General features: G+C 29.2%; 50 protein-coding genes, 7 tRNA genes, 2 pseudogenes and 1 riboswitch. Of the genes and pseudogenes, 5 read left to right on the top strand and 54 right to left on the bottom strand.

Annotation, left to right across the window (positions count from 1 at the left end; genetic code table 11):
• Nucleotides 1-1,037: 1,037 nt before the first annotated feature.
• The 5 genes from leuS to FMAG_RS09295 form a co-directional block, all read right to left on the bottom strand.
• Entirely contained in the window at nucleotides 1,038-3,647 is a 2,610-nt protein-coding gene (gene leuS / locus FMAG_RS09315; RefSeq protein WP_005886169.1) for a leucine--tRNA ligase, read from the bottom strand.
• A gap of 77 nt (nucleotides 3,648-3,724) precedes the next feature.
• Nucleotides 3,725-4,321 (bottom strand): sigma-70 family RNA polymerase sigma factor, encoded by a 597-nt coding sequence (locus tag FMAG_RS09310; protein ID WP_005886167.1) that lies wholly within the window; start codon nucleotides 4,319-4,321, stop codon nucleotides 3,725-3,727.
• 48 nt (nucleotides 4,322-4,369) lie between these two features.
• Nucleotides 4,370-5,077 carry a 23S rRNA (guanosine(2251)-2'-O)-methyltransferase RlmB gene (gene rlmB / locus FMAG_RS09305; RefSeq protein ID WP_005886165.1) on the bottom strand — a complete coding sequence of 236 codons (708 nt, stop codon included), beginning with the start codon at nucleotides 5,075-5,077 and terminating at the stop codon, nucleotides 4,370-4,372.
• Nucleotides 5,078-5,087: 10 nt separating this feature from the next.
• A complete protein-coding gene (gene murA / locus FMAG_RS09300) occupies nucleotides 5,088-6,356 on the bottom strand; it encodes a UDP-N-acetylglucosamine 1-carboxyvinyltransferase (protein WP_005886163.1) in 1,269 nt (422 codons plus the stop codon).
• Nucleotides 6,350-6,922 carry a DUF1694 domain-containing protein gene (locus FMAG_RS09295; protein WP_005886160.1) on the bottom strand — a complete coding sequence of 191 codons (573 nt, stop codon included), beginning with the start codon at nucleotides 6,920-6,922 and terminating at the stop codon, nucleotides 6,350-6,352. Before FMAG_RS09295 ends, murA begins: the two co-directional genes overlap by 7 nt.
• 166 nt (nucleotides 6,923-7,088) lie before the next feature.
• Between FMAG_RS09295 and FMAG_RS09290 the strand changes: the two genes are divergently transcribed.
• Complete coding sequence (locus tag FMAG_RS09290) at nucleotides 7,089-8,132, top strand: carboxypeptidase-like regulatory domain-containing protein (RefSeq protein ID WP_005886159.1); 1,044 nt, start codon at nucleotides 7,089-7,091, stop codon at nucleotides 8,130-8,132.
• Between the two features lie 75 nt (nucleotides 8,133-8,207).
• The gene (locus FMAG_RS09285) at nucleotides 8,208-8,936 is read left to right on the top strand and encodes an RIO1 family regulatory kinase/ATPase domain-containing protein (protein ID WP_005886157.1); all 729 of its coding nucleotides are present in this window, start codon (nucleotides 8,208-8,210) and stop codon (nucleotides 8,934-8,936) included.
• On the opposite strand, the gene tsaD is transcribed toward FMAG_RS09285, so the two are convergent.
• The 24 genes and pseudogenes from tsaD to FMAG_RS09165 form a co-directional block, all read right to left on the bottom strand.
• A complete protein-coding gene (gene tsaD / locus FMAG_RS09280) occupies nucleotides 8,898-9,980 on the bottom strand; it encodes a tRNA (adenosine(37)-N6)-threonylcarbamoyltransferase complex transferase subunit TsaD (protein WP_005886156.1) in 1,083 nt (360 codons plus the stop codon). The genes FMAG_RS09285 and tsaD overlap by 39 nt on opposite strands.
• A 69-nt stretch (nucleotides 9,981-10,049) precedes the next feature.
• Nucleotides 10,050-10,779, bottom strand: a pseudogene (gene pflA, locus FMAG_RS09275) (pyruvate formate-lyase-activating protein).
• Nucleotides 10,780-10,828: 49 nt separating this feature from the next.
• Entirely contained in the window at nucleotides 10,829-13,057 is a 2,229-nt protein-coding gene (gene pflB / locus FMAG_RS09270; protein ID WP_005886155.1) for a formate C-acetyltransferase, read from the bottom strand.
• Between the two features lie 201 nt (nucleotides 13,058-13,258).
• A riboswitch (ZMP/ZTP riboswitch) is annotated at nucleotides 13,259-13,341 on the bottom strand.
• 36 nt (nucleotides 13,342-13,377) lie between these two features.
• Nucleotides 13,378-14,112, bottom strand: coding sequence for a lysophospholipid acyltransferase family protein (locus tag FMAG_RS09265; RefSeq protein WP_005886154.1), 735 nt, complete (start codon nucleotides 14,110-14,112; stop codon nucleotides 13,378-13,380).
• A gap of 20 nt (nucleotides 14,113-14,132) precedes the next feature.
• Nucleotides 14,133-14,678: a regulatory protein RecX gene (locus FMAG_RS09260; protein ID WP_005886153.1), complete on the bottom strand. Its 546-nt coding sequence runs from the start codon at nucleotides 14,676-14,678 to the stop codon at nucleotides 14,133-14,135.
• Nucleotides 14,668-15,747 carry a recombinase RecA gene (gene recA, locus FMAG_RS09255; RefSeq protein WP_005886152.1) on the bottom strand — a complete coding sequence of 360 codons (1,080 nt, stop codon included), beginning with the start codon at nucleotides 15,745-15,747 and terminating at the stop codon, nucleotides 14,668-14,670. The genes FMAG_RS09260 and recA overlap by 11 nt, the downstream gene beginning before the upstream one ends.
• 1 nt (nucleotide 15,748) lies before the next feature.
• Nucleotides 15,749-16,717 (bottom strand): glycosyltransferase family 9 protein, encoded by a 969-nt coding sequence (locus tag FMAG_RS09250; protein ID WP_106991874.1) that lies wholly within the window; start codon nucleotides 16,715-16,717, stop codon nucleotides 15,749-15,751.
• A gap of 17 nt (nucleotides 16,718-16,734) precedes the next feature.
• On the bottom strand, nucleotides 16,735-17,421 hold the full coding sequence (locus FMAG_RS09245; protein WP_005886150.1) for a lipopolysaccharide core heptose(II) kinase RfaY: 687 nt from the start codon (nucleotides 17,419-17,421) through the stop codon (nucleotides 16,735-16,737).
• A complete protein-coding gene (locus tag FMAG_RS09240) occupies nucleotides 17,421-18,422 on the bottom strand; it encodes a glycosyltransferase family 9 protein (RefSeq protein WP_040494054.1) in 1,002 nt (333 codons plus the stop codon). The genes FMAG_RS09245 and FMAG_RS09240 overlap by 1 nt, the downstream gene beginning before the upstream one ends.
• Nucleotides 18,418-19,458, bottom strand: coding sequence for a glycosyltransferase family 9 protein (locus FMAG_RS09235; RefSeq protein WP_005886148.1), 1,041 nt, complete (start codon nucleotides 19,456-19,458; stop codon nucleotides 18,418-18,420). The genes FMAG_RS09240 and FMAG_RS09235 overlap by 5 nt, the downstream gene beginning before the upstream one ends.
• 10 nt (nucleotides 19,459-19,468) lie before the next feature.
• Nucleotides 19,469-20,233 carry a glycosyltransferase family 2 protein gene (locus tag FMAG_RS09230; RefSeq protein WP_005886146.1) on the bottom strand — a complete coding sequence of 255 codons (765 nt, stop codon included), beginning with the start codon at nucleotides 20,231-20,233 and terminating at the stop codon, nucleotides 19,469-19,471.
• An 8-nt stretch (nucleotides 20,234-20,241) separates the two neighbouring features.
• A pseudogene (locus FMAG_RS09225) lies at nucleotides 20,242-21,317 on the bottom strand (polysaccharide deacetylase family protein).
• 165 nt (nucleotides 21,318-21,482) lie between these two features.
• A tRNA-Met gene (locus tag FMAG_RS09220) sits at nucleotides 21,483-21,559 on the bottom strand.
• Between the two features lie 122 nt (nucleotides 21,560-21,681).
• Entirely contained in the window at nucleotides 21,682-21,843 is a 162-nt protein-coding gene (gene rd / locus FMAG_RS09215; RefSeq protein WP_005886145.1) for a rubredoxin, read from the bottom strand.
• A 45-nt stretch (nucleotides 21,844-21,888) separates the two neighbouring features.
• Nucleotides 21,889-22,269, bottom strand: a complete 381-nt coding sequence (locus FMAG_RS09210; protein WP_005886143.1) for a desulfoferrodoxin family protein — start codon at nucleotides 22,267-22,269, stop codon at nucleotides 21,889-21,891.
• Nucleotides 22,270-22,301: 32 nt separating this feature from the next.
• Nucleotides 22,302-22,721 (bottom strand): Fur family transcriptional regulator, encoded by a 420-nt coding sequence (locus tag FMAG_RS09205; protein ID WP_005886140.1) that lies wholly within the window; start codon nucleotides 22,719-22,721, stop codon nucleotides 22,302-22,304.
• A 93-nt stretch (nucleotides 22,722-22,814) separates the two neighbouring features.
• Nucleotides 22,815-23,264: a GNAT family N-acetyltransferase gene (locus FMAG_RS09200; RefSeq protein ID WP_005886138.1), complete on the bottom strand. Its 450-nt coding sequence runs from the start codon at nucleotides 23,262-23,264 to the stop codon at nucleotides 22,815-22,817.
• 8 nt (nucleotides 23,265-23,272) lie between these two features.
• On the bottom strand, nucleotides 23,273-24,004 hold the full coding sequence (gene truA, locus FMAG_RS09195; protein ID WP_005886136.1) for a tRNA pseudouridine(38-40) synthase TruA: 732 nt from the start codon (nucleotides 24,002-24,004) through the stop codon (nucleotides 23,273-23,275).
• Between the two features lie 61 nt (nucleotides 24,005-24,065).
• A tRNA-Leu gene (locus tag FMAG_RS09190) sits at nucleotides 24,066-24,149 on the bottom strand.
• 5 nt (nucleotides 24,150-24,154) lie between these two features.
• Nucleotides 24,155-24,230 (bottom strand) — tRNA-Lys (locus tag FMAG_RS09185).
• Nucleotides 24,231-24,247: 17 nt separating this feature from the next.
• A tRNA-His gene (locus FMAG_RS09180) sits at nucleotides 24,248-24,323 on the bottom strand.
• Between the two features lie 22 nt (nucleotides 24,324-24,345).
• Nucleotides 24,346-24,422, bottom strand: a tRNA-Arg gene (locus tag FMAG_RS09175).
• 6 nt (nucleotides 24,423-24,428) lie between these two features.
• Nucleotides 24,429-24,504: transfer RNA gene (locus FMAG_RS09170), tRNA-Gly, on the bottom strand.
• Nucleotides 24,505-24,512: 8 nt separating this feature from the next.
• Nucleotides 24,513-24,589 (bottom strand) — tRNA-Pro (locus FMAG_RS09165).
• A 270-nt stretch (nucleotides 24,590-24,859) separates the two neighbouring features.
• Between FMAG_RS09165 and FMAG_RS09160 the strand changes: the two genes are divergently transcribed.
• The 3 genes from FMAG_RS09160 to argH all read left to right on the top strand — a co-directional run bounded on the left by FMAG_RS09160 (nucleotide 24,860) and on the right by argH (nucleotide 28,704).
• Nucleotides 24,860-25,513, top strand: coding sequence for an OmpA family protein (locus FMAG_RS09160; protein ID WP_005886134.1), 654 nt, complete (start codon nucleotides 24,860-24,862; stop codon nucleotides 25,511-25,513).
• Between the two features lie 287 nt (nucleotides 25,514-25,800).
• A complete protein-coding gene (locus FMAG_RS09155) occupies nucleotides 25,801-27,276 on the top strand; it encodes a Na+/H+ antiporter NhaC family protein (protein WP_005886132.1) in 1,476 nt (491 codons plus the stop codon).
• A 9-nt stretch (nucleotides 27,277-27,285) separates the two neighbouring features.
• Nucleotides 27,286-28,704 (top strand): argininosuccinate lyase, encoded by a 1,419-nt coding sequence (gene argH / locus FMAG_RS09150; RefSeq protein ID WP_005886130.1) that lies wholly within the window; start codon nucleotides 27,286-27,288, stop codon nucleotides 28,702-28,704.
• On the opposite strand, the gene FMAG_RS09145 is transcribed toward argH, so the two are convergent.
• From FMAG_RS09145 to FMAG_RS09025, 25 genes are all read right to left on the bottom strand, one after another.
• Nucleotides 28,701-29,534, bottom strand: coding sequence for a patatin-like phospholipase family protein (locus FMAG_RS09145; protein ID WP_005886128.1), 834 nt, complete (start codon nucleotides 29,532-29,534; stop codon nucleotides 28,701-28,703). The two genes, argH and FMAG_RS09145, sit on opposite strands and share 4 nt — an antisense overlap.
• Before the next feature lie 204 nt (nucleotides 29,535-29,738).
• Nucleotides 29,739-30,071, bottom strand: coding sequence for a transposase (locus FMAG_RS09140; protein ID WP_005886126.1), 333 nt, complete (start codon nucleotides 30,069-30,071; stop codon nucleotides 29,739-29,741).
• Between the two features lie 129 nt (nucleotides 30,072-30,200).
• Nucleotides 30,201-30,563 (bottom strand): FMN-binding protein, encoded by a 363-nt coding sequence (locus tag FMAG_RS09135; protein ID WP_005886124.1) that lies wholly within the window; start codon nucleotides 30,561-30,563, stop codon nucleotides 30,201-30,203.
• A gap of 84 nt (nucleotides 30,564-30,647) precedes the next feature.
• Nucleotides 30,648-31,355 carry an acylneuraminate cytidylyltransferase family protein gene (locus tag FMAG_RS09130; protein WP_005886123.1) on the bottom strand — a complete coding sequence of 236 codons (708 nt, stop codon included), beginning with the start codon at nucleotides 31,353-31,355 and terminating at the stop codon, nucleotides 30,648-30,650.
• Entirely contained in the window at nucleotides 31,348-32,676 is a 1,329-nt protein-coding gene (locus tag FMAG_RS09125) for an oligosaccharide flippase family protein (RefSeq protein WP_005886121.1), read from the bottom strand. Before FMAG_RS09125 ends, FMAG_RS09130 begins: the two co-directional genes overlap by 8 nt.
• Before the next feature lie 15 nt (nucleotides 32,677-32,691).
• The gene (locus FMAG_RS13390; RefSeq protein ID WP_005886119.1) at nucleotides 32,692-33,702 is read right to left on the bottom strand and encodes a glycosyltransferase family 52; all 1,011 of its coding nucleotides are present in this window, start codon (nucleotides 33,700-33,702) and stop codon (nucleotides 32,692-32,694) included.
• Between the two features lie 54 nt (nucleotides 33,703-33,756).
• Entirely contained in the window at nucleotides 33,757-35,067 is a 1,311-nt protein-coding gene (locus FMAG_RS09115; RefSeq protein ID WP_005886117.1) for a GumC domain-containing protein, read from the bottom strand.
• A 69-nt stretch (nucleotides 35,068-35,136) separates the two neighbouring features.
• Nucleotides 35,137-36,468 (bottom strand): APC family permease, encoded by a 1,332-nt coding sequence (locus tag FMAG_RS09110; RefSeq protein WP_005886115.1) that lies wholly within the window; start codon nucleotides 36,466-36,468, stop codon nucleotides 35,137-35,139.
• Nucleotides 36,469-36,624: 156 nt separating this feature from the next.
• On the bottom strand, nucleotides 36,625-36,933 hold the full coding sequence (locus tag FMAG_RS09105) for a hypothetical protein (RefSeq protein ID WP_005886113.1): 309 nt from the start codon (nucleotides 36,931-36,933) through the stop codon (nucleotides 36,625-36,627).
• A gap of 30 nt (nucleotides 36,934-36,963) precedes the next feature.
• Nucleotides 36,964-37,800: a hypothetical protein gene (locus FMAG_RS09100; protein WP_106991798.1), complete on the bottom strand. Its 837-nt coding sequence runs from the start codon at nucleotides 37,798-37,800 to the stop codon at nucleotides 36,964-36,966.
• A 30-nt stretch (nucleotides 37,801-37,830) separates the two neighbouring features.
• Nucleotides 37,831-38,916, bottom strand: a complete 1,086-nt coding sequence (locus FMAG_RS09095) for an ABC transporter permease (protein ID WP_040494018.1) — start codon at nucleotides 38,914-38,916, stop codon at nucleotides 37,831-37,833.
• 1 nt (nucleotide 38,917) lies between these two features.
• The gene (locus FMAG_RS09090) at nucleotides 38,918-40,237 is read right to left on the bottom strand and encodes an HlyD family secretion protein (RefSeq protein ID WP_187073671.1); all 1,320 of its coding nucleotides are present in this window, start codon (nucleotides 40,235-40,237) and stop codon (nucleotides 38,918-38,920) included.
• A gap of 24 nt (nucleotides 40,238-40,261) precedes the next feature.
• Entirely contained in the window at nucleotides 40,262-41,518 is a 1,257-nt protein-coding gene (locus FMAG_RS09085) for a TolC family protein (protein ID WP_040494016.1), read from the bottom strand.
• Complete coding sequence (locus FMAG_RS09080; protein ID WP_005886104.1) at nucleotides 41,451-42,230, bottom strand: tyrosine-protein phosphatase; 780 nt, start codon at nucleotides 42,228-42,230, stop codon at nucleotides 41,451-41,453. The genes FMAG_RS09085 and FMAG_RS09080 overlap by 68 nt, the downstream gene beginning before the upstream one ends.
• The gene (locus tag FMAG_RS09075) at nucleotides 42,230-43,015 is read right to left on the bottom strand and encodes a CpsD/CapB family tyrosine-protein kinase (RefSeq protein ID WP_235242667.1); all 786 of its coding nucleotides are present in this window, start codon (nucleotides 43,013-43,015) and stop codon (nucleotides 42,230-42,232) included. The genes FMAG_RS09080 and FMAG_RS09075 overlap by 1 nt, the downstream gene beginning before the upstream one ends.
• A gap of 31 nt (nucleotides 43,016-43,046) precedes the next feature.
• Complete coding sequence (locus FMAG_RS09070; protein ID WP_005886102.1) at nucleotides 43,047-43,793, bottom strand: YveK family protein; 747 nt, start codon at nucleotides 43,791-43,793, stop codon at nucleotides 43,047-43,049.
• Nucleotides 43,794-44,085: 292 nt separating this feature from the next.
• On the bottom strand, nucleotides 44,086-44,538 hold the full coding sequence (locus FMAG_RS13385) for a helix-turn-helix domain-containing protein (RefSeq protein WP_005886100.1): 453 nt from the start codon (nucleotides 44,536-44,538) through the stop codon (nucleotides 44,086-44,088).
• A gap of 289 nt (nucleotides 44,539-44,827) precedes the next feature.
• Nucleotides 44,828-46,048, bottom strand: coding sequence for an O-antigen ligase family protein (locus tag FMAG_RS09060; protein WP_005886098.1), 1,221 nt, complete (start codon nucleotides 46,046-46,048; stop codon nucleotides 44,828-44,830).
• 9 nt (nucleotides 46,049-46,057) lie between these two features.
• Nucleotides 46,058-46,921, bottom strand: a complete 864-nt coding sequence (gene galU, locus FMAG_RS09055; RefSeq protein ID WP_005886096.1) for a UTP--glucose-1-phosphate uridylyltransferase GalU — start codon at nucleotides 46,919-46,921, stop codon at nucleotides 46,058-46,060.
• A 6-nt stretch (nucleotides 46,922-46,927) separates the two neighbouring features.
• Nucleotides 46,928-48,382, bottom strand: a complete 1,455-nt coding sequence (locus FMAG_RS09050) for a flippase (protein ID WP_005886095.1) — start codon at nucleotides 48,380-48,382, stop codon at nucleotides 46,928-46,930.
• The gene (locus FMAG_RS09045; RefSeq protein WP_005886094.1) at nucleotides 48,375-49,301 is read right to left on the bottom strand and encodes an ATP-grasp fold amidoligase family protein; all 927 of its coding nucleotides are present in this window, start codon (nucleotides 49,299-49,301) and stop codon (nucleotides 48,375-48,377) included. The genes FMAG_RS09050 and FMAG_RS09045 overlap by 8 nt, the downstream gene beginning before the upstream one ends.
• The gene (locus tag FMAG_RS09040; protein WP_005886093.1) at nucleotides 49,288-50,403 is read right to left on the bottom strand and encodes a GDP-mannose 4,6-dehydratase; all 1,116 of its coding nucleotides are present in this window, start codon (nucleotides 50,401-50,403) and stop codon (nucleotides 49,288-49,290) included. The genes FMAG_RS09045 and FMAG_RS09040 overlap by 14 nt, the downstream gene beginning before the upstream one ends.
• 21 nt (nucleotides 50,404-50,424) lie before the next feature.
• The gene (locus FMAG_RS09035; protein WP_390798703.1) at nucleotides 50,425-51,651 is read right to left on the bottom strand and encodes a nucleotide sugar dehydrogenase; all 1,227 of its coding nucleotides are present in this window, start codon (nucleotides 51,649-51,651) and stop codon (nucleotides 50,425-50,427) included.
• 142 nt (nucleotides 51,652-51,793) lie between these two features.
• The gene (locus tag FMAG_RS14280) at nucleotides 51,794-52,804 is read right to left on the bottom strand and encodes an EpsG family protein (RefSeq protein ID WP_370514159.1); all 1,011 of its coding nucleotides are present in this window, start codon (nucleotides 52,802-52,804) and stop codon (nucleotides 51,794-51,796) included.
• 41 nt (nucleotides 52,805-52,845) lie between these two features.
• Nucleotides 52,846-53,925: a glycosyltransferase gene (locus tag FMAG_RS09025; RefSeq protein WP_005886089.1), complete on the bottom strand. Its 1,080-nt coding sequence runs from the start codon at nucleotides 53,923-53,925 to the stop codon at nucleotides 52,846-52,848.
• Between the last annotated feature and the right edge of the window lie 700 nt (nucleotides 53,926-54,625).

Below are 54,625 nucleotides of genomic sequence, written 5' to 3'. Positions count from 1 at the left end.
AATTTCATGCGAAACTCACATAATATCCGGTATTAGCATTCGTTTCCAAATGTTGTCCCAGACTGCAGGGCAAGTTCTTTACGCGTTACTCACCCGTCCGCCACCATCACCCGAAGGATCAAGTAGACTTGCATGTGTTAAGCATTCTGTCAGCGTTCATCCTGAGCCAGGATCAAACTCTTCGTTCAATCTATATAACTCAGTAAAATTTACTGATTGTTTTACACCAATTTATTGTTGTGTTTGCATTAATTGTCTTTCTCTATTCTGTTGCTAATGTCCTTATTAATTTATCTGTACCGCTCTCTCGCGGACATAAATTATAATATCATATTTTTTATTTTTCGTCAACACTTTTTTTAAATTTTTAAAAAAAATGGGCTATCTGACTTTATCTACATTCAGATAGCCCTATATATCTACTTCTATATTATTTATCAGTAATCCCCTCCTTAATTTTTTAATAAGAAATAATCTATATTATCAAAAATTTTTCCATTATATTTTTTATACCATATTGATTATTTTATTAATTCTGAAATAATAATCCTACCATTTCTTTAATATTTAATAAAGATAACTCAATCTTGTATATTTTAAATATAATTTTTATTACCTAAGTAATTAATCATATTAATTAAAATACTTCTCTGAAGATAAGAAATGTTCTCTATAAAATACAAACTATAATTAGAATAAGTATTGTTAATATATCTCTTACTTTTTTGATAGGTATAAAAGCTTTTTATTAATTCTATCTCAATCTTATTTTTTATTAAATTACTATAATTTTAGTCCTCTCGAAAAATTATTAAGTGATTATTTATAATCTCATCTTATTAACTTCTCTTTTAAATTTATTTCATTGGAATCTACCTCCTTAAGAGATTATTTTGTCTAGACCTTTTATCTCTTCCTGTTAATACTTATATACCTCATAAAATTCATTATGTCAATAGAATTTCTTAAAAAAATTTATTTTTTATATAAAAACTAGGGAGTGAAATAAAATTTCACTCCCTAGTTACTAAAATTTATTACTTTACAACTATATTTACTATTTTATCAGGAATAACAATTAATTTTACTAAAGTTTTTCCTTCCATATGTTTTTTTACATTTTCTAAATTTAATGCTAATTTTTCAACTGTATCTTTATCTGTTCCTCTTTCTACTTCAACAGTTCCTCTAACTTTTCCATTTACTTGAACTGCCATTACAACTTCTGATGATACAGTTAATTTTTCATCATATGAAGGCCATTTTTCATTGAATAAATATCCTGTATTTCCCATCTCTTCCCATAGTTCATCACAGAAATGTGGAGTAAATGGTGATAACATTACTAATATATTCTTTATAACTTCAGCAAATATTTTCTTAGATTCAGAAGTTGTTTTTCCACCTTCTAAAATATTTACTTTATAATCTTGAGTTTCATTTATTAACTCCATAGTAGCAGCTATTGAAGTATTGAAGTGATAGTCATCTTCTATAGATTCAGTTACTTTCTTTATAGTTTGATTTAATTTGATTAATAAAGCTTTATCATCTCTACTTACCTTTGTTAAATCAATCTCTCCAAACTCTAGATTTTCTTTATGCTCCATTACTAGTCTCCAAATTTTTGTTAAAAATCTGTAAGCTCCAGCAAGTCCATTTTCATTCCACTCTAATTCTTTTTCAGGTGGAGCAGCAAACATTATAAATAATCTAGTTGTATCTGCACCATATTTAGTTATCATCTCTTCAGGGTCTACACCATTATTTTTAGATTTAGACATTTTTTCAACTTTTATTGCTAATTCTTCTCCAGTAGCTTTTGAAAATGCTTTTTCACCTTTAACATCAACTTCACTTGAGAATAAGAATTTGTTTTCAGCTGCTGAATAGTATGATGGCCCTAAAACCATTCCTTGAGTTAATAATCTCTTGAATGGTTCATTAGCTGAAACAAGGCCTAAATCTCTTAATATTTTTTGGAAAAATCTAGCATATAATAAGTGCATTACTGCATGCTCTATTCCACCTATATATTGATCTACTCCCATCCAAGAATCAACTATCTCTTTGTCAAATGGAAGTTTATCATTTTTAGGGTCACAATATCTTAAAAAATACCAAGATGAATCTACAAAAGTATCCATAGTATCTGTATCTCTTCTAGCTGGTCCACCACAAATTGGACATACAGCATGTTTAAAACTTTCTGATGTTTCTAATGGATTTCCTACTCCATTAAATGAAACATCTTCTGGAAGTTTCACTGGAAGATTTTCATCTTTTTCCATTACAGTTCCACATTTTTCACAATATAGTGCTGGAATAGGTGTTCCCCAGTATCTTTGTCTTGAAACTCCCCAATCTTTTAATCTGTATTTTACTGTTCTTTTACCATAATTATTAGCTTCTACATATTCAGCTATTTTTGTTAAAGCCTCTTTAGAACTCATCCCGTTAAACTCTCCTGAATTTGTCATTACTCCAACTTCAGTGAAAGCCTCTGTCATCTCTTCTGCTTTTAGCTCAATTACTTCTTTTGTTTCTTTATTAACTGGATTAATTACAACATTTAATGGTAAATTATATTTTTTTGCAAATGCAAAGTCTCTTTCATCGTGACAAGGAACAGCCATTACAGCTCCTGTTCCATAGTTCATTAGAACATAGTCAGCTACCCATAATTGTACTTTCTCTTTTGTTACTGGATTAATTACATGCCAACCTGTGAATACTCCATTTTTTTCTCTTCCTTCTGCTGATCTTTCAATTAAATCTGTATTTTTCATTGCTTCAATACTTGATTTTATCTCTGGATTAACTTTTATAATTTCCTCTACAATAGGATGCTCTGGAGCAACAACACAATAAGACACTCCATAAATTGTATCTATTCTTGTTGTAAACATAGGTAATTCCTTACCTGTTTCAGCAACAGTAAACACTATCTCTGTTCCATATGATTTCCCTATCCAGTTTTTTTGCATTGTTAAAACTTTTTCAGGCCAACCATCTTTCAACTCTTTATGCCCCTCTAATAACTCGTCAGCATAGTCAGTTATCTTAAAGAACCATTGCTCTAACTCTTTTTGAATAACTGAAGTTTTACTATGTCTCCAACATTTTCCATCTTCAACTTGCTCATTTGCTAATACTGTATTACAATCTGGGCACCAGTTTACAAGAGATTTTTTCTTGTAGATTAATCCTTTTTCATAAAGTCTTTTGAACATCCATTGGTTCCATTTATAGTATTCTGGTGTATAAGAAGCTATCTCTCTATCCCAATCATACGAAAATCCTAATAATTTTAATTGTCTTCTCATATTTTCAATATTAGATTTTGTCCACACAGCTGGGTGTGCTCCATTTTGAATAGCTGCATTCTCTGCTGGTAATCCAAAAGAATCCCATCCCATAGGATTTAATACATTATAACCTTTCATTCTCTTATATCTAGCTATAACATCTCCTATTGTATAGTTTCTAGCATGCCCAACATGTAGTTTCCCAGATGGATATGGAAGCATTACAAGTACATAATAATTCTCTTTCCCTTCAACTTTATTTTCTGTCTTGAAAATGTGTCCATTTTCCCATTTCCCTTGCCACTTGGCTTCTACTTCTTTAAAATTATACTCTCTCAAGAATATCACCTCATCAATAATTCTTTTCCATATTCAATATATCACTATTTTTTTTAATTAACAACTTTTTTCTTAAATTAATAAGTACTTAACCACAATTCACTTTTTCTTTTTATTCTTTGAAAACTATTATCTATCACTTTAGGAGTTTTCTCTAGCTCCTCTGCAATCTCTTTATAAGAAAAACCTTTAATCATATAGTTAAATACTTGCCTTTCAAATGGGCTAAAATTATGCTCTACGAAATCTTGAAACTCCATTATTTTCTCTTTAGATAAAAATATAGCTTCAGGATTATATCTCACATTTGAATAAAGTTCTTTTGGATAATCTTCATGACCATCTTCTGTTTCTAAATTATTTCCACTAGCTTCATTTAAAGCGCTATTTTTTTGTGCTGTAGAACTTCTAACTGCAGTTAATATCTGTCTTCTAATACAAAGAGTTGCAAATGTTTTAAAAGAAGCTTTCCCCTCACTATAATTTTTTATCGCTTTCAAAAGTCCTATTGTCCCCTCTTGTAATAAATCATCTTGATCAGCACCAACAAGAAAATAATTTCTAATATTAAGATATATCAATTTCTTATACTCTTTTAATATTAAATCTAAAGCTTCCTGATCTCCATTTTGAGCTAATTTTATTACTTCATCATTTATTAACTCTTCATTCATATAAATTCTTTCCCTTCCCACTATGGTAATATTATCCCCTATAATATTTTAAAAAGACTTTACTATTTCAGATAGAATTATTCCTCCTGCTACTGAAACATTTAGAGAGTTAATTTTTCCATACATAGGTATTTTTATTAAAACATCACAGCTCTCTTTTACTTTTTTTCTTATTCCATTTCCTTCACTTCCAAGAACTAATGCTGTTCTACTAGGATACTTTTCTTGAGAATAATCTTTACTTCCTTCTCCCTCTGCTCCATATACCCAATAATCTAATTTTTTTAATTTACTGATAGCATCAGAGATATTTGTAACTTTTACTATATCTACATACTCTATTGCTCCAGTTGAAGTTTTAACAACTGTTTCATTTATTCTTACAGCATTTCTTTCAGGAATGATTATTCCTTTTACTCCAAATACCTCAGCACTTCTTATTAAAGCACCAAAATTTCTTGGGTCTTGTATCTCATCCAAAATTAAAACAATAGATTTTTCCATAGGAGCAATTTTTTCCAAAAATTCTCCAAAATCCACATAATAGTCATAATCACTTACATGAACTACAACTCCTTGTGAATTTTCTCTCTTCTTATCTGTATAAAATATCTTAATATTTCTTTCTGAAGCTAATCTTTTTATCTTATTTATCTTATCATCTTTAGCCCCTTTAAAAATCTCTAATTTCTCTATTGTTTTCTCTTTATTTTGTAATACCTCCATTACAGGATTTATACCTATTATTTTCTCCATTATACCTCCATTATACCTCTGTTTTTATTCTCTCTATATCTGCACCAATATTTTTTAACTTTAATTCTAAATTCTCATATCCTCTATCTACATGATAAATTCTATTTACTATACTTTCTCCTTCAGCTTTTAATGCTGCAAGAATTAAAGATGCTCCTGCTCTTAAATCACTTGCCATAACTTCTGCTGATGAAAAATTTTCTATTCCTTTTATAGTTGCTATGTTTCCATTGATATCTATTTTAGCTCCCATTCTATTTAGCTCAGGTACATGCATAAATCTATTTTCAAAAATAGTTTCTTTTATTTCGCTACTACCTTTAGCTAAACACATAAGAGTCATTATAGGAGATTGTAAATCTGTTGGAAATCCTGGATGTGGCATAGTTGTAATTTTTATTCCTTGAAGATCAGAAAGTTTTGAAATTATTCTTAACTCCTTATTCTCTATCTCATATCTCACTCCCATCTCTTCTAACTTCATCAAAAATGCCTCTAAATGCTCTCTCTCTACTCCCTTAACTTTTATCTTTCCATCAAATATAATAGCTGCAATAATAAAAGTTCCAGCTACTATTCTATCTGAGATGATTGTGTGCTCACAAGGATATAATCTTTCTACACCTTCTATTGTAAGAGTTCCAGTTCCCACTCCAGTAATCTTAGCTCCCATCTCATTTAAAAAATTACATAAATCTACTATTTCTGGCTCTCTTGCTGCATTTTCTAAAACAGTTATACCCTTAGCTTTTACAGCTGCCATAACTATATTTTCTGTTGCTCCTACACTAGGAAAATCTAAAACTATCTTTCCACCAATAAGCTCATCTGTTTCTGCTTCTACATATCCATGGTCAATTGTTATTTTTGTTCCTAAAGCTTCAAAACCTTTTAAGTGTAAGTCTACTGGTCTAGCTCCAATAGCACATCCACCAGGAAGAGAAACTTTTGCTTTCTTACAATGGGCTAACATTGGTCCCATAACTAAAAAAGAGGCTCTCATTTTTTTTACTAACTCATATCCTGCCACAAGATTAGTTAATCCTTTATTTTCTATTTTATATGTATTATTATCTAATTTTTCAATTATCAGTCCTAAACTCTCTAAAAGTTTAACTAATGTTCTTATGTCCATTAAATTAGGAACATTTTTTAATATATAAGTTCCCTTTTCTATAAGAGTAGCTATCATAATTGGAAGAGCTGCATTTTTTGAACCTTCAACTTCTAGTACTCCCTTTATTTCTTTACCACCTGTTACCTTAAAAGCCTCTACCATCTCTTATTTTTCTCCTTTTCAATCTTACATATAGGACAACTTTCTCCAAATAATTGATTAAAAATTGTCAACTTTTTAAATTTTTTTTCATACCCCGGTAACTTTTCTTCTACCAAAGAATAATGTTTTTCACAAATTTTTTTACCAAAGTATTTTACATATTCAGGATATAATCCTACCTCTTGAAATTTTTCTCTTATATCTTTTATGAGAATCTCTCTTTCATTAGTATCAAAGGCATCCTTTACAACTATAACTAAAGCAATATTCCCCAATAGGTTTAAGCTATCTACTAGAGTATATCTTACATTAATCCTCTCAGCCTCAACAATATATGGCTTTAAAAACTTTAATTCGATTTCTCTTTTCATTTTTATATAAGCCACATCTGATTGTTTTATTCTCTCAATTATTTCAGGATAAACTATTCCTGATCTCAATTGTTCTTCAGTTAATGCCAATGCTACATTCTCTTTAAATTCATCTAAATAAAAAGCTCTTTCTGCCTGTGTTTTTAAAAAATTTATTTTAACTTGACTCTCTTTATCTATTAAATTTTCATTCATTCTTTCTCACCTTTAATACTTGACATTGTAATAGATTATATCATAATATTGTATCATTTTACAGTAATAATTAAAAGGATTTTCTAAAACTCTTTTAAAAAACCTCTCTATATTTTTTAAGAAAAAATGCTATAATATATTTACTTATTTTTAGGAGGTTAATTCTATGAGAAAGATTATTCTCGTTATACTATTTATAAATTTATTTTTTATAACTTTTTCAAAAAATATTACTTTTAACTTTAATACCTCTACTGGTAAAGTTGAATATTTTAAAGCTGGTGACTTAAATACACAATCTAATTATTTTTATGATGGAACACTTACTTTAGATTTAGAAAAAGATGAGTATTATTTTTTATTAAGCAATGAAGATTTTCCACCTATTCAAAAAATTATTGATGTAAAAACTACAGAGAATCCAATAGATATAGTTTTTACTAAAGAAAACTATATTTGCGTTAAAGGAATAGTTAAAAATAACTCTTCAAATCTTGGAAATGTCAATGTTTCATTTACAAATTCTGAAAATAAAAGTTTCCATTTTTCCACTGATATTTTTGGAGAATTTATAGCTTATTTACCGCCTAATAACTATTCTATCAATGCTGAAAGATTTGGTTATACTCTTGACAAAAAAAATAAAATCATTTATAATTTTTCTTCTGCTAGAAAAACTTATTCCTTAGAGTTAAATTTAATAGAACTACCTTGCTTTATCCAAGGTAAAGTTATAGATGAAAATAATCACTCTATTCCTTATCCAAAAATCTTTATAAAGAACGGTGAAAACATTATTCAAGGAGAGGGTGATGAATTTGGAATGTTTAAATTTCCTGTGAATAGTGGAATTATAACTATTCTTGCTCAAAAAAATAGTTTTTTTCAAAATGGTGTAGTAAGAAAAATAGAGAAAAATTCATCTATTACAAATATCGAAATACCTCTTTCTAAGATAAGATATAGTATAACTGGTATTGTAACTAATGGAATAAAAGCTCTTGATAAAGTAGAGCTTCAACTAGTAAATGAAGATAATAGTAAAATTACAACTACTTATAGTGATGAAAATGGTTACTTTGAATTTTATAAAATTCCTAGTAATAGAAAAGTATTTATCTTAGTTCTAAAAGATAATAAAATCTTGAAAAAAACTGAACTTATAGATTTAAATAAAGATATAAAAGATTTTAATATAATTTTAGATTAATTTATATTTATTCCATCATTATTTCATCACATATTAATAGTAAAATATAAATTATAATTTTGTGGTGAGATTAAAATGTTTAAAAAAAATATTAATTTAATTAGAAAAAATATTGTAAAATTTTTAATTTTAAATTATCCTAATTGTAACATAAAGAGAGAAAATCTATCTCTTTTAAATGAGGGAAAATTTGCAAATGCAACAGTATTCCGATATAAAGATAAAAATTTAGATTTAACAATTAAAGATTTTTCTGGTTCTCCCTGGCTTGTTAGGAAAACATTTGGAAAACTATTTATAAATTTAGAATATAATAACTTAGTCAAGCTATCAAATAATCCTTCAATCGCAAAAAATCCTAAAAAACTTTCAGAGTGTACATTAGCATTTGGTTTCATAAAAGGAAAAGCATTAAAATTTTTTCCAAAATCTTCTATTGAAAAAGATTTTTTCCTTAAGTTAGAAAAAAATGTTAAAGCTATGCATAGTAAAAATATTGTACATTTAGATTTAAGAAATTTAGGAAATATTTTAGTTGGGAAAGACGGACATCCATATATTATCGATTTTCAATCAGCTATATCTACCAAATATTTAGGTAGTTGGCTTTCAAAAATACTTAAAACTTCTGATTTAACTGGTGTTTATAAATGTTGGAATAATAGATGTACAGAGCCTTTAGATGAAAAAAGATCTAATATTTTAACAGAGTTTAATAAATTAAGAAAAGTTTGGATTTTTAGAGGTTATCCTTTAAGCAGAGCTTTAAAGAAAATAAAAGAATTTATATATCAAAAAAATTAGGGTAATTAGATTTACCCTAATTTTTTTTAATTCATCTATTACATTTAAAGTTGCTACTCCATTTAAATCTAAATCAGCAAAACAACTTTTTCCATCTTTACAATTGATAAGTTTATAGTAAGCTGCTTCCGCTATCATAGCTGCATTATCAGTACAAAGCTTCATAGATGGATAAAATACATCTATTCCCATTTTTTTAGCTCCCTCAGTAAGTTGACTTCTAAGTAGAGAGTTTGCTGCTACTCCTCCAGCTAAAATAATTGTTTTTACTCCCTTTTCCTTTGCAGCTTTTAAAGTTTTTTTACATAAGATATCTACTACTTTTCCTAAGAAAGAAGCTGCTAAATCTTCATTAGAAAATTCCTCACCCTTCATCTTCATCTTATTTACAAAGTTAATTACAGCAGTCTTTATTCCTGAAAAACTAAAGTCGTACTCTCCTACTTTAGGCTCTGGTATCTCTAAAAAATCTCTATTCCCTTGATAATACATCTTATCTATTACAGGTCCACCTGGATATCCTATACCTAAAACTCTTGCTACCTTATCACAACTTTCTCCTACAGCATCATCTAGTGTTCCACCTAGATTTGTAAAATTATGATTTTCATCCATATATAAAATATTAGTATGTCCACCTGATACAACTAACGAAATACAAGGTAGCTTTATATCATACTCTAAAAAGTTAGCATACATATGCCCTTTTATATGGTGTACTGGTATTATTGGTATATTATGAGCATAAGCCAATCCTTTAGCAAAAGATATTCCTACTAAAAGAGCTCCAATAAGACCTGGAGCATAGGTTACAGCTATATAATCTACATCTTCCATAGTTATATTAGCCTCTTCTAAAACTTCATCTAATATAGTAGCTATATTTTTTATGTGTTGCCTAGAAGCTATCTCTGGAACTACTCCTCCATACTCTTTATGTATCTCTATCTGTGAAGAAATTTTATTGGATAAAATCTCCCTTCCATCTTTTAATACAGCTATGGAAGTTTCATCACAAGAACTCTCTATTCCTAAAATTATCATTAAAAAACCTCCTTTTCTATCAATGACATATTTTTTATTATATCATTTTTTAAGAAAAAAAGCACTTTTTTAATGAACAGGTAGATTATATTTTTTAAATATCTCCATTACTTCTAATTTTCTTTCATAACTTAAATCTTCTATATCTTTTAATGGATATTCCATTCCTAATTCTTTATATTTAAAAACTCCTAAAGTGTGATATGGAAGTATCTCTACCATCTCTATATTACTAAATTTTGATATATATTGAGCTGTTTTTTCTAGAAGTTCATTATCATCTGTAATAGTAGGAACTACTACATGTCTTACCCAAGTAGGTTTTTCTATCTCATTTAAATATTCCAAAAATTTTAATGTATTATCTATCTCTACTGAAGTTAATTCTTTATAAATCTCTTTATCAATTGCCTTAATATCTAATAATACTAAGTCCGTATATTTTAATATCTCTCTTATTTTTTCATTAAAAATATAACCTGAAGTATCTAGAGCTGTATGTATTCCCTCTTTTTTACACAATTTAAAAAGTTCCAACACATAATCACTTTGAACTAAAGGTTCTCCTCCTGTTACAGTTACTCCACCTTTTTTTCCAAAATAATTTTTATATCTTTTTATTTTTTTTAATTGTATCTTCTGCACTCTCCTGTATCTTCTTCTCTCCTATCTTCCAAGTATCAGGATTATGACAAAATTTACATCTCAATGGGCATCCCTGTAAAAAAATTACAAACCTAAGTCCAGGTCCATCTACGGTTCCCATACTCTCATAAGAATGAATATTTCCTAAAACCATTTTATCTCCTTTCAATTATTAAAAGAGAGGGAATTTTTCCCTCTCTATATTACATTTTTCCACTGATAGTTCTTGATAATACATCTAATTGTTGCTCTCTTGTAAGTCTTACAAAGTTTACTGCATATCCTGAAACTCTAATTGTAAGTTGTGGATATTTATCAGGATTTGCCATAGCATCTTCTAATAACTCCCTATCAAATACATTGACATTTAAGTGTTGCCCACCTTGAGGAGTAAAATATCCATCCATAAGAGAGATTAAATTTTCTATTCTATCCTCTTTAGTTTTTCCTAAAGCTGCTGGAGAGATAGCAAATGTATAAGAGATTCCATCCTCTGCATGATGGAATGGTAATTTTGCAACTGATGCAAGTGAAGCTATAGCTCCTCTTGTATCTCTACCATTCATTGGGTTAGCTCCTGGGGCAAAAGGTGTTCCTCCTCTTCTACCATCTGGAGTGTTTCCTGTTTTCTTTCCATATACAACATTTGAAGTTATAGTTAATATTGATTGAGTTGCCTTAGAATCTCTATATGTTCCATGAGTTCTTAGATAATTCATAAACTTCTCAACTATTTGAACTGCTAATTCATCTGTTGAATCTTCATCATTACCAAATGGTACATACTCTCCTTCTCTTTCAAAATCTACTACTATTCCATCTTCATTTCTTATTACTTTTACTTTAGCATCTCTTATAGCAACTAATGAGTCTACAACTATTGAAAGTCCAGCTATTCCACTAGCTTGAGTTCTTTCAACATTTAAATCATGCAATCCCATTGCAAAAGCTTCATAAGAGTATTTATCATGCATGTAGTGAATTATTTTTAAAGCATTTACATAAGTTCCTGCTAACCATTTCATCATCTGGTCAAACTTTTCCATTACATCATTAAAATCTAAATAATCTCCTACAACTGGAGCAAATTTAGGTGCTACTTGAGCTCCACTTTTCTCATCTCTTCCACCATTAATAGCATATAGAAGAGCTTTAGCTAAGTTTGCTCTCGCTCCAAAGAATTCCATTCCTTTTCCTATCTTCATAGGAGATACACAACAAGCTATTCCATAGTCATCTCCTAACTCTGGTCTCATTAAGTCATCATTTTCATATTGGATTGATGATGTATCTATTGATACTTTAGAACAGAATTTTTTCCAATTTTCTGGAGAATTTGCTGACCATAAAACTGTTAAGTTTGGTTCTGGTGCTGGTCCTAAGTTATATAGTGTGTGTAAGTATCTAAATGATGTCCTAGTAACTAATGTTCTTCCATCTACACCTTGCCCTCCAATTGACTCTGTTACCCAAGTAGGATCTCCAGAAAACAGATCATTATATTCAGGTGTTCTTAAGAATCTTATAATTCTTAATTTTATTATAAATTGATCTATTAGCTCTTGTGCTTCTTCTTCAGTAATGATTCCAGCTTGTAAATCTCTTTCAATATATATATCTAAGAAAGTAGAAGTTCTTCCTAAAGACATAGCTGCTCCATCTTGATCTTTAGTTGCTGCAAGATAAGCAAAATATAGAAATTGTACTGCTTCCTTAGCATCTTTAGCTGGTCTAGTTACATCAAAACCATAAGATGCACACATCTCTATAAACTCCTTTAGAGCTTTTATTTGATCAGATACTTCTTCTCTTTTTCTAATTACATCTTCATTAAAATCTGCTGCTTCTAATTGCTTTAATTGCTCTTTTTTATCCTCAATTAATCTATTTACTCCATATAAGGCAACTCTTCTATAATCTCCAATAATTCTTCCTCTTCCATAAGCATCAGGAAGTCCTGTTATAATTCCACTTTTTCTAGCAGCTCTTATTTCATCTGTATATGCTGAGAAAACACCTTCATTATGAGTTTTTCTATACTTTGTAAATATCTCTTCTGTCAATGGATCTATTTGATAACCATATGCTTCTAGAGAGTTCTTTACCATTCTTAATCCACCTTTTGGAAAAATTCCTCTCTTTAAGGGAGCATCAGTTTGAAGTCCTACAATGACTTCTGAATCCTTGTCAATATATCCTGGTCCATATGTAGTTATTCCTTGGGGAAATTTAGTTTCTGCATCATATATTCCCTTCTCCCTCTCCACTTTAAATAACTCTGTCAATTTGCTCCAAACTTTTTTAGTCTTTTCAGTAGAATCAGCTAAAAATGAATCGTCTCCATGATAAGGAGTATAATTCTCTTGTATAAAATCTCTCACATTAATTTCCTTTTTCCATAATTGACCTTTAAAATTATTCCAAAACTCCATTTTGCCTCCTTAAATTTAATTAATATTATAAAAAACTTAAAAGTTATTTTATCATTCTTTGTTAAGTTAAATTATACATTATTTAAGTATAATTTATGATATCATTCTTTATTCAAAAAGTCAACTTTTTTGTTTGAATAATTTATATTTTATAATTAAAACTATTTTATATATAAAAATAAAAAAACCGACAATCTAGGCATAAATTGCCCAGACGGTCGGCTTAATATCAAGGTTATACTCCATGTGGTTATCCACTTTTTCCGTCAGTTATATAACAAATACATTTTATCATTTTTTTCTTATTCTATCAACTATTTTTATTTTATCTTCTTATAATTTTCTTCTATAACCTCTCTTACTTTTGTGCTCAATTCCTTAATTTCATCGTTAGATAAAGAATCAACATATATTGGTTCTCCTACTATTATTGTAACCAGTTGATTTCTTTTCATTTTCCATTCCCCTCTCTTTTGAATATCAAAAGTTCCTTTTAAAGTAAGAGGTACTATTATTCCATTGGTTTCAGTAGCTAATTTAAAACTTCCTTTTTTAAATCTCAATATCTCTCCATCTAGTGTTCTCTCTCCCTCTGGAAAAATTACAATAGGATATCCATCTTTTACAACTTTTACTGCTTCTTTTATATCCTTTATTCCTTCTCTAGGATTTTCTCTATTCAAAAACACACACTTACTTCTTTTCATCCAGATATTAAAAAATGGCCAAGATTTCATCTCTTTTTTAGCTACAAATCCCACATCTATATGTAGAGCACTTACAATTACAGGAATATCTAAATTACTTTGATGATTACATACAAAAATAATTCCTTTTTCTCTCTCTAAGGCATTTATATTTTTTCTATTTTTATATATTACTCTTAATTTAACTCCAAGACTCTTTAAAACTATTCTTGATAGCCATCTCAATTTTTTTCTTGCTAGTTTTACTCCTGTTCTTTCATCTTTCATTGCTATTATAGGAAGATATAGTATACTAATGTATATAAACAATAATAATCCTGTCCCAGCTGCTAAAATCATTCCCAACATGTTTTTCTATTCCTCCCAAATTACTCATCTATCTCTTTTATTGCTCTTTGAATATCTTTATACTGAAATCCTTTTCTCATCAAAGAAACAATCTTTTTATCATTTTCTTTATTTCCTAATTTTTTCCATTGTTTTTTTATCTCTTCTATTTCAAAAGTATCTTGTCCAGCTAAAATATCCCTAATTATAGCTGAATTTACTCCCTTTTGTAAAAGCATAAACTCCATCTTTTTTTTACTATAATTATGTGAATTTACATAACTTTGTGCATAATCATAATCATTTAAATAACCTAATTCAATAAATTTTTCTATTATAGATTTTATAATATCTTTTTCTCTATATTTAGAGAGGAGCTTTTGATAGAGCTCCCTCTCTGAATAATCTCTCTTACCAAGTAAAAAGTATCCCATACTTTCTACTCTTCTTTTCACAAGCTCCCTATACTCAACTTCACTAATCTCATCTCTTTTCTTCAAATCAAATTCTAGTATAGTTTGCTTATTTAAATCCAAATAAAAAAATTCATCAAAATATATCTTATTTCCCTTAAGATTATACTTCATCAAAATTTAATGCTCCTTCTGGAACTACTGATACCTCTTCTTCTGTTTCATCTTTTGCAGAGTGTGGCTTCATAACTTTCATCACTTCAGCCTCAATAGCTGCTAATAACTCTGGTTCACTTTCAAGTCTAGCTTTTACATTCTCTTTTCCTTGTCCAAGTCTAATATCTCCAAAACTAAACCAAGCTCCAGATTTTGCAACTATATCATACTCTATAGCCATATCTAAAATCTCTCCTACTCTTGAGATTCCCTTTCCATACATTATTTGGAAAGCTGCCTCTTTAAATGGAGGTGCTATCTTATTTTTAGTAATTTTTACAACAGTTTCATTTCCTATTGCTTCATCACCTTGTTTTACACTTCCTACTCTTTTTACTTCCATTCTTACAGAAGCATAGAACTTAAGTGCTTTTCCTCCTGTAGTAGTAGTCTGAGGTCCAAATCCAAATCCACCAATTTTATCTCTAATTTGGTTGATAAAAATCATAGTAGTTTTTGATTTATTTAATGTTGCAGTAAGTTTTCTTAAAGCTTTCGACATAAGTCTAGCTTGTAATCCCATCTGTTGATCAGACATCTCTCCATCTATCTCAGCTTTCGGTACAAGTGCTGCTACTGAGTCCACTACTACAAGGTCCACAGCTCCAGAACGAACAAGCATATCTGCTATCTCTAGTGCTTGCTCTCCATAGTCAGGCTGAGATATTAAAAGCTCATCTACATCTACTCCTAGAGCCTTAGCATATACAGGGTCTAAAGCATGTTCTGCATCTATAAATGCTACTATTCCTCCCATTTTTTGTGCCTCTGCTGCTATGTGTAGAGCTATTGTAGTTTTACCTGAACTCTCTGCTCCATATATCTCTACTATTCTTCCTCTAGGAACTCCACCTTGACCTAGAGCTAAATCTAGATTGATACTTCCTGTTGAAATTGTTTCTACTGCCATACTTTGATTAGAACCTAATTTCATTATAGAACCCTCACCAAAGTCCTTTTTTATCTGCTTCATTGCCATCTCTAAGGCTTTTTCTCTGTCATTAACTTCATCTTTTGCTTTTGCCATATTATTCCTCCCAATTTATTTTTTTATCTATAATCTCCAAAATATTTTCTGCCTTTATATCTCTCATACATTTAAAATGTTTTTTAGGACAACTCTTATCTCCATGTAAACTACAAGGAGAACAGTTCTCATTAGCATATATTAAAGTGTCATTTTCTCCAAAATCAAACATTCCTGGACTAGTAGGTCCAAATATTACAAAGGTTTTACAACCTACCCCTCTAGCTATATGAAAAGGTCCAGAGTCATTAGTTACTATAAACTTAGCTTTAGATAATAATGCCCCACTCTCTTTTAAAGATAGGACTCCAGCAAGTATAATACAACTATTTTCACTTATCTTATTTATCTCTTCGCATCTAGGAATATCTCCCTTACCACCTATTAATATACTTTTGACTCCATATTTTTTATATATTAATTTTGCCAGCTCTCCAAATCCTTCTGGAGTCCATTCCTTTGTATTCTTAGATGCTCTTGGAGCTATTACAGGTAAGTTTTTAAACTCTTCTAACTTTGGATCTTCTTCAAAAGCAAAATCTAAGTCCTCTCCTATATACTCTATTCCAAACTCCTTAAAAGCTCCAAAATAATTTTTTATAATAGTATCATCTACTTGATATTTTATAAGTCTTAATTTAACTAATAGAGTTTTCCACCAGGCTCTTTTTTTATAGGTATAAGTTTTTACTCCCAATCTTTTAGCTATTATCTTTGATCTAAATTTTGCATGTAAATCAAAAACATAATCATACTTATTAGCCTTTAATCTATCTGCAAACTTTTTTATATTTTTTATTCCATCATCTTTTTTCTTATTAAAAGTTATAAGATTATCTATATATTTCAATCCAGAAATGGCATCTTTAAATTGCTCCATAACAACAAAATCTATTTCAGCTTCTGGATATTTTCTTTTAAAAGCTTTAAGCACAGGAGTAGTAAGAATTACATCTCCTATTGAGCTCATTCTTATTACTAATATTTTCACTTCTTCCCTCTCAATCTTCTTTTAAAATTAGCAAACCAGATTAAATATCTTTTCAGTGTGATAGCTACCTTATAGTAAATACTCTCTCTATCATACTCTATATCTTTATCACAGCTCTCTTCTAAATATATAAACTCATAAATTTCTCCAAACTTTCCATATCTATTCTTCATAAGCTTAGTATCTATTAGATATACTGTATTTCCATTTATTAAAAAATTCATCACTTGAGAATCCCCGTGCAAATAACCTTTATTATGGATTCTTTTTAGCTCTTTTGATATCAGCTCTATATCTTTAGTTGTTCCCTCTTCTCCTTCAAGGTAAGAGTAAACAAGATAAGAATCTACCACACAAAGTCCAAACTTAGTTTCTACTGCTAAATATGGAATAGCTCCATTGAAATCTAATTCATTTATTCTCTGAATATTTTCAAACTCTCTTCTACTTTCACTCCCTCTAAATATAGATAAAAACCTTTGCCATTTTCTTCTATTTTTTTCAATAGGTCTTTTTAATACATACTTTTCTCCATCTATCTCTATGAGAGCTACATAGCTTCTTTGGTCATTTTTAAAAATTCTCTCTATATTATAACAGGTGTTTTTTATTTTGTCATATAATTTTATATTTTTTTCATCAATATAGTATAAAATATTTTTTCCATATTTTAATTTTTTCATTAATTTTCACTCTCTAATATTTTTTCAATTCTCTCTAATATCTTTTCTGGTTTAATATCTAACATACATTTAAAGTGTTTTTTAGGGCAAGAATTTCCCCCATGGATTGAACAAGGTCTACACTCTAAATCCTCCACTTGAAATACCTCACTATTTTTTGACCAAGGAAAGAAACCAAATTTCTCAACTGTTGGTCCAAAAATAGCTAATATTTTTACATTTGAAAAAGCTGAAGCTATATGTATTGGAGATGAATCATTAGTTAAGACTATATTAGCTCTTCTAATTACCTCAGCTAACTCAAGAAGAGTAGTTCTTCCTCTTAAATCAATAGAATTTTTAGAAAGTGGTATATTAAGTAAAATCTCATCTTTTCCTCCTACTACCACTACAGTTGTATCTTCTCTTTTTTCAATCTCTTTTATAACTCTATTAAAATACTCAAGAGGCCATTTTTTAGTAAACCATTTACTTCCTGGAGCTACTATAACTATTTTTTCTTTTCTTTTTTCTAAAAATTTATCTACTTTCTCCCTTTCCAAATCAGTAGGGAAAAGTTCTATCTCATATCTTTTTCCTTCATCTTTAGGTACAAAAGATAAAAGTTTTTCTACTTCATGTTTATCACTATCATAATGAATTTTTTTTGTAAATAAAAATGAAGCTGCTGCATTATCATAACCTCTTCTTACAGGAGCTCCTGTTAGAAAACTCATAAAAGAACTTCTTAAATATCTGTGAGGAGTTATAACTAAGTTATATGATTCCATTTTTAATTTTTTAGTTATTGCCCAAAAACCTTTTATTCCTCTATGTTCTCCTCTTTTATCATACTCTATTATGTGAGTAAGGTATGGATTATTTCTTAAAATAGATGCTCCTATAGGAGTGGTTAGATAAGTAATCTCTGCTTTGGGATAGGTATCTCTCAACTTTTTTATAAGGGGGGTAGATAAAACAATATCCCCAATAAATGCTGTATGAATAATTAAGATTCTAATTTTTCTCACCCTCTTCTAAAAGAAAGCTTTCTTCTATATAATTTAATAGCTCCCCTTCCATAATTTTATCATATTTATCAAAATATGGATTTTTATAGTTCTCTTTTGGATTATTCTCATCTGGTACTAAATATTTTACTTTATCGTTTCCAAATACTCCCCATCTAGTAGTACTCTGAGTGGCTTTAGCTGGATATATTCCAACTATCCTTTTTTGAAGTGCTCCAGCTATATGAGTAGGTCCTGTAGAAGCTCCAAGATAGATAGTTCCTTTATCTATTATAGCAGCAATATTTAAAAGATCTCCTCCATTAGCATATAGATATACTTTCTCTCTAGCTATTGCATCTACCATCTTTACTCCTCTTTCCTCTTCTGAAATATGGCAGATTATAACTACATTCCTCTCTGGATTTTCATCTCTAAATCTTTGAAGCAATGAGACATATTCTTCATCTTTTATATTTTTAGCAGAACCCCCTATAAAAGGATTTACCACCAAAGTCTCTCCAACTATATTGTAAGTAGAAAAAAAAGTTTCTGCTGCTTTAATATTCTCTTCTCCTAGATATATTTTAGTATTTATCTCAAATACCTCATCATATCTTTTTTCATCAGCTTTTCTTACTAAATCTAAATTATATTCAGCTTCATTTTTTATAGATTTAGACCTTTTTTGCCAAACTCCCTTATTGAAAGCAAAAAAAGAATAAAGTTTAGATAGTGGACCTATTTTAATCTTAGATTTACTAGCCTTAGCTAGTTGTGATACAAATCTGTCATTATATAGTGCTATGAATATATCTGCTTTAAAATATACTATTTTCTCTATAAGTTCACTATGAGTATAATCATCTATCTTTATTATTCTATCCACATAGGGAAGATTTTTCACTATTTCATAGTTATATTTTCTAACTAAAACTACTAACTCTGCCTGTGGATACATTTTTTTTATCATAAAAAAACTAGGAATTGAAAGTATCAAATCCCCTATCTTATCTGTTCTTGAAACTATTACTCTTTTAATATTCATAATCCTTCCTTTATTTTTTTATATAACTTCCATTTTTAGTTATCTCATATAGTTTGTAGTATTTTACCATAGTGTAAAGAGAGCTTGTACAAGCTAATAAAAATCCCTCTTTCCCATCTAAAAAACCAAGCCTTAATAGATACATTCTTAAAAATTTAAATACTGGATTAAAAGCTAATTGAAAAATATTACATCTCTTTCCTCTTTTATAATACTCTATAGCTCCCTCTGTAGTATAACGATTAAATTTTGTAAAATAATCTCCTAAAGTTGAGTAACTATGATGGTATATCTCCTCTTTCAATGTATAGATTTTCTCATTTGTTTCAAAAGATTCATGGACAGTATTTCCATTAAATCTACCGACACTTTTTTTAAAAAGTCTTATATGGTAACTATTACTCCATCCTCCATATCTTATCTTCTTCCCAAAACAAACAGATGTAAAATTAACGTTAAATACACTTCTATCATCAGTTGAACTTTTTATCTCTAAAATCTTTTTTTGAAGCTCTGGTGATATCTCCTCATCTGCATCAATATTTAAAATCCACTCTCCACTTGCTTTATCTATTGCTGAATTTCTCTGTGGACCATATCCCTTCCAAGACTCTACATAAAATTTTGCTCCATATTTTTTAGCAATCTCTTCTGTTCTATCAGTAGAACCACTGTCCACTATAACTATCTCATCTGCTATATCCTTAATTGACTCTAAGGTTTTTTCTAAAATTCTCTCTTCATTCATTGTTATCATTGCAACTGATAATTTCATATTCTCTCCTATGACACCAAACCATATATTTTTCCTAAGATATAATTTCTTGCTATAAAAAGATTTAATTTAAACTTTTCAGGAGTAAATTTTCTAAGCTCTATTCTTCTTATCACATCATAATTAGGAACTCTTCCATTTGTTCCTTTCTTGGTAGTAACAAAGCCCTTTACTCCCTCTTTTTTTAATATCTCTGCAACCTTTTTATTTCTATGTCCCCAAGGCCAGCAAAAATACTCTACCTTGTTTCCTATATTTTCTTCCATTATTTTTTTATTTAATAGAAATTCCTCTCTTACTCTATCTAGGAAATCTTTTTCACTTTCATAATAAAAATATTTTTCTTTATTATTGTCTATATACATTTGAGCTAGCTTTAATTTCTCTTTCTCATCTTTTCCTTCTAACTCTCTATCATAGTACTCTTTAAATTTTTTAAAAAACTCTTTTTAATAATTATCCCTTGAGAAGAGTACTCTCCTCTCTTTTTAAATTTTGGATACCCTCTCTCTACTTTTCCATAGAGGTACATATCTGTAATATCCTCTCCATCTCCATTGAAAAAGCCCTCTATCTTATCACTTACAAATACTGCTGTATGCTTGTGAGAGTGTGCTTGAAAATCCACTAATCCACTTTGATACATCTCCCTTATCTCTTCCCAAGTGAGATACTGTTCTGTAGTTCCATCTCCAGTTTCAACATAATTTTTCATAGCTTCATAGTTAGCCTTTCCATTTAACAAAATCTCTGTAGTTCCATCTCTCTTTTCTTTTATATAGAGAGTATTTAAAAAAACAGTAGCTTTCATATTATACTTTTTTAATAGTGGAAAAACTTTAGAATAATTATCATAATAACCATCATCTAAAGATATTAAAACCGAATTAGATTTTATATTTCCATCTCCATACTCTTTTAAAGTTAGAGTATTCATATTTCTCTCTTTTAAAATTTTTAAATGCTCTTCAAATAAATCAGGAGTTACACTTGAAATCTCATTTACCTGATGGTATAAAAATATAGGTACTCCTTTATTTCTAAAATATATAATCAACGCTATTATAATTATTGCTATCCACATATTAACTCCTTTTTGCTCTTTTAGAATATTATACCAAATCTAAGTAGAAAATACAAAAAAAGAAAAAAGATGAACCGACTGTTCATCTTTTTCCTTAAAAATATTTAGGGTTAGACTACAACATATGAATCTAAAAAGTGGGGTTTAAAAAAATTATTTGGAATATGGTGCCTAGAAATGGATTCGAACCATCGACCGTACGGGTATGAACCGTATGCTCTAGCCAACTGAGCTATCTAGGCATATCTTTAGCATCATTACACTAATATAATACACCAACTTATAAAAAATGTCAAGTTTTTTTTAGATTTTTTCTAAAAAAAGAACACGTTAGAAAACGTGTCCTCATAAAAAACATTTTTAATTATTCAGCTGGTTCGAATTCATCTTTTCCAACACCACAAAGTGGACATAACCAATCCTCTGGTACATCTTCCCAAGCAGTTCCTGCTGCTACTCCATTATCTACATCTCCTACTGCTGGATCATACTCATATCCACAAACTTTACATATATATTTTTTCATAATCATTTCCTCCTAATTTTATTTGTATTTTAATCTTTAAATAATTTATTTATTTGCCCATAATCCATGGATATTGCAATACTCTCTTGCTACAACTTCTTTTCCCTTAGGTACTTCAAAAAAAGCTTCTGGCTCTTGTTCAGGCTTTAAGTATTTTCTATAAAGAGTATCTCCATCTACTTCTAATTCTATAAACTCAATATAATGAGCTTCTGCCATAGGATGTTTAGTTTCTTTTCCTACCCTTACTAAATATCCATTTTCTTTTTCTTCTATATATGGAACATGTTTTTCTGTAGTAGCATCTTCTACTTTAGGTACTACTAACTCAAAACCATTAGGTAAAGTATCGCAACATTTTTCTTTAGTTGCTACTACTTGAACTAAAGTTCCACACTCTAATTTTATGAAACTATTTTTTTTCATATGTATCTCCTCCTAAATAAATAATATATCCTTTATTTATTATTCGAGCAATCTTGACAAATTCCTTTAAAATAATAATGTTGTTCTTTTGTTTCACAATTTTTTAATTTGTCATCTTCTAAAATATTTTGATTGATTCCTATATCATATATTTTCCCACATTTTTCACATTTAAAATGTCCATGAACTGCCATAACACTATCATATCTTGTTTCATTCTCTTCAATTACTATTACATTTACTATCTTTTTCTCAATAAAAAGATTTAGCGTATTGTAAACAGTAGTTTTAGATAGAGTAGGAATTTCTGTACATAAGGCTTTATATATCATATCTACTGTAGGATGATTTTTATTTTCAACCAAATACTGAAATATTTTAATTCTCTGATAAGATGGCTTTATCTCATGAGCTTTTAAGTACTCTCCTATATTTTCAATATGAAATTCCATCCTTAACACCTCCTATTCTAAATAAATCAACTTTGTAATTATTCTATATTTATATAGTACACTATTTTATATCCATTGTCAAGTATTTTCATATTAAATTATGACTTTTTTCATCAAGTATCTATGAATCCCTTTTCCATACTCATCTTCTTGATATTCTTCAATCCTATATCCTAAGTCTTTATATAATTTCATTGCTATGTTATTATTAGGGTCAACTGTTAATCCTACTTCTTTATATCCTAATCTTTTTAGGTATTTTTCACTCTCTTCCATTATTTTTCTAGCATTTCCACGATTTCTATATTTTTTTCTAGTAGAGATTCCATATAAAAACACCTCATCCTTTCCAAGTACTTGCATATATTCAGCAATAGTTATAATCTCATCTCCCTCTACTAACACAAATACTTTTCCATATCTTATAAGAGCTTTTAAAATCCACAGGTCTACATTTCCATTCCCTTCAAAAGCTTCTTCTTCTATCTCTACTATTTTATTCATCAAAGTTAAATCCACATCATGGAGCTCTCTAAATTCCATACTACCTCCTAATAATCAACTTTTGATAGATAAAGACCATTTGGCTCAGCCACTTTTTTTAGATATTTTTTATCAGGATTTTTTAACATCTCCTCCATATAATTGCTAGGAAGATTTCCAAAATATATATTTAAAGCTGTTCCTATTATTATTCTAATCTGAGATTTTAAAAAAGAACTTCCTAATATTTCAACACTAATTCTATTACTACCTATTTTTTTTACTTCAATACTATATATCTCTCTTATAGAGGTTTTACTTCCACAATCACTCATTCTAAAATTATTAAAATCATGTACTCCTACTAAAATATCTAAAATTTTTTGGAATCTCTCTGCCTCTATTTCTTTATTTACATATGTTTCATATCGATTCTTAAAAGGATCTCTCTCCCAAGAAATTATATAAGTATATCCTCTTTTTTGAGCGTCAAACCTTGAATTAAACTCTATATCCACCTCTTCAATATCTAAGAGTTCTATATCCAATGGTAATCCTCTCATCAGTACATACTTCAATCTATCTAAAGGGATAGTTGAAGTAGTATAAAAATTAGAAACTTGAATAAGAGCATGAACCCCTCTATCAGTTCTACCTGAAGATACCATATCTATCTCATCTTTTAATACAACATTTAATAACTTTTCTATCTCTCCTTGAACTGTTCTTTTATTTGGCTGCCTTTGAAAACCATAAAACATGCTTCCATCATATCTATAACTTATCTTTATATTTCTCATTTTCTCCTCTTGAGTAGATAAAATAAAAAAAGAGATTCATTAGAATCTCTTACTAACTACATGGTGCGAAGAGAGAGACTTGAACTCTCACGTCTGGGACACTAGATCCTAAGTCTAGCGCGTCTGCCAATTCCGCCATCCTCGCACGAATGGTGCGTCATACAGGATTTGAACCTGTGGCAACACGATTAAAAGTCGTGTGCTCTACCAACTGAGCTAATGACGCATATTATTAAGTTTTTATGGGGTGATCGACGAGGCTCGAACTCGCGACAACCAGTGCCACAAACTGGCGCTCTACCAACTGAACTACGATCACCATATTTTGTCTTTTTTATAAGTGGCGTGTCTGAAGAGATTCGAACTCCTGACCCACGCCTTAGAAGGGCGTTGCTCTATCCAGCTGAGCTACAGACACATTAATTGGAGCGGGAAACGAGGGTCGAACTCGCGACATTCAGCTTGGAAGGCTGACGCTCTACCAACTGAGCTATTCCCGCAGATTTAATGGTCGGAATAGCAAGATTCGAACTTGCGGCCCCCTGCTCCCAAGGCAGATGCGCTACCGGACTGCGCTATATTCCGACGCCTTTCTCTCAAGACAAGAATAATTATAGCATCTATATCAAAAACTGTCAACACTTTTTTTAAAAAAATTATTTATTTTTTAATTTTCATATTTCCCCCTTGATTTTATTAAGTTTATAGGTATTATTTTTTTCTTTCTATGTTATATTTTTTTCTTTTTTATTTACACTTTTTTAAAAATTTCTAAAAATTTTTTTATATTTTTTATTTTTTGTTATATAATATATTAAGAGTAGTCTCGTATATTTTTAATAGGGAGGTAATTTCATGAAAAATACAAAAAAAATAATAGCTAGTTTGTTATTAGGAATGACAGTAGTAGGGTGTACTTCATCTCCTTTTTTAGATGAAACTGGTTCTGTTAATAAAAAAACTTCTGGAACAGCTGGAGGAGCTGCTGCTGGAGCTCTAATAGGACAACTTATAGGTAAAGATACTAAAGGAACTCTTATTGGAGCTGGTATAGGTGCACTTGCTGGACTTGGTTGGGGAGCATATAGAGATAACCAAGAAAAAGAGTTGAGAGAAAGATTAAAAAATACTGAAGTTGAAGTAAGTAGAGAGGGAGATAACTTAAATCTTTATCTACCTGGAGGAGTAACTTTTGCTACTAATAGTGCTAATATAGCTTCTAACTTCTATGGTCCACTAAATTCCATTGCTTCTGTATTAGTACAATACCCTGAAACTAGAATAGTAGTTAATGGTTATACTGATAATACTGGAGCTGCTAGCTATAACTTAGATCTATCACAAAGAAGGGCTAATAGCGTTAGAGATTATTTTATCTCTCAAGGTGTAGAATCATACAGAGTAACTTCTGTTGGACATGGAATAAACAATCCAAGAGCAACTAATAGTACTGCTGCTGGAAGAGCAGAAAATAGAAGAGTAGAGATTCAAATCCTACCATTAAATTAATACAAGTGTAATTTTTTATTGACATTTTAATCTTTTTCCTTTATACTTAAACATATTATTTTTAGAGAGGGAGAAAGATGAAATTAAGGCAAAGACATATTATAATTATAATTTAATATATTTTTAATTATGGCTAGGTCTTATTTTGTAAAGATTAGAGTACCACTCTATGAGCATATTTTGTTTATTTAGCCAATAGTTTATCTATTGGCTTTTCTTTTGTAAAATTTACCAGCTATTATAGCTGGTTTTTTTATTTATAATTTTATACTAAGGGGAGGTTTTATATGGAAAATTTTGGTTTTTTATCTATATTGCCTATAATTATAGCTGTAGCTATGGCAATTAAGACTAAAAATGTTATTTTATCACTATTTACAAGTGTATTTGCTGGAGTTATGATTTTACTCAACTACAATCCTCTAGCAACTACAAAAGCACTGATGACTGATTATTTTTTGAAGCAATTAACTGATAGTTACAATGCTGGAGTTATTGTCCTTATGCTATTTATTGGTGGATTTATAGAACTTATGATGCGTTCTGGTGGAGCTTATGCTTTTGCTCAAAGTGTTGGAAAACTTATAAATTCTAAAACTAAAGCACAACTAGCTGCTTATTTAGCTGGAATTATAATATTTTTCTCTGACCTTGGAACACCATTAATTGTAGGACCTATATTTGCTCCATTTTTTAAAAAATTAAAAGTATCAAAAGAAAAATTAGCTTTTATTTTAGATTCTACATCTTCACCAATAGCAGTTCTTGTACCTTTTATTGGTTGGGGGGTATTCATAATTGGACTTTTACAAAAAGAATTTGAAACTCTTGGTTTAACCATATCTGATTATGGAGCTTTTGTAAAAGCAATCCCATTTAATATATATCCAATTCTTGCTCTAGTGATTATTCCAGCATTAGCTCTTATGAAATTAGATTTTGGTCCTATGAAAGTAGCAGAGGAAAATATAGCTAATGATATTGAGCTTGAAATTAAAGAGAAAAAAGAGTATATTGTAGAAAATGCTAAGCCTATATATGTTTGGCTACCTATACTTATTCTAATTACTACTTTATTTGTTATGCTTGGATATGATTTTATGTTCAGAAGATTTTCTGGAAGTGAATTTAGAGCAGCTTTAAGTAGTGGTTATCTATATGCAGCTGTAGTTTTAGCTATAATGATGTTAATAAACAAAAGTAAATCCTTTGAAGAAATTTTTTCTATCTATTTAAATGGAGTTACTAAAATGACTCAAATAGCAATAATACTTATTCTAGCTTGGTCTTTAGGAACAGTTAATAAGCATCTTGGTTCTGCTGATTATATAGTTCATTTTATGAAAAGTATAAATCTATCTGGTGGACTTATTCCTGCAATAGCCTTTATATTAGGATGTATAATCTCATTTGCTACTGGTAGCTCTTGGGGAACATACAGCATAATGATACCTATTGTAATCCCTATGGCTATGACACTTAATGCCCCTCTATATGTTACTATTGGAGCTATATTATCAGGTGGATTATTTGGAGACCACTGCTCTCCTATATCTGATACAACTATCCTTGCTTCTGCTGGTTCTGGTTGTAGTCATATAGAGCATGTTAGAACTCAGATTTTCTATGCCATTTTAAATGGTATATTAGCATTTATTGGATTTTTAGTCGGTGGTTTTTTCCAAAGTTATATTATTTTAATAGTATGTATAATAATTCAAATATCTATTTTAGTTTCTATAAAAATTAAACAAAAAATTTAGGAGGCAATTATGCAATTTTTTTCTGGAAGATTTAAAGAGAAAGCAAGTCATTTAATTTTAGATTTTCATTCATCTATCAATTTTGATAAAAGATTATATAAGTATGATATTATGGGAAGTATTGCCCATGTAAGAGGATTAGGAAAACAAGGAATAATACCTCTAGAAGATTCAAAACTTATTGAAAAAACTTTAAAAGAGATATTAAAAGATATAGAAGATGGAAAAATAGTATTTTCTATTGAGTATGAAGATATTCATATGAACATTGAAAAAATACTTATTGATAGAATTGGAGATATAGGAAAAAAACTACACACTGGAAGAAGTAGAAACGACCAAGTTGCTGTAGATATGAAATTATTTACTAAAGATGAAGTTGTAAAAGTACAGGCTCTACTTTTAGATTTATTAGAAGTTATAAACTCTATGGCTAAGGAAAATTTATCTACATATATGCCAGGATTTACTCATTTACAAAAAGCTCAACCTGTATCTTTTGCTCACTATATCCTAGCTTATGCTGAGATGTTTAGAAGAGATTATATAAGACTTTCTAATGCTATAAGTTTAGCTGATACATCTCCACTTGGATCTGCCGCCCTAGCTGGTACTACTTATCCTCTAGATAGAGAGTTTACAGCTTCAGAACTAGGATTTACAGCTCCTACTTGGAATAGTATGGACAGTGTAAGTGATAGAGATTATCTAATAGAAATTATGAATGCTTTTTCACTTATTATGGTTCATCTTTCACGTTTTTGTGAAGAGATAATTATCTTTAGTTCCAATGATTATGGATATATTGAACTAAGTGATTCCTTCTCTACAGGAAGTAGTATTATGCCTCAGAAAAAAAATCCAGATGCTGCTGAATTAATTAGAGGAAAAAGTGGAAGAGTATTTGGAGACTTAATGGCTCTACTTACAACAATGAAAGGAATACCTCTAGCTTATAACAAGGATATGCAAGAGGATAAAGAAAATTTCTTTGATGCCCTAGATACTGTAAAAGCTTGTTTAAATGTATTTATAGGAATGTTCCATACTCTCACAGTTAAAAAAGAAAATATACTTTTAGCTGCCTCTCAAGGATTTATAAATGCCACTGATGTAGCTGATTTCTTGACAGAAAAGGGAATGAGCTTTAGAGATGCCTATAAAATAGTAGGAAGTATGGTAGCTTACTGTATTGATAATAATACTACATTTGAAAATTTAACTCTTGAAAATTATAAAAATTTCTCTGAACTTTTTGACAATGATATCTATGAAGCTATCTCTATTAAAAACTGTGTAGAAAAAAGAACCACACTAGGTGGTCCTGGTAAAGAAAGCGTTTTAGCTCATATTGAATTTTTAGATAAATTTATTCTTGACTCTGAAAAACATGTAAATGAGTTTAAATTAAATAATATTTTAGATTAATACTTAAAATTCTTTATAAATTTTTCTCCATCAGCAAATCCTTGATGATAGACAGCCAATAATCTCTCTCTGCTCTTCTCAAATCTATCTATTTTTAGAGGAGCAGAGGGAGCTATAACCATAGCTTTTCCCTCTTTTTCTAATCTTCTTATCTCCTCTTGATTCTCTTTGTATACTTTATGATGTCTCTTTAATAGTTCCACCATTGCTGGATATTTTCTCATCTTCCAAGCTACTAAAGGAAAACATTTTAGTGGTGGCTTTATAAAATTTCTATCTCTAGTTAAAACTACTATAAGTGTATCACAACCATCTTTTAAGGCTTGTGATACAGGTATAGGAGCTGATGTTCCCCCATCGAAATATATTTTTCCTCTATAAGTTACAGGATTAGCTACTAAAGGAATAGAAGATGAAGCTCTCAATATGGTTGCTCCATCATGTATGGAGTCCTTCCCATAAAACTCTGCTTTTCCAGTTTCTGCATTGGTAACTCCCACTTTAAAATCACATGGATTAGCAAAGAAGCTATCATAATCAAAAGGATCTAGCCTTTCTGGAATCTCTTCATATAAAAAATCCATTCCAAAGAGGGAACCTGTTTTTAAGTAGTTACTCCAACTAAGATATCTCTTATCTCCTATATAATCTATATTAGTTCTAAGTGCTCTTCCGTCTTGCTTAGATATATATGAAGCTGCATTAGAAGCTCCAGCAGAAACTCCTATTACATAATCTGGCATAAAGTTATATTTTCTAAAAGCATCTAGTACTCCTACTGTATAGACACCTCTCATTCCTCCGCCTTCCAGAACTAATCCTATTTTCATACTCTACCCCCTAAATGATTTATTTTTATAATATTTTATACTATTTTTTATGAGAATTCTATGATTTTTTATATTGTGAACCTCTCCCACTTAAAATTACTTTGTAATTTTTGAAGTGGGAGCTTCTTCTTGGGAAGTAGTTGCTTTTGTTAGCCAACTATATTTACCAAGCTAACCCCGTAGTTCCTACGGTTCTTTTTATTTTTAGACTGCTTGTTTTATTCTTAGACCTTCAGTCAATATATTTTTAGCTTCGCTTAATTTTCTATTTTCTTTTTTAGCAATTAGAAGTCTTTTAGAAAGTTTTCTCTGTTCTCTTTTTAGTTTATCTTCTAATTGTTTTCTAAATTTAAGATTTTCAATTTTTTCTCCAGTAGATAAAATAGCCATATCTTTAATACCTAAGTCAATTCCTACTGATGAATTAGTTTTTGGTAATTCTTGAATATCAGTTTCACATAACAAAGAGATAAAATACTTACCACTTCCATTACGCGAGATAGTAGCAGATTTTGTTATACTGAATATTTGTGACAAAATTGTTACAAAAATAAAAAAAGAATGACATAGATTAAGAAGAATAAAAGTAAATTCTTACTCTTTATTCTTTAAACAAAAGTCATTCTTGATTTATTTTAATTTATTCCAATTTCTTAAATTCTAATTCTAGTCTTCTATCTTAGATACAGCATCCTCTACAGCCATTATAAATCCCTCTGAGCTATATGTTGCTCCTGCTACTGCATCTAGTTTTGATATATCTTGAGTAGATTTTATTTGAGTAATTAATTGTCCTATTGCTGGGTCAGCTATTGCTGCTGTATCATCATGTGTATATTTTATATCAGAGATTCTAACTTCACCTTTAGAATTTTTCTTAGCAAGTATTGTTACAGTAATCTCATCATTAAATCCATCTCCTACACCAGTATACTCTTTAGGTGCATTAGCTTTCTCTACAAATATACAAGCTAGTCCAACTACAATAAAAGCTATTACACAGATTTTTCTAATTTTCTCAACATTCATTTCTCTTTCCTCCTATACTATAATAAAGATTTATTCTTCATTATTATATCATAATATATAGAGAAAATAAATATTTTTGTACTCTTATTTATTATTAAGTTCTTGATCTAGATAGTACTCTATCTTTTTAATATCAAGATATGTATCTATGTCCACTGAGTATTTTTCATTCATCACATAGGCAAGTCTACCATCATTAAGACTTGTATCTAAACCAAAATCCTCATTTAACTCTTGAATATATATAGCTCCATTTACTCTATAGAACTTTGGAAAATCCTGTCTTCTCATTGTACTATTTAATGAAAGAAGATTTTTTACAGTTCCATCTTCATTAATAGTTCTCATAAGTACTGGGTTCTCATCAACTTCTGTAACACTTACAAGGCTTTTCTCATCACTTTCAAAAAGCTTTTCTATTGCCTCATCTATATGCCAACCTTTTCTAAGAGGTACAGTATTTTGAAGTAATACTAGATAATCATACTCCTCTCCATGCTCCTTTAGCCAATTTATAGCGTGCACCACTGCATCTATTGTCTTAGATGTGTCTTGAGCTAACTCTGCAGGCCTCATAAAAGGAACATCTCCACCAAATTTTTCTGCCACAGCTTTTATTTCCAAATCATCAGTAGAAATAACTGTCCTATCTAAATATTTTGATGAGTTAGCACACTCTATTGAATATTGTATAAGTGGTTTCCCATATATCTCTATTATATTTTTTGAAGGTATCCCCTTGCTTCCACCTCTAGCTGGTATTATTCCCAATATTTTTTTCCCTTTATACATTTTGCTTCTCCTTTCTACTTCTATATTTTTTAATAATCTCCTTCAAAAGATAAAAAGTATTAAATGATTTTAATTGAATCCAAGCTTGCTCCCTGTACTCTGCTATAAAGAAATCTATTAAAAATAGAGCTGTAAACTGAGTAATAAGTGTGGCAATAGCAGCTCCATCTATTCCATATCTAGGTATAAGGAGAGCATTTAAAATTATATTTAGTATAAGACTTATAAGTGTCTTATAAAAACTTTTCTTAGTTATATTTTTAAGTGTCATATGTCCAGTCTGCAATGAACCATTAGCCTTTATAAATATTGATACTGCTAAAATAGTATAAACTCCTATTGCTGGACTATATTCCTGTGCATATACATATCCAAAGGTATATTTTACTACAACTATTGATACTAAGGTTATTATAAAATAAAATTGTGTCACTAGAGTATTAGAAAAAAGATAAAATTGGTAATACTCCTTATAATCCTTTCTATACAGCTCCATCATCTTAGGAAAAAGTGAATTTTGTACAGGACCTAAAAGTATAGCTAAGATAGTAGATAGCTGCACTCCTATTGTATATATCCCTACATCTGCTACTCCCATATAGTATTTTATCATAAGTCTATCCACTTGAGTATAGACTAAAAATGATATATAGGTTACCCACAAAAATTTCCCTTCATCTATTATCTGATAGAGTAGATTTTTATCTATCCTTCTCTCTATATTTGAAAGTTTTGATAAGTAGGTTCTTCTATATTGAAATTTCAATATTCCCATTCTTATAAGGCTACCTATGCACCTTATGGCAGGAACAGCTATTATCCCCACTCCAAATAGCATTCCAATATATTGAAGTGTATAGGATATTATCTTTACTATATTATTGGAGATAACTATTCTTCTAGATTCTAGTTTAAACTCAAAAAAGTTTTCTATCCCATAGGTTGCTGTAGTAAGTATATTATCTAAACAGATAAGCAGTAGCATATAGAAAAGAAGATTATCCATACCAACTGTAAATTTTAAAATTACAGGTATAAATATTATTATCCCTGCCATACTGTTACGAAAAAAATTCACATTGAAGATAACATTATTGAAGTTATCCTCTGTATAGTGCTTTTTTATTACCCTACTATTGAGCAACTCAAATAGTATTGCTGAAAATACTACTAGAGATACAGCATAATTATATTTTCCATAGAGTTCTGCCCCATAGTAGTTGGCAATTTTTATTCCTACTAAAAATTGTAACAACAGTATAAATACTTGGTCAAACATAAGCCAAGCTATATTTTTAGTTATTTTTCCTCCACTACTCATTATTTTCTCCTATTTTTAAAGCTCTACATTTCTTATCATTATACTATCACAACTTCCAAATCTTTCAAAGAGTTTATCATCTACCTCTGTTCCATAAAAATCTATTGCTACATCTTTTCCAAAACCAAATACAGCTGTGGAGAAAAGAGTAACCACTCTTTCTAGTTTTATTCCCATAACACTTAAAAGTTCCACTGGATACTTCTCTTTCATCACATAATACTCTTTAAAATATTTAGAATAATCTGTTTTTTCTCTTGGATGAGGTTTTATTATAATAGACTTATTTGAATAGTTAGCTAATACTTTACTATATAGTTCTATCTTTCTCTCCTCTGAAATTATTCCATCCTCTGACATAGGTTGGGTAAAGAGCATAACTGTTTCTCCATCTACCTTTTGAAATATCTCCTCATTAAAACTAAAAACATCTTTTATCAATCTCTTTTCATTTTCACTTTTTTTATTCCATAGCTCTTGAAGATCTATTACCTCAGCTTTATTTTCAAGCCCTTGAGGTATTTTTTCACAAAGTGAAGATGTGAGATAGATTTTTTTACATCTATCTCCATAGCCCATCAAAACTTTTCTCTCTCCTATTCCATAGAGTTTGGCTATAATATCCTGTATCTTCTCTTTCATACCACTAGGAGCTGCCTTATATGGCATATAGTTTAAAGTCCCTTCCTCTATAACATTTATTTTCTCTTTATAGAATACTCTTCTTCCAAGCTCAAGATTATCCATACCATATAGCTCACTCTCTCCCTTCTCTATCCTATTAAGAAGTGGAGCTAATTCATGCCTTATATCTCCTATATAGCTAGCCATTTTAAATCTATTAAATTTGGGATTTTTAGCATACATTCTAGATTTTTCTAAAACTATCTTTTGTCCTACAAGTTTTTCTAAGATTTTCTCTTTTCCTTCATAAGTTATATAGGTAATATTATCTTTTTCTAAATCTGCTAAAAGTAAAAATATAAGCAAAACTCTGTCCATATCATAAAGAAATACTCTTTCCATAGCTACCTCCTAGTTATCAAAAAAAGGAATAGTTTTTAACTATTCCCCATATTATTATTTTGAATACTTATTTTTATAGTTTCTTATAAACTCCGCCATAAATGCTAAAAATACTCCTAACATTATTCCTAACACAGCTCCCACACCTACAAATAATATTAATGGCTTTCCTTCTGTGTCTGTAGTAACTGGAGATACTATTTTTATCATATCTGAATAAGTAGAGTCAATATACTCTCTACTTAAAATATTCATATCCTCTATTATTTTATTTGCTTTTTCTACAACAACTCTTAATTTATCATCTAAATTTTTAATCTCTTCAGCACTAGGTGCCTTAATATCTACTTTACTATTTTCTAATAGTTGTATTTTTACTTTATTGTCTTCTATATTATTATTTAATGCTACATAATCTTCTACCAACTTTGAATAGTAATCATTTTTATCCTCAATATCTACTCCTTCATTTGCTATATTAGGTATTACTATTTGTTTCTGAGTAGGTTTAAAATTGTGTAACATTTCATTTAAAACCTCTACTTTACCATTTAAAGCTTGATTTTCAAGTATTAGATCTTGAATTTCAGAATCTACTCTAAGTAATTTATTACTGCTATCTTTTGAAAGTCCATTTATTGAATAATACGAATAGTAATCTTTTAATTCTACATTTTTTAAATTTCTTGTTCTTTCACTTATCATTCCAAAAGAGTATCCCAATTTAGTAGAGATATAATTTTTATTTTCATAAGAAGCTATAGCCATTTCCATCATTTTTAATCTTTCATCCAATAAGATATAGCTGTCACTATAGTCATAATTATATATTTCATCTCCTATTGTTTGAATTATATAATTGGGTTTATGCTTAGTAATATAACTACTTATTGAATCATTTATTAACTTATTTAATATCTCTTTATCTTTTTCTTTAATCTTAATTCTGTAGTTACTAGCAGTAAAAGATAGAGTTTCTCCTCTTTTTAATGCATTATCTATAAGGGTTTGTGTAGAATCTGGTATTATTCCTTCTACCTCTATAGAGTTTCTAAAATCATCTAATTTTTTTCCGCCTAATTTCTCTTGGTACATATTATAAGTATCATTAATTACATCTAGAGGTATAATATCAGTTCTTAAAAATATTGAGCCATCTGGATTTTTTCCTTTTTGTAACTCTGGATAATTAAAACCTATAATAGCTGTATTAAAACTATTTAATCTATTATAGATATATCCACCTAAAGTAGATAATAACATAACTACTATAGTTACTATAACTATCTTTACCTTATGCTTTAATATTGTATGAAAAAGCTCCATTAAATCTATCTCATCCTCTTCTTCATAAATTTCTTTCATCTAACTCTCTCACTTTTCTTTTCCTCCATAATTTTTTACACATGAGATATTATACAGTATTTATTTAATTTAGGCAATTTTTTTATTACTCAAATATTTTAAAGCTATCAATATAACAACAGCACAAATTCCCAAATAAATAAATGTCATTGGATTTTGTAATCCCCCTACTATTATTATCAAAGACCCTAAAATAGCTATTATAGGGATTATTAATCCTTTCATAGCTCCATCTACTTCTCCTTTTCTATATAGCTTAATTACACAGAAATAAAGAATAATATATAGAATATAACTAGCTACTATAGGAATCTCTGAAATATCAGAGTTTGGTATTAGATTATACTTTTGAGCTATGTAGTTAATAACTATAAATACTGCCGTAATTACAAAAGCTATCTTAGCTGAAAACTTAGGTACATGATGTCCTTCCTCTAAATAGCTAATCTTTTCTGCCATTGGAAACATTCCTCTAATAGCTAGTGAGTAAGGCATTCTTAAAAATCCTAATGTAAATCCATTAAGAGTTCCCAACACTGAAAATATTATGAAGATTAAAAATATCTTTGCTCCTGCTGTTCCAAATAACATAGTTACAGCTTCATTTACATGGGCATCCCCTAGTTCCATTATTCTTTCTGGACCAACTAAGATACTTATTCCCACAAAATATAGTACATATGCTACCAATACAAATATAGGTCCTATTATAAGAGCTATTGGTAGATTTTTTTTAGAGTTTTTTATCTCATGTGATATAGAGGTAGAAACTACCCAACCATCATATGAAAAAGCTATTGGAGCTAGAGCTCCCAACCAAGCTAGTGCCCCCCCAGCTGCTAGTATCTCTGCATTAGTTATAATCTTAGGATATCCATACTTAAATCCAGCTATAGCCAATACTCCTATTAAAATAACTTTAGATATAGTAGTAAAGTTTTGGAAAAATCCTCCTAGTAATGCTGAGAAATAGTTGATAGTATAGCATCCTAAAAATGCTATTGCTCCTATTATTGCCATTCTCTCTGGAGTAGCTTCCCACCCCATAAGCATACACATATATACCCCAACTATCCAAGATACCACAGCTAATAGTGATGGATAGTAGATAAATACCTGAAACCATCCAAAAGCTCCAGCTATTTTTCTTCCTACATACTCATCTGCATAGGTAATAACTCCACCAGGCTTGGTAGTTTTTGTTGCTAAAACAGCTATAGCAAGACTTCCGAATATTATTCCAATAGCGGCTATTACAAATACTGCCACTCCCTTTATTATACTTCCATTGGTATATACTAATATGTTATCACTTTTAAAAAATATACCTGAACCTATTACTATTCCCACTATCATAGCAATAGCAGTAAATAATCCATACTCTTCTTTCTCTTTTGCCATTCTCTTTTCTCCTAATTAAATTTATAATATTTTACTATTATACTATAATTTTTATAAGTTGAAAAGAAATTTTCTAAAAATTTATAAACTTAATATCAAAATTTTAATATAAAATAAAAAAGCCCTTAGCTAAAAGCTAAAGGCTCTTTATATTTCTTATTTATAAGAATATGGTGTAGTTGTAGTTACGTTATTTACTGTGTTTGATCCGATTGAAGACATTCCAGAAGATACTGAACCTACTGAGTTTGAAGATGAAGTTCCAGCTGGAGATGATGATCCCATTCCGAATGCTCCCATGAAAGATTCTCCAACGCTAACTGGTGCTGCTCCTCCTACTGAAGTAGTTGTAGTAGCTTCAGCTGAAGTTGTAGTTCCAGTAGCTGAATCAGAAGATGTATTCTCATCAGCTGCAAATACTGCTACTGATAATGCCATTAAAGCAAGTACTAATAATTTTTTCATTCTTATTCCTCCTTTTAATTTTCTCTAAAACTAGAATGCATATGATGCAGATAGAGAACCTACGAAAGATACTTTGTCATTTCCTGTATCAACAGTTTGTTTGTTTACGTTGTAAGCTCCCATTGTGATAGTTATTGGTAATTTTGGTGATGGAACAATTCCTACTCCTAAAGTAGTTACTCCACTTGTATAGTCAGCGATTAAGCTTAATTGTGGCATTACATATGCTGCAACTGACACGAATGGATATACGTGATCTTTCTTATCTCCATCTTCGTTTACTTTTGCAAAGTCATTATTTCCTAATCCTGCTGTTACAACAACTGGTGCTACATCATTTGGTAATAATTTAGTTACTGATGTATAGTAGCTTTCATCCATCTCATCTTTACCATTGTCATGCCATAAGTCTATAGTATTTACCCCAACTGCTACTCCTAATCCATATTGTGAGAAGTTGTGTCCTAAAGATAGATTAAGAGATCCTCTGTTGAATGCTCCTCCATCATCAGGATTGATACTTCCTAGTGATAATGATACAGCTCCTCCTACTGTTTCATAAGGATTTCCGTATCCAAATCCTACTGCCATTGATCCGTCAGTATCGTTTCCTTTCTTACCATTAGTATGAAGTCCTCCAATACCTGCAAATACTACTCCTTTACCTGGAACTAATCCTGCTGGAGCACTCATAGTAAATCCTGGAACAGCTGCTAGCTCTTGATAATTTTGAGCTATGTAGAAATATTTTCCTGTTCCTACTTCGTTAGATGATACTGCAGCTGATGAAGTAACAGCTGCTTCTGGTCCTACTGCTAAAGCGGCAGATGAAACTAGTAAACTTCCTAGTAATAATTTTTTCATCATTTTCTTCCCTCCTAATTGTAATAAATATATCTAAATATCTCTTAGTGCATCTGTAATAGCTATATTACCAGCTTTTCTTGCTGGATACACTCCCATTCCTATACCAAATGCCAAAGAGACTACTAGAGCAAATAAAATTTGTAACACATTAAATTGTGGTGGTATCATTATAAGTTTTCCACTTAAGATAGCACCTATTACACCTATTATAACACCTGAAAGTGATCCTATTATAGAGATAATAACTCCCTCTGCTAAAAATATCTTTACGATATTTTCTCTAGACATACCCATAGCTCTTAGTATACCTATATGTCCAGTTCTAGCTCTCACTCCCCCTGCTATTAGGTTCATTATACCAAATCCTCCAATACATAGAGATATAAAAGATAGAATACCCAATGTATTTTTTACCATTCTTTGAATTTTAACAATTCTTTTATATACTTCAGGTGTTTCAAGTAATCTCACCTGTCCATAACTTCTTCTATCCTCATTAAATCTCTTTAATAGTAAAGGGATTAGGTCCTCAGCATCTTCGTTTTTATCAAAAGATACAATGAGCTCATTATACCTATATTTTCCAAATAGCCTCTCAAAATATCCTTGAGAAACTATTATTCTATTTCCCTGTTTCATCAGTTCAAAAGGGTTTTTCTCTTCATAGATTCCTGCTACAGTAAAACTTCTTACTCCATTTTCTGTAACTAGGTCTACCCTATCTCCTGGCTGCTTATCTGGAAACTGATTCTTATCTAGTATGACTTCTCTATCTCCTAGATTTCTAAGTCCCAATGCCATAAGTGCCTTTTGAGAATACCCAATAAATATATTGTTTCCACTGTTTTCTCTAGCTCCAGGAAAGAGTGTGTACTCTACAAAGGGATAGTTCTCTATTATCTGCATATCCCTAGCACTCATCTCCTGCCCACCTATCATTATTCTATTGCTCCCTATAGCTGAAAGATTAGTAGATATTATCTCCTCTCCCCCTGCTCCTAGTGAGAATGACATAATAAGTGCAGTTATTCCTCCTACTACTCCTAAAAAAGGAAATATAGCTCTTTTACTATTCCCCAAAAGCATCTTACATGCAAACCAGAATATCATCTTCATCTTACTCAACAACCCTTATTTTTTCACCGTTTCTAACTTTAAATGGATTTACTATTACCTGTGTTCCAACTGGTAAATCTAGTATCTCATAGCTATTTACTGTTCTAGCTCCTACATTTACCTTTTGTTTTCTAGTTCTTCCACCATCATTGATATATACGAAGTACTCTCCATCTTCCTCTATTACTGAGAAACTATTTACAACTGGTACAGCTGTTTTAGCTTGTCCACTGATCTCTACATCAGCTATAAATCCAGGTCTTAAATCATTTTCCTCATCTATTGATACCTCTACCTGAATTACTTTTTCCTTAGTTTTAGAGTATTTACTATCTACAGCAGCAGTAGAAACTTTCTCTACCTTACCTTTATATTGCTTATCTCCATCACTATCTCTAGATACTATTATAGCTGGTTGACCCTTTGCTATAGCAGAAGATTGGTATAGAGGTACCTCTACATTTACTCTATTTCCACCAGTTGTAGATACAGCTAGTAATCTCTCTCCAGGTTGTGTTACACTTCCTTCCTGTACATCTATTCCTACTACTACTCCATCTACTCCAGCAGTAAGCGGCTCTTTTAATTGTTTCTCTCTAATCTTTAATGTCTCATTTTCCAATTCTAACTTTTCAAGACTAGATCTCAATTTTGCCTCTTCTATATTTAACTCTCTTTTTAAACTCTCATAACTTACTACCATAAGTTGATGTTTTTGTCTATTTAACTCTAAGTTAGTTTTTAAATCCTCTAACTCTACCTGTTTTCTTCCCGATTCAGTATTTATTCTACTTGCTTCAGTTGCTGATACTCCATCTTTAGATAGTAGTTGCATATATGCTTCTGCTCTTTTTTGAAGAGTTCTAGCTTCCTCTGTCACTACTGGTAATCTTCTCATATCAGCTTTTATCTTCTCTTCTAGATTTTTTATCTCCAACTCTCTGTTATCTAATTCCAATTTCATAGAACCAGAATCTAAGTCAGCTATCTGTAACTTCACATTTTGTATATCTAGTTCATTTACTCTAAGAGCCTTATCATTTTCCATTATACTTTTGTTACTAAATAGTATAAGCTCTGTATCTTTTGTAATCTCCTCTCCATCTTTTACTAAGATTCTCTCTATTACTGCTGGAGCTGAGATATATACAGGTTTTATCTCTCCAGGTACTACCATTCCTGTATATAGGTTCATATCTGAAAGATCTCCTACCTCTATTCTAGCTACCTTTACCTCAGTAGTTCCTAAAATATTCATCTTATAGGCTCCATAACCTACTAATGCAGTAACTATAGCTCCTATAGCTATTTTCTTCTTCATTCCACTCTCCATTATTTATTCTCCCTATCTATATAGATTTTCATACTCTATTACTGCTAATACAAGCTTTCTTTGTAACTCATAGTAATCCTCTTGAGCCTCTCTAAAACTATTTACAGAGTTCAAGTAGTCGAAAGTTGTAAGTAATTCATTCTCATATCTCATACTATCTATATCCATATTCTCTTGAAGTAAGTTAGCTCTTTTCTCCATAGCTAGAGATTTTCCATATAGAGCCTTTATCTCTCCTAACTTATTTTTCATATCAAGAGATATTCCCTTTAAGTTATCCTCATACTCTATCTTAGCTTTCTCATATAGATACTCTTGAGATCTTACATTGTCTAAGTCAGCTCCCCAAGAAAGTACCCATCTAAATCCTACTTCAAATATATCTCTTTTATCAGCATCATATTTTCTTAAAGTTCCATTATCATTATATCTATATCTATATGTATATTTTGTATAAATAGTGGGATATAGTGCTGATTTTGCTATCTTTACATCATAGTTAGCACTATCTAATTTTAGAGCTTCCTTAGAACCTAGTAGAGTATTCTCCACAGGTATCTTATTTTCCTCGGTAATATGAGCCTTTGCCTCTAAAAATTGTAATGGATTAAAATCCTTTAATTCCAATGGACTATTTACTGGATAGTTTAATAATCTTGCTAACTCTCCTAGGCTAGCTTCCTCTTTCTGCTTATTCTCTAAGTTAATACCTCTATTATTCTCTATATCAGCTTCTATCTTTAATAGCTCTGACTTTGGTACTAATTTACCATTATTATATAGATCAGATATTCTTTCTCTTTGTTTTTCTAAAACCTCTATTGCCTTATCAGTTATCTCTATCTGTTTTTTGTAGTTCAATGCTTCAAAGAATTTTGCCACTGCTGCCTCTTGAGCTGCTATCCCTACTAAGTCACTATCTTTTTGAGCTATCTCATATTGAGTTTTTGCTTTTTTATAGTTATTTAATGTTCTTCCACCTTCAAATATGGGTAAATACATTTCTAACTCTTTAAGTCCAACTCCATATTTTTCTACTACTTCCCATTCATCTTCATTTGATAGATTTACTGGTGGAGTAACTAAGTTTTTCCAAGCTTTTTCTTTTAGTTCTCTTTTGCTCTCCTCATTCATCTTTTGGGCTCTAATCTGTGGGTTTGTATCCTTTACTCTGTTTAGTACATCATCTAGAGTAAAGAAATCACTTGAAAAACTTGTTGAACAAATTGCTAAAAATGCGGCCAATCCCATTAACTTTCTTCTCTTCATCGCCATCTCCCTCATACTTTATCTCTGTAACTATCTCTTTATCCTCTATCACTTTTCTTGGATTCTCTTCCGTAAGCACTTGAAAAAGCTCCCTACCTAAAGAACTCTCCAACTTTTTCAAATACTCATCTATATTGTAGTCTCTTCTTCCCATACGGTGACTATCTGTAGCTATTATTGATATATACCCATTCTCCAATAGATATTTAGCCTTAGGTATAGGGTTAACTGCCATTCTAATATTCATCTGTAGGACCACTCCCATATCTACTAATTCTCTAAATTCCTGTACCTTGATATGAGGATATCTCTCTACATGGGCAAAAATTGGAATATATCCTTTAGCTATAACGTTTTTAAAAAAACTTTTACAGGCTCCATATATAAGTTCATCCTTTAATTCCACCAGTATATATCTACTTCCAGCCATCTTATTTATTCTATTTTCATGAGCTGAAAACTCTGGATCTAAGGCAAACTCATTACCTTTATGAATATTTAAAGGAATTTTTTCCTCTAGGATTCTATTTTTTAAAATCTCAAAGTTTTTATCATAGTTAAGATTTTCAAATCTACCTATCAGATAGTGTGAAGAACAGACAATATCTGTATATCCTACAGATACTGCCTGTCTTATCATATCTATGCTCTCTTCTATCTCTATTGGTCCATCATCTATTCCAAAAAGTATGTGTGAATGAATATCAACCATTATTTTTTCCCTTTCAAGTCTCCTGAAAATTGTCTTTTATACTGCTCTTTTATATCATGTATAAATTTACCAAACTTACTCTTAGGTTTCTTTACAGTGTGTTTTTTTCTATTTCCATTACTGTCACTGTAGTACTCTTGGTAGTATGAATAGTAGTTATTGTAATATCCATAGTTTCCATAAGATAATCCACCTTTATCTACCTTAGTTACAACAAATCCATAGATATTTGCCCCTGCATTAGATAGCATCTCTTTTGTAAACTCAAGCTCTCTTTTTGCTACTTGGTCATAAGCTACTACTACTACTACACCATCTACATATTTAGATAGGATAGCAGCATCTGAAGCTACTGCTAGAGGTGGCATATCTAGAATGATAGTATTATACTCATTTTCTAAGCTAGAGATTACCTCTTTCATCTTATCTCCAATAAATAACTCTGTTACATTGTATCTCATATGCTTAGTAGGTAATAAGTCAAAGTTAGGGATTAGGTCTTTTATAATTACATCTTTAGGATTTACATTTTCAGTAAGTACTGATTCTAATCCTCTCTCTACTTTTATTCCAAAGCTCTCATGTGCTCTAGGTCTTCTGATATCACAGTCTATTAGAAGTACTTTTTTCCCAGCTATAGCAAGACTGGCACCATAGTTTCCAGCTAGAGTAGATTTTCCCTCTCCTGGAATAGAGCTTGTTACCATTATCTTTCTACCTATCTCTTTATCATTTTGGAAAGCAAGGTTAGTTCTCACTGTTCTAAAGGCTTCTGTAGCCTCCATATTGTCCTCTTGTATAAAAAATATCTTTCTCTTACTCATTACTATCCTCATCCTTTTCAGCTATAACATTCTCTAAGTCTGGTATCATTCCTATCATAGAAACTCCTAAGATAGCTTGTATCTCAGATGGTTTTCTAAGTTTTTTATGTAGGAACTCCATTACGAAAGCCATTCCTGTTCCAGCTGCTAATCCTAAAACAACTGATGCAAGAAGTATAAGGGCTCTCTTTTTAGGAAGAGGTTGTACAGGTACTTGAGCTTTCTCTACTATATTTACGTTTCTTACTCTCATTACTTGTACTACTTTATCCATAAACTCATTAGCTATCTCATTTGTTACCATAGCTGCAAGTTGTGGATCACTATTTTTATATGTTAAAGATATTAACTCTGTACTATCTACTGGAGTTATAGTTACTAATTTAGCTAATTGCTCTGTTGTTTCTTTTAAGTCATATTTGTTTATTACTTTATTTAAGATAGATTTATTTTTAGCTATCTCTGAATAAGTTATTACTAGTCTTTGGCTAAGAGAGATATCACTACTATCTAATGATACACTACTCATATTGTTAGATACTATTAGTGTAGTCTCTGCTTGATATACAGTTGGTCTTGTAATTGCAAATATTACCCCTAATATTACCACTGGTATAGCTGTAAGAACTATCAGCTTCCATCTTCTTATTAATGTAAAGATAAGGTCAGCTAGATCTATCTCATCTTCATCGTTTTCAAATTCTTCATCATAATCTTCATACTTTTTCTTTCTAGACATTTGTAGATACAATCCTCCCAATTCTAATTTTTCATTCTACATTATACTATAAAATTATTAAAATGCAAAGAATTTATTTTGAATATGTTAAGTTTTTATTGTTTTTTTTAAAATAAATATTTACAATTATTTTTAAACTCTTTAAAACTTATATAATTATATATTATTCTTTTTATATTATTACTCTTGTATTATTCTTCTTGTACTATTATACTTCTACTTTTTACGAATAGGTTTGGGATTTTTTTATGTATACCCTCCCCACTCTTTTATAGATACCCTGGTAATTTTTTTATTCCCCTTCACATCCAAATAGATCCCTTAAAAGTTTTTTTCTTACATCTTCTAATTCCTCTGGAGTTTTTTCTCTTCTCTCTATTTTTTCTTTGAAGATTTCATCTAAAATTTTATCATCTACTATGTTACTCTTTTCCTTCTCCAACTTAGGAAAATAACTTATATCACTTTCTTCTGCTATATATATTCTTCTCTCTTCCACTCTCTTATCTTTCATTATACACTTTGTAGTTATATGTCCACACTTTGCCAAGTTACTTATCCATGCACTTACAGTACTTTTATGTACCCCATACAGAGTTGCAAAATACATATTACTAGCATAGCAATACCCCTTTTTACGTACCAGAGCTGTCAACTCTGAAAACATTATCTTCTCCATTGGTTTTAGCCTCTCATCATATCTCACCTTTGATGGTAAAATTCCATAGTATTCTGGTCTTTCCATTTTGCTACCTCCTCATTCTCTTTTTGTTATAATCTAACATATTTTTGTATGAGTTTCTACTGAGTAAAACTCACTTCTACTCACTACCACCCACATTAAAATTTTAGCATAAAACATTACCCTTTAGCTAGAGAACAGGTTCATATCTGTTCATAGCTGTTCAATCTTTTAATAAAATTTTAACAAAAAGAATTTTTTTATTCCAGTAGCATTGACATACGTTTGCTATAGTTTTACCAACTTTTTTGAAATATAATTAAAAAATAAGAATGACCTCTTTAAACAAAAGTCATTCTTGTTTTACTCTTGATAGATATAATCCAACTATAAAGACAAACATATTAGATTTCCATATCTCTCTCCATACATTTTCTGTAAGTCCACCTACTAAAAAGGCTACAAGCATACCCATTGTACCTACTACTAAATAGAAATTAAAATCTCTCTCCCTAGTTAAACAGTATCTTATCTGCTTGTATAAGATAAATAGGAACATTCCTATAAAAGGGATAGACAGTATTCCTTCCTCAGCTAAAGATGTGATATATAGGCTATGTATATTCCCAGCACCAGCTAACTCCATCATTTTTTTAGAAAAATAGTTAGGTTTCTGCTCTTTAAAATGATTTTTCATATACTCTAAAGAGTAATCTCCAGCATTGTCTCTTCCCACTCCAAATATTGGATTAGCTTTGTACATCTCTATTCCACTTTCCCATAGAAGTATTCTAGAGTTATCTTTATTTTTTATACTTTCAAATCTCTTAATATATTTATTATTCTCTAAAGCTTTACTATTGATACCCCCATAACCTAAAAGCAGAGTAAGAATAGTTATAGCTATAAAGATTTTTTTACTTTTAAAGAGAAAGAAAGAAATTACAAATAATCCAGCTCCAAAACCTAGCCATGCTCCTCTTCCCTGTGTCATCACCAAGGCTGCTACTGCTAAGATAAGGGTAAATGTAAATAATGAGGTAAATATATATTTTCTCTCTTTGATATAGTAGACAATAGCTACTAAAATTAACATACTCCCCATAGCTAATATATGTGCTTCATCTAATGTATTACTTGAAAAACTAAGAAACCTTACATTAAAATTCCATTTAAGTTTTTTGTAGTATAGAATACCATTGATAAAAGATATTATTATACTAAGGGAAAAAAGTGATAATACTATTTTTACAACTCTATCCTTATAAAGAAAATAAGGTATAAAAAAAAGTCCAATATATCTATATGATTTTTCTAAGGCTCTTTGAAAAGAGTGATATCCACCTACTGAGAAAAGGCTAAATATTGGTAGTAGAATAAGGATAACCAATATATATTTTTCCTCTGTTGTTAAATTTATTTTTCTCTTATCATAAAGATAGAGTAAAAAGGCTAGTACTAAAAATCCTAGCCCTATATTTACACCTGACTTGGATATAAAAAGAGAGAGGGTGTAGATATATACACCTAACTCTCCTATTTTGTTGTATATATTTTGGTTAATTTTAAACATAAGTTGCTCCTAGATATTCTTAAGATATTCTAATAGTTCCTCTCTTGTCTCCTCATTTCTTAGTCCAAACTCTATATTTGCTTTAAGTAATCCAAACTTATTACCTATATCATATCTCTTTCCATCAAAGTTGTAAGCTAATACCCTTTCTCCATCTTTCATCATAGCCACTATAGCATCTGTAAGCTGTATCTCTCCACCTTTTCCTGGTTCTGTTTTTTCTAAGTATTCAAATATCCTTGGAGTAAGTAGATATCTTCCAAGACAAGCAAATCTTGATGGTGCTTCCTCTATACTAGGTTTCTCTATAAAATCTGCCATCTCTACAGTTTTTCCATCTAATGATTTAGATGGTTTTACTATTCCATACTTAGATACATCAGATTTTTTTACCTCTTGACAACCTACTATACTAGATTGATATTTAGAGTAATTATCTATTAGTTGCTTTGCTACTGGTATATCATTATATACTATATCATCTCCTAATGCTATTACAAATGGCTCATCTCCTACAAAAGATTTAGCTTTTAATATAGCATGTCCTAATCCTTTTGGATGATTTTGTCTAACATAACAGATATTAGCCATAGATGATATGCTCTCTACTTTTCCTAATAGCTTATCTTTACCATCTTTTTTAAGAGTATCTTCTAATTCATAAGAGTAATCAAAATGGTCTTCAATACTATTTTTATTTCTACCAGTAATTATGATTATATCTTTTATTCCAGACTCTACAAGTTCTTCTATGATATATTGTAATGATGGCTTATCTACTATTACTAGCATCTCTTTAGGTTGTGCCTTAGTTGCTGGTAATACTCTAGTACCAAGTCCTGCTGCTGGTATGACTGCTTTTGTTACTTTCATAAAATATTATTCTCCTCTACTCTTATATTTTTCTTTTATCTTATTAACAACCTCACAAACTAAATCTTCTTTCAATAGAATTAATCCTATAAAATATACAATTCCTCCTACTGTTCCTGATATTATTACTTGAAATAATGGTTTTGTTATAACTTTAGTTATATAAAATACAACTAAGCCCATAAATATTGAAGAGATTAACATTTTTATCATATTAATATTTAAAAGTTTTATATTTTTAAAAATATCTTTACATAATAAAATTCTTATTATTATTGCTACTCCTTCTGTTATTAAAGTTGCTATTACAGCTCCAAGTGCTCCTATCTTTGGAATAAATATTATGTTAAATATTACATTTAAAATACTTCCCAACATAACTGAAATAAAATATTCTCTATCTCTTCTATGAGTACTTAAGGCTACTCCAGTAGATACTGCAAATCCCATAGTTAGAATATAAATTGAAAATACTTTAAATATATTTACTGCTGGTAAAAATTGGACTCCACCGAAAATTAAGACTAAAGATTTTGAAATTAGCCACATTCCTATAAAGCAAGGAATATAGAAAATAAACATTGTATTTATCCCTTTATTCCATATATTATAAAATTCTTTCTTCTTTTCTTGACTTAACAAATTATTTAATCTTGGAGATAAAACAGCTATTAAAGTACTTCCTATTATCAATGGTAATTTCCCAAACTTTAATGCTAAAGTATAATAACCTAATTCTATATCTCCTACTATATTTTTTATCATTAACGAATCTAAGTTATACGATAGACTTAAAGCAAGGGATGAAGAAAAAAGATAAAATAAAGGCTTTAAATGTCTCTTGTATTCTTTAAATCCTACTAATTTTAGTTTTGCATATTTTTTTAACTCTATGAAATTATAAAAATTTGAACCTGCAGTAGCTAATACTAAAATTCCAGCATATAAATAAATATCTTTTTGTTCTTTTACCAAAAGTAAAATTAAAATTCCTGAAACTATTTTTATTAATAAATTTCTCTTAGTTATATACTCTTGATTTTCAATTCCAATATAGAACCATTCTAAATTAATCAAATTTAATATTATTATGAAAAAATATATACATAATAAAATTTTATCCATTTTACTTTCTACATAAATTATAAATATAAAATAAAATATGCTTCCAAATAACGTAGTAATACATAAAATTGATAATAATTCATTTACTATATCATTTGCTTTCAAGAGATTATCTTTAGAACAAGCTATTTCTCTTTTTCCATAATCTAAGACCCCTAAATTTATAACTAAAAGAAAATATGAATTTATTACTTCCACATACTGTACTCTTCCAATTCCTTCAGCTCCTATTTTCCTAGCAACATATGGAAATATCAAGATAATAAATCCAAAGTTAGAAATCAATCTTATAAAATACATAAACAAATTATATTTTAAGCCATTGGTTTTATTCATTGATGATTTTCCCTTTTTCTAACTCCAAGTTCCAATAGCTTCCAAATATATAATCCCACTCTTCATTTGTAAATTTTCCAAATCCACTACTTTCACAAAATGTCAGTTCTCCTACATATATTTTCCCATCTACATTGTATAAATCTACTCTAACATATTCAAAGTCTTGAGATAACTCTTTTACAATTTCTAACATCTTTTCAAAATTTTTTGGCTTTTCATATACTTTTTTATCTATTATATTTCCAGTTGTAAAGTTAAGCTTCTCCCAAGTATACGGATTATACATATTGCTTAATTCGCTTGCCTTTGTTACTCTCTCTAAAATTATTTTTTTACTATTGAAACAATTAAATTTATAATCCTCTATATTATCTTTCAAATATTTCTCAACTATTATTTTCCTAGATATATTACTATAGTATTTTTCCATTGATAAAATACCATAATCTAATTTTAACTGATTATTCAATTCCCTAATTATCTCTTTTTTGTTTGCTTTAGTTTTATCTTTAACTATTTGTACAGGTCCACTATTATGATTAGCTTTAGCTACAAATGAATTTGGTAATTTATCCCATTGTTCTTCTGTTAGTTTATCCGTTACTAAATATAAAGGAATTAAATACTCTTCTCCTATCTTTTCTTTTACATACTCTCTTACTTTATATTTATCTGCACAAATAGAATATAAAGGATTATTATCATACAATTTTCTAAATTGTATCTTTTGATTAAATGTTTCTGGTTCTCTATTAAAATATATCTCATATCCTAATTCTTCTTTAAACTTTCTCTTTATATATTTTTCTTTGGCCTTGATTGTAGAATAAAAAGTTTTTAAATATAGTTGTCTTAAATATCGATGAAAAAATCTTATCCAATAAAATTGTTTTAGAAAACTTTTAATTTTTCTCACTATTTTCAGCTCCTTTATTTCTTATGTAAAACTCTCTATACCATCTTACAAATTTTCTTAATCCATCTCTTAAGCTTGTTTTAGGTTTAAAATTAAAATCTCTCTCTAATGTACTTACATCTGCATATGTTACTGGTACATCTCCTGGTTGCATCGGTACTAACTTTTTATGAGCTTCAAAGTTATAATCTTTAGGTAGTATTCCTTCATTTAAAAGTTCCTCTTGTAATATAGTTACAAAATCTAATAGATTTTCTGGACTATTATTCCCTATGTTATAAATAGAGTAAGGTGGTACTGGTAATCCATCCTCTCCTACTTTTCTTTCTGGAACTTTTTCCATTACAGATTTTACTCCATAAACTATATCATCTATATAAGTAAAATCTCTTTTACAGTTACCATAATTAAATATCTCAATAGTCTCATTATTTCTTAACTTATTTGTAAAACTAAAATATGCCATATCTGGTCTACCTGCTGGTCCATATACAGTAAAAAATCTAAGTCCTGTTGAAGGAATATTATATAGTTTTGAATAACTATGAGCCATTAACTCATTTGATTTTTTAGTAGCTGCATATAGTGATACTGGATTATCTACCTTGTCATCTACTGAATAAGGTATTTTCTTATTACTTCCATATACAGAAGACGATGAAGCATATACTAGATGTTCTACTCCTTTTGCTCCATTATCATAACTATGTCTACAAGCTTCTAAAATATTGTAGAATCCTATCATATTACTTTGAATATATGCATCTGGATTTATAATACTATATCTTACTCCAGCTTGAGCTGCTAAGTTTACTGCTATCTCTGGTTTATACTCATTGAAAATATTATCTATTGTATTTTTATCAGCTATATCTCCCTTTATAAAGTGATATTTAGAATTTGGATGTTTCTTTATCTCTTTTTCTATCTCTGATAATCTCCACTCTTTTATACTTACATCATAATAATCATTTAGATTATCTATTGAAACTATATTAATATCTTCAACTGTTTTTAATAGTTCTAGTATTAAATTAGAACCTATAAATCCAGCTCCACCAGTTACTAATATAGTTTTTCCTTTCAACTCTATATTTTGCATATTCCTCAACTCTTTCTTTAATTAATCTCTTTTAAATATATCTCTTGTATATACTTTTTCTTTTACATCATCTAAAGAACTATCATATCTATTAGCTATAATACTTTGACTTAGCTTTTTAAATTCATCTAAATTATTAACTACTTTACTTCCAAAAAAAGTTGTTCCATCTTCTAAAGTAGGTTCATAAATAATTACTGTTGCTCCTTTTGCTTTTATACGTTTCATTATTCCTTGAATACTACTTTGACGGAAGTTATCACTATTACTTTTCATAGTTAGTCTATATACTCCAACTACTATATCTTTCTCTTTTGTTGGGTCATAAGAACTATTTGCTTCATAAGCTCCTGCTATTTCTAACACACGGTCAGCTATGAAATCTTTACGAGTTCTATTTGATTCTACTATTGCTCCTATTACATTTTGAGGTACTCTATCATAGTTAGCTAATAATTGCTTTGTATCTTTTGGTAAACAGTACCCTCCATAACCAAATGATGGATTATTATAGTAACTTCCTATTCTTGGGTCTAAACATACTCCATTTATTATCTCTTGAGTATTTAATCCTTTCATCTCTGCATAAGTATCTAACTCATTAAAATAGCTTACTCTTAAAGCTAAATATGTATTAGAAAACAGTTTTACTGCTTCAGCTTCAGTAAATCCCATTATTAATGTTTCTATATTCTCCTTTATTGCTCCCTCTTGTAATAATCTAGCAAACTCATTAGCTTTTTTAGTTAACTCTTCATCATTTTTATCAGTAGAAACTATAATACGTGAAGGATATAGATTATCATATAGTGCTTTTGATTCTCTTAAAAACTCTGGACTAAATATTATATTCTTAGTGTTATACTTCTTTCTTACTGTTTCAGTATATCCTACTGGAATAGTTGATTTTATTACCATAATTGCATTAGGATTAACTTTTAATACTGTTTCAATTACATTTTCTACTGCTGATGTATCAAAGTAATTTGTTTTTGAATCATAATTTGTAGGTGCTGCTATTACTACAAATTCAGCTTCTTTATAAGCTGACTCTCCATCTAAAGTTGCTACTAAATCTAACTCTTTATTTGCTAGATAATCTTCAATATATTCATCTTGAATTGGAGATTTTCTATTATTTATCATCTCTACTTTTTCTGGAATAATATCTACAGCTATAACTTTATGATGCTGAGCCAATAATACAGCTATTGATAATCCCACATATCCTGTCCCTGCTACTGCTATTATTTTTTTTCATTTTATTTTTCTTGTATAAACAAATATTTAAAAAGATATTTATCTATACATCCTCCTTATTTGTAAATTTTTATATATTTTATAATTATTTATTGCTCAGTATATATTATAAATCCAATATAACTAATTGTTAAAATAACCAGCTATTATATGGAATATGCGTTTCTATACTATTTAATAAACTATTAAAAAAAACATATGAAGAAATTACTATTATAAATAATAAAATTATAATTTTATTATTTCTTTTTCTCATATCATTTATAACTAATGGATATAGAACAATTTGAATTATTATAAAGATTAATGACATACGATCTGAAAATATTGCTAAATTAATAAATAAAAAATAAAAGCAAACTCCTAAATTATAAATCTTTTTATATAAGTTTATTCTAAAATTTTTTGTTTTATAAAAACTTAAAAAAATAAAAATTAATATAATATATAGTTGATAAAATGAAAAACCTACTTCATAAACAGATTTACCATATACCATACTTTTTAACTTTAGACTATTTACTAAGTTCCCAACTAATACCAATACATTTGATGATATTATTATTTTTCCTATAAAAAAAGAAAAGATAATTATGAAAAATATATTCTTCTTTTTTAAAATTTTACTTTTTACTAATAAAACACTGAAATAAATTATACTAGTTTTATGTATAAAAAAAGAAAAAAGAACTCCTAATAAAAACTTAATATATGAAGCTTTTTCAAAATAAAAAATTAAGTTTAAACAAATCAATATTGCCAGTTCAAATCTAAATTGCCCCATATCTAATCTTAAAAAATAAAATGTGTACCAAATAAAAAGAGAAATAAACAAGTTAGAATTTAAATTTCTTATTACAAACCTATAAAGTAAAAAAAAGTTTATAATTGAAAACACTAAGAAAATACTTTCATTTTTTAAATAATAATTATTTTTTAAAGTATAAACTATAAATAAAAATAATTTTTCTACTCCTCTTATTTCTAAATTTGAATTAACATTTTCAAAAATATTTATATAAGAAATATAATCAACACCAACATTTAATCTAGTTCCTGCTAAAACTGATAATATAACAATAAAAAGTATAAATAACAATTTTTCTAATTTTCTATTTTTAAGAAAGAAAAATAGAACCATATTTAATAAAATAAGTATATACATTCCTATATAAATAAACATTACTTTTCTCCTAATACTATTTCATATTTTTGAATTATCTTTTTTAAAGAATATTTCCTCTTTATTTTTTTTACTATTTTATCTCTATTTTTTCCTAAATTTACTTTTTCTAAAATTAAATTTTTAGTTGCTTCCATATCTTCAAAATTTATAATATTTCCATTAATATTTTCTTCTATTATTTCATTAACTCCACCAGGACAATTATTACATATTGCATAAAGGCCACAAGCATTAGCTTCTATTAAAGCATTTGGAAATCCTTCATATCTAGAGCTTAATATAAATAAATCTGCTTTTTTCATATAAATATATGGATTTTTTTTTCTTCCTAATAAAAATACTTGTTTCTCTAATTGTTTTTCTTGAATAAGTTTTTCTAGATTTTTTCTTTCTTCACCCTCACCTAAAATATACAACTTTATATTTTTATTCTTCAGAAGAGAAATTATATTTATAATTACATCAAAACCCTTTTGCTTTGCTAATCTCCCTACACATAAAAGATTTTTATTATCCTTTTTTAACTCAATTTCTATTTTTTCATTGGAAAGAGATTCTATCTTTTCTAAATCTATTGGATTATTTATCTCTACTATTTTATTTTTACAAATATTTATATTTTGTAATAAATCCTGTGTCATATCTTTGGATTGCGTTATTATTTTATTAAAATTTTTATAAGCTCTTTTCAACAAAAGTTTTTTTATCAAATTAAAATTTTGTGAACTTAAAATATTAGTTTGACGATTTATATAATATATTCTTCTAAAAAATGGAATAATAAAATTCCCAATAATTATCATTGAGATAAAAGAAAAATTTATAACAATATCTGGCTTTTCTTTTTTTATAATTCTAAGTAAAGAAAAAACAGAGTATGAGATTTTCTTCTTATTCAAATATATTCGTTTAACTTCTTCTCTTAAATCTTCTAGATAATCTCCTTTATCTTTATAAATAATGATTACATTTATTTCAAATTTTTCTAAATTTAAATTATTCATTAGATGTATAGCAACTCTTTCCGCTCCACCACCACCTAAACTTGGAACAATAAAACATATTTTTTTTAACATACTTTTTTCCTTTATATAATTTTTTTAAATCTATTTATTTTTATTTTTGTATAGTTTTAATTAAATCCATTAGATTTCTTATTTAAATATATTTCCTATTTTATGATATAATCCCTAAAAATTTCTTCGTCTGTTATTTCATAAATTACTTTTAATTATGCTATATGTAACTTGTAATAGAACAAACTCAATAGCATTTTCAATAGATTCTAACTTGAAATCTATTACTTTTTTGTTGCTATTAAATATTTTTCATTTTTATAGATTTTAATAATAATGAAACTCCTTCTCCTTGGCTCATAACATATATGGCGTTTCAGGATAAATAAAATAAACGGTATTCCATCCACCATTTTCTTCCTAATTTTTTATGCTCATTCAAGACAATTTTAGAATTTTCTTAGATATATCTTTTTTTGAAAGAAGATATAAGTCAAAAGTTCCCAAACCATATTAAAATATTTGTATTGTAAATAAAAATTTCCCATTCTCTATTTCATTTTTAGACAATATCCCACCATATAAATTTTTTTATCTTTAGTTATTTTTTTGTTAAATCATTATAATAACCTGAAATCTCTCCTATAGAAAAACTTTTCCCAACTCCTTGTTCCATATACAAAATACTTCTACTATTTAACATTTTCCACCATTTTTTATATTATAAATACTTAAAGCCATCTTCTCTCCTTATCATTAA

The sequence above is a fragment of the Fusobacterium mortiferum ATCC 9817 genome (assembly GCF_000158195.2).
Lineage (GTDB): Bacteria > Fusobacteriota > Fusobacteriia > Fusobacteriales > Fusobacteriaceae > Fusobacterium_A > Fusobacterium_A mortiferum.
Note: the sequence above shows the minus strand (reverse complement) of the source record. Positions and strands in the feature narration are given on the sequence as shown.

Excerpts from the sequence above, each read along its gene's own strand:
- FMAG_RS09310 (WP_005886167.1), bottom strand. The coding sequence starts at position 4,321 with ATGAATGAAGAGTTAATAAATGATGAAGTAATAAAATTAGCTCAAAAT.
- rlmB (WP_005886165.1), bottom strand. The coding sequence starts at position 5,077 with ATGGAGAAAATAATAGGTATAAATCCTGTAATGGAGGTATTACAAAAT.
- murA (WP_005886163.1), bottom strand. The coding sequence starts at position 6,356 with ATGGTAGAGGCTTTTAAGGTAACAGGTGGTAAAGAAATAAAGGGAGTA.
- FMAG_RS09295 (WP_005886160.1), bottom strand. The coding sequence starts at position 6,922 with ATGAATGAAAATTTAATAGATAAAGAGAGTCAAGTTAAAATAAATTTT.
- FMAG_RS09290 (WP_005886159.1), top strand. The coding sequence starts at position 7,089 with ATGAGAAAGATTATTCTCGTTATACTATTTATAAATTTATTTTTTATA.
- FMAG_RS09285 (WP_005886157.1), top strand. The coding sequence starts at position 8,208 with ATGTTTAAAAAAAATATTAATTTAATTAGAAAAAATATTGTAAAATTT.
- tsaD (WP_005886156.1), bottom strand. The coding sequence starts at position 9,980 with ATGATAATTTTAGGAATAGAGAGTTCTTGTGATGAAACTTCCATAGCT.
- pflB (WP_005886155.1), bottom strand. The coding sequence starts at position 13,057 with ATGGAGTTTTGGAATAATTTTAAAGGTCAATTATGGAAAAAGGAAATT.
- FMAG_RS09265 (WP_005886154.1), bottom strand. The coding sequence starts at position 14,112 with ATGTTGGGAATGATTTTAGCAGCTGGGACAGGATTATTATTGTTTATA.
- FMAG_RS09260 (WP_005886153.1), bottom strand. The coding sequence starts at position 14,678 with ATGAAGTATAATCTTAAGGGAAATAAGATATATTTTGATGAATTTTTT.
- recA (WP_005886152.1), bottom strand. The coding sequence starts at position 15,747 with ATGGCAAAAGCAAAAGATGAAGTTAATGACAGAGAAAAAGCCTTAGAG.
- FMAG_RS09250 (WP_106991874.1), bottom strand. The coding sequence starts at position 16,717 with ATGAGCTCAATAGGAGATGTAATTCTTACTACTCCTGTGCTTAAAGCT.
- FMAG_RS09245 (WP_005886150.1), bottom strand. The coding sequence starts at position 17,421 with ATGAAAAAATTAAAATATGGAAAAAATATTTTATACTATATTGATGAA.
- FMAG_RS09235 (WP_005886148.1), bottom strand. The coding sequence starts at position 19,458 with ATGAATATTAAAAGAGTAATAGTTTCAAGAACAGATAAGATAGGGGAT.
- FMAG_RS09230 (WP_005886146.1), bottom strand. The coding sequence starts at position 20,233 with ATGAAATTATCAGTTGCAATGATAACAATGAATGAAGAGAGAATTTTA.
- rd (WP_005886145.1), bottom strand. The coding sequence starts at position 21,843 with ATGAAAAAATATATATGTAAAGTTTGTGGATATGAGTATGATCCAGCA.
- FMAG_RS09210 (WP_005886143.1), bottom strand. The coding sequence starts at position 22,269 with ATGAAAAAAAATAGTTTCATAAAATTAGAGTGTGGAACTTTAGTTCAA.
- FMAG_RS09205 (WP_005886140.1), bottom strand. The coding sequence starts at position 22,721 with ATGGAATTTCATATTGAAAATATAGGAGAGTACTTAAAAGCTCATGAG.
- FMAG_RS09200 (WP_005886138.1), bottom strand. The coding sequence starts at position 23,264 with ATGGAATTTAGAGAGCTCCATGATGTGGATTTAACTTTGATGAATAAA.
- truA (WP_005886136.1), bottom strand. The coding sequence starts at position 24,004 with ATGAGAAATATAAAGATAAGTTATAGATATGATGGAAGCATGTTTTAT.
- FMAG_RS09160 (WP_005886134.1), top strand. The coding sequence starts at position 24,860 with ATGAAAAATACAAAAAAAATAATAGCTAGTTTGTTATTAGGAATGACA.
- FMAG_RS09155 (WP_005886132.1), top strand. The coding sequence starts at position 25,801 with ATGGAAAATTTTGGTTTTTTATCTATATTGCCTATAATTATAGCTGTA.
- argH (WP_005886130.1), top strand. The coding sequence starts at position 27,286 with ATGCAATTTTTTTCTGGAAGATTTAAAGAGAAAGCAAGTCATTTAATT.
- FMAG_RS09145 (WP_005886128.1), bottom strand. The coding sequence starts at position 29,534 with ATGAAAATAGGATTAGTTCTGGAAGGCGGAGGAATGAGAGGTGTCTAT.
- FMAG_RS09135 (WP_005886124.1), bottom strand. The coding sequence starts at position 30,563 with ATGAATGTTGAGAAAATTAGAAAAATCTGTGTAATAGCTTTTATTGTA.
- FMAG_RS09130 (WP_005886123.1), bottom strand. The coding sequence starts at position 31,355 with ATGTATAAAGGGAAAAAAATATTGGGAATAATACCAGCTAGAGGTGGA.
- FMAG_RS09125 (WP_005886121.1), bottom strand. The coding sequence starts at position 32,676 with ATGAGTAGTGGAGGAAAAATAACTAAAAATATAGCTTGGCTTATGTTT.
- FMAG_RS13390 (WP_005886119.1), bottom strand. The coding sequence starts at position 33,702 with ATGGAAAGAGTATTTCTTTATGATATGGACAGAGTTTTGCTTATATTT.
- FMAG_RS09115 (WP_005886117.1), bottom strand. The coding sequence starts at position 35,067 with ATGAAAGAAATTTATGAAGAAGAGGATGAGATAGATTTAATGGAGCTT.
- FMAG_RS09110 (WP_005886115.1), bottom strand. The coding sequence starts at position 36,468 with ATGGCAAAAGAGAAAGAAGAGTATGGATTATTTACTGCTATTGCTATG.
- FMAG_RS09105 (WP_005886113.1), bottom strand. The coding sequence starts at position 36,933 with ATGAAAAAATTATTAGTACTTGCTTTAATGGCATTATCAGTAGCAGTA.
- FMAG_RS09100 (WP_106991798.1), bottom strand. The coding sequence starts at position 37,800 with ATGATGAAAAAATTATTACTAGGAAGTTTACTAGTTTCATCTGCCGCT.
- FMAG_RS09095 (WP_040494018.1), bottom strand. The coding sequence starts at position 38,916 with ATGAAGATGATATTCTGGTTTGCATGTAAGATGCTTTTGGGGAATAGT.
- FMAG_RS09090 (WP_187073671.1), bottom strand. The coding sequence starts at position 40,237 with ATGAAGAAGAAAATAGCTATAGGAGCTATAGTTACTGCATTAGTAGGT.
- FMAG_RS09085 (WP_040494016.1), bottom strand. The coding sequence starts at position 41,518 with ATGAAGAGAAGAAAGTTAATGGGATTGGCCGCATTTTTAGCAATTTGT.
- FMAG_RS09080 (WP_005886104.1), bottom strand. The coding sequence starts at position 42,230 with ATGGTTGATATTCATTCACACATACTTTTTGGAATAGATGATGGACCA.
- FMAG_RS09075 (WP_235242667.1), bottom strand. The coding sequence starts at position 43,015 with ATGGAGGCTACAGAAGCCTTTAGAACAGTGAGAACTAACCTTGCTTTC.
- FMAG_RS09070 (WP_005886102.1), bottom strand. The coding sequence starts at position 43,793 with ATGTCTAGAAAGAAAAAGTATGAAGATTATGATGAAGAATTTGAAAAC.
- FMAG_RS13385 (WP_005886100.1), bottom strand. The coding sequence starts at position 44,538 with ATGGAAAGACCAGAATACTATGGAATTTTACCATCAAAGGTGAGATAT.
- FMAG_RS09060 (WP_005886098.1), bottom strand. The coding sequence starts at position 46,048 with ATGTTTAAAATTAACCAAAATATATACAACAAAATAGGAGAGTTAGGT.
- galU (WP_005886096.1), bottom strand. The coding sequence starts at position 46,921 with ATGAAAGTAACAAAAGCAGTCATACCAGCAGCAGGACTTGGTACTAGA.
- FMAG_RS09050 (WP_005886095.1), bottom strand. The coding sequence starts at position 48,382 with ATGAATAAAACCAATGGCTTAAAATATAATTTGTTTATGTATTTTATA.
- FMAG_RS09040 (WP_005886093.1), bottom strand. The coding sequence starts at position 50,403 with ATGCAAAATATAGAGTTGAAAGGAAAAACTATATTAGTAACTGGTGGA.
- FMAG_RS14280 (WP_370514159.1), bottom strand. The coding sequence starts at position 52,804 with ATGGTTCTATTTTTCTTTCTTAAAAATAGAAAATTAGAAAAATTGTTA.
- FMAG_RS09025 (WP_005886089.1), bottom strand. The coding sequence starts at position 53,925 with ATGTTAAAAAAAATATGTTTTATTGTTCCAAGTTTAGGTGGTGGTGGA.